Source organism: Calothrix sp. FACHB-168 (genome assembly GCF_963889195.1).
In the GTDB taxonomy this organism is placed as follows: domain Bacteria; phylum Cyanobacteriota; class Cyanobacteriia; order Cyanobacteriales; family Nostocaceae; genus Aulosira; species Aulosira anomala_A.
The window spans coordinates 230686-288356 of record NZ_CAWPNJ010000041.1; the positions used below are offsets into that span (position 1 = coordinate 230686).

Genomic DNA, 57671 nt, shown 5'->3' on the forward strand with positions numbered 1-57671 from the left:
CCCTCCTCGCCGATGTGGTGCGGATGAGCGTAAATTACGATTCCTTATCTCGGGCCTATCCTCCCCCAGGCCCGGTATTAGAAACAATGACCATGCTGGGACGACAAGCAACGCCCCAAGGAGCATTTCAACTATTGGTTGACTTGGGTTGGTGGAGTCCCAATGAAAACTTGTTTTTGCGTCGTTCAGCAATTCCGGTTCAATTTCCTAGCAAGGTATTAGAAGTGGCGCAACAGCGTTTGGATTCCCCACCCGCAGATCTAGATACAAACCGTATAGATCTGACTCATCTCAAGGTATATACAGTTGATGACGAAAGCACCACAGAAATTGACGATGGTCTCAGTTGGGAACTACTCCCCGATGGTAGAGAACGTCTGTGGGTACATATTGCCGATCCTACGCGGTTGTTAGCGCCAGAGGATGATTTAGACCTAGAAGCCAGAAAACGGGGTAGTACCGTTTATTTGCCTACAGGAATGGTACCCATGTTCCCGGAAGTTTTAGCAACCGGGCCGATGAGTTTGGTACAGGGGCGAGTTTGCTGTGCCCTTAGTTTTGGTGTGATTTTAGATTCCACCGGCAAAGTCGAAGATTACAGTATTCATCCCAGCACAATTAAGCCCACATACCGCCTCACCTACGAAGATGTAGATGAGATGCTAGAATTAGGCGTTCAAGCAGAACCAGAAATTGCAGCTATTTCCACCTGGGCACAGCGCCGGAGAACTTGGCGTTATAACCAAGGCGCAATCAGCATCAACATGCCGGAAGCCACGATCAAAGTCAAAGGCGACGAAATCAGCATTGATATATTAGATGATTCCTCATCCCGGCAATTAGTCGCAGAAATGATGATTTTAGCCGGTGAAGTAGCCGCCCGCTACGGTCAAGAGCATAAAATACCTTTACCATTTCGCGGTCAGCCACAGCCAGAATTACCCCCCGAAGAAGAATTACTCCAGCTACCCGCAGGGTTTGTTCGCGCCTGTGCGATGCGTCGCTGTATGCCTAAAAGCGAAATGAGTATTACCCCCGTGCGTCACGCCGGTTTGGGTTTAGATACATATACTCAGGCTACTTCTCCGATTCGCCGTTACAGCGATTTACTCACCCATTTTCAACTCAAAGCCCATTTGCGGGGCGAAGTTTTACCATTCTCCGCCGAACAACTCAAAGAAGTGATGATGACTGTAACTAGCATCACTCAAGAAGTGACAATGGTAGAACGGCAAACTAATAGATATTATGCTTTAGAATATTTACGCCGTTACCCAGAGCAAGTGTGGCAGGTAACAGTATTAATGTGGCTGCGGGAAGACAGCAATTTAGCGCTAATTCTATTAGAAGATTTAGGCTTGCAATTGCCCATGTCTTTTAGACGTTCGGTAAATTTAGGTGAACATTTATTAGTTAAAGTCAGCCTTGCCGACCCGCAAAAAGATATGATTCATTTTCAAGAAATAATTTATCAAGAAGCATTGAATTAGTCATTGGTCATTAGTCATTAGTCATTAGTCATTAGTCATTTGTAATTTTTAGAGTTAGAAACCTCAAATTGTGTTGGTTGGGTTGACGCAAGGAAACCCAACATTTTAAGCTTGTCACGTTAATACATTTGTAGCGAGCATTTTTCAAATTGGTATAACCAAATGTTACCAGAGAAAGCCAACAGGGAGATAATATAATATTGAGAACATTTATTTTTCCTGTCTCTGGTTTCAAAAATCTTTGAAGTAAAGGTAATACCTAATAGGGAAGTTATTTTTACATTTATTCATAATTTATATGCGCCCCAAATCTGGACTTCCTAAAAGAAAAGCGTTAAAAAGAAAAGCTATTTTTGAATATGCATTTAAAGACAACCCAAATATAAAAAACGATATTAATCCTACTTTAATTGAAGGATACAATAGTGAAAACTATATAAAAGCCATTTCATTATTTTCTGGATGTGGTGGGCTTGATATGGGTTTTTTAGGAGGATTTACTTTTTTAAACAAAAAATATGAAGCTCTCCCATATAAAATTGTACATGCTTACGATATTGATGAGAAAGCTACTCAAACTTATGCTTTAAATTTATCAAATGATGTAACTACAGTAGATCTTACCTGTATAGATATAAGCTCATTGCCTCCTGCAAATATTCTTCTAGGTGGGTTTCCCTGTCAAGATTTTTCTTCATGTGGACTCAAACAAGGGTTTAAAGGGGCTAGAGGTGAATTATATACTGTGATGAAAGATTATATGAATGTACATAAACCAGAAATTGTAGTAGGAGAGAATGTACCTTTTTTAGAAAAACTGGAAAACGGATATTTTTTAAGATATATCATCAAAGAATTTGAATCAGTAGGCTACATTTTTAAGGTGTGGAAGATTTATTGTCCAGATTTTGGATTACCTCAAAGTAGAACAAGATTATTTTTAATTGGTGTCCGCTCTGATATTAAATCATTCCCTAAACCTCCAACTCCAGAATTATTTTTTCAGTATGTTTCAATTGATCAAGCCATAGATGATCTTGTAGCAATCACTGATGAAAGTGTACCTAATCAAAGTCAGTATTTTGTAGCTACAAAAGCTACAAAAGGAGCAGGTCAAGGAGATCAAAAATCTAAAAAAGGAGAAATTGCTTATACAGTAAGAGCAAATACCAAAGCAAGAGTTCACTTTCATTATTCTCTAGACCGCAGATTAACAGTTAGAGAATGTGCAAGACTGCAATCATTTCCTGATGAATTCGTCTTTCCACATTCAGCAAGTCAAAATATTATTCAAATAGGAAATGCTGTCCCACCAATCATTGGAAATGTAATAGCCAAACAGATTTATGATTTTATTAAAAATGATCTTTATGCTATGAAAGCTCATGCAAGTTAATGAGAGCGATAGGAAATACTTAGATATACTATTAGAGCCTATTAAACTATGCTCAGGTTATACACCTAAGTTTGGTACAGCCAAGAAAGATGGAAGTAGCTTACTAGAATTTAAAAACTTATATGCTTCAGATCCCTTATATCACTGGATCGGATTTGATTCTGATTTAATGTACGCTGCGCATAAAGCTGCGGGAGGAATCACTTCTATTTATAGACAATTAGGTATCGGTTGTGAAAGACTCGTTCGTCAAATAATTTCAGATCAGTTAGATTTAAATCACCAACAGGTCATTTGGGGATACGAAATCAAAAAAAATGATGGTTCTACTGCTAAATTAACACTTGATGCCAAAATATCTATAGATGATATAAAAAATATTATTGATAGAAATAAGGTACAAGAATGGCTTAAATTAGCATCAATTAGACTGGGGCTTGATGAAAACCGTTCTAAAAATTTAGTTGGTACTGTATTTGAAATCAGACAAGGTTATAAAAGTGCAGATTCCAAAAGGCAAAATGCAGACCTGATGAATGCAATTCGAGCTTATAATGAAAATCTTCTTCCAGTTATGATGGTATTATCATGTCAGATTAATACTATAGTCCTAAAAAGATATCAGTCTGCTCAATTATTAGTTTTAGTAGGTATTTTAAATGACGATCCTACAATCAGTACTTATGCTTTTTGTGAAAAAATTTTAAATTACTCTCTTGAGGAATTTTTCAGAAATAACTCAAGTTTGATAAGAGAAGAAATGGATAAAATTCTCACATCACTGTTAAACCCTTAATTCTTAATCTAAGTAGGGTTTAGCAATAGAGGAGATACTGAGCATTAAAGTCTAAATGCGATCGCACTCACAACAAACGCCTAAAAATCCCTAGTCCCTAGCCCCTAACTGTGAGTAAGCTTCATATACACCTTTAACATTGTACCAATTGAGAAATATTCGGGCGATTTCTAGGGCTAATTGGGGTTTACCTAAATTAATTAACCATTGTAAAAATGGTGCCATTGTCCGCTCATTTAGTGAACCATTGAGCGAGAGAATACCCCAAAGTAAGCGGTGTAACCAAGTCATTTGAATCATCATTCGCACTTCCCAAGTAGGGTGCTTTTGATAAAACAAAACGCCCATACGTCCGCGTTGAATTTCTTTATCAATTAAGTTAGGAATTTGTTCTAAATTAAATGCTGGATGCCAATGGTAACCTACGGCTGCTGGACATTTAATGAGTTGTAAACCGAGATTTTTTAGCCTCACGCCTAGTTCTAAATCTTCCCAGCCATAAAGTTGAAAGCTAGTGTCAAACAGTCCAGCTTTCTCTAACCAATGTTTAGGAATCGCTACATTTCCTGTAGCAAAGAAAGCTGCGGAAAAATCTGTAACTTTATAAGGTTCAGCAGTGGGATTATCAAAATTACAAGTATTAATGACTGCACCGTAGGTAAAAAAGCGATCGCTTCCTAATTTCTTCTGCCCTTGCACCAGTGCATCAGCATGAGACTGTAAGAAATTTTCTAGTACGACTAGATCGCTATCAATAAAGATAATCGTGTCACCTAATGCTTGTTCTACACCCAAATTCCGCGCCGCAGCCGGGCCTTTGTGGTCTTGTTCAAAACATCGCACGTGAGGAAATTCTTCTTTATGGGCTGCTAACCATTCCAAAGTGCTATCCGTAGAACCATCATCTACCAAGACAATTTCGTAACCTGCGATCGCATTTGACAAAGAAAATTTCTGTACTTCCAAAGCGCGGAGACACTTTTCTAAAATTGGTTGGCGATTATAAGTTGGTATTACAACACTAAAAAACACAGTCTCACCCACAAGATTATTACCCATCTCCAGAATAGGACAACTGTAGCATTGGCGCTGTTCCTGGTTTTTTAATAGTCAATAGTCAATGGTCAATAGTCAATAGTCATTTGTCCTCCTTGTCTCCCTTTCCTCCCTTCCACCTGTTTCTTTGCTAATTGCTTTAGAAGCGATCGCTTGTCCCTAAGTCCGCGCTAAAATTCTCAAGCACAATAGCGGATTCCACATCAATGGAAATTAACTGGGAAACAGCCAAAACTTACGAAGATGTTTTGTATCAAAAAACCGATGGTATTGCCAAAATTACTATCAATCGTCCCCACAAACGTAATGCTTTCCGCCCCAAAACTATATTTGAACTGTATGATGCTTTTTGTGATGCCCGCGAGGATACTTCTATTGGCGTAATTTTATTTACTGGTGCAGGTCCCCATACTGATGGTAAATATGCTTTCTGTGCAGGTGGCGATCAGAGTGTTAGGGGGCATGGCGGTTATTTAGATGAAGATGGAACTCCCCGCTTAAATGTACTCGACTTACAACGGTTAATTCGTTCCTTACCAAAAGTTGTGATTGCTCTAGTAGCAGGATATGCGATCGGTGGTGGTCATGTCTTGCACCTGATTTGTGACCTGACTATTGCGGCTGATAATGCTATTTTTGGGCAGACTGGGCCGAAAGTCGGTAGTTTTGATGGTGGATTTGGTGCTAGCTACCTCGCCCGCATTGTCGGACAAAAAAAAGCTAGAGAAATTTGGTTTCTCTGTCGTCAATATAACGCCCAACAAGCTCTAGATATGGGTTTAGTTAATACCATTGTCCCAGTCGAACAACTAGAAGCCGAGGGTATTCAATGGGCGCAAGAAATTTTAGATAAAAGTCCGATTGCTATTCGCTGTCTCAAAGCGGCTTTGAATGCTGATTGTGACGGACAAGCTGGTTTGCAAGAACTCGCGGGTAATGCCACTTTACTTTATTACATGACTCAAGAAGGCGCTGAGGGAAAACAAGCATTTTTAGAAAAGCGATCGCCCAATTTTCGCGATTTCCCTTGGTTACCCTAAAATAGGGCAAAAATAGCCCCTATTAATAGGGGCTATTTTCTCAAAAGATTGACAGCACCAAAAATTTTAAAGGCAAATATTAATTGCAAACAGAATACAAACTCATACCAGTTTGGATGCAATAGTTATTGTTTCTCTGCGGGAGAAATCTTCACTAGCAGTATTTTTAACCTCAAACCTATCTAACAAAGATAGCCATAAATTAAGACAGCAGTCTAAGATAGCGGCTAAACTTTTTGGCAAATCCAAAATTGGTAGTAGTCAGGGAATAAAAGATGGCTAAATCAGTACTTTCTCTGTTTTTGTCGGTTCGGCTGTCAAAACAGGAGTTTCTGTGACGGAAACAAAAGTATTATTTTCTAATTCTGAACCTACGCTTGGAGATGCAACTATAACTGGTGTTGCATCTGGTAAACTCCAAGCACCTTCTAAAGTTTCCCAGGAAGGCGCAAAAGGTGGTAGTGCTAACGAGCAAGCTTTCCAAGTTCCTTGAACTGGGGCCCCTAACTGTTGGCACATTCCGCCACGGCGACCTTCTGGTTGATAATGGCGACAATATCTACAGGCAGATGTCAAAAATTTATTAGGTTTCATTTGAGGCTCATCTTTTAGTCCCATTTAGGGCTAATTTATGTCTCTATATTTTCCTTCTAGATATAAATACGTAGTAGAGCCAAAATGCATTAATTGGTCTACGTTGTAGCGATCCCCAGTCAAATTTTAGCTTTAGGATGTTTTTATATTTCTGTTATATATTTCAATATTAATTTTTTGGTGGACATGCTAAATTTTGACTAAAACCAATTGGGGATCAAGGCTAAAATAACAAATTTAGATTTGCCCAATTTATTAATTTATATCCTAAGGAATAGGATATTAGGTATACTCAAGCAGCTTGTTCTCATACTTTTGAGGTAATTTACTGGAAATTATCTAGAATTCAAAGACTATTCCCAATGGAAGGGAATTGGTAATTTCTGTGCGGTAATTTTGCCTTAATCGCCCCTGGCTTTTGGAGATTGCTGATAATTGATTTCAGCGCCTGCTTGACTAAAATTTTTGAGGATAGCCGTCAAAAATCAGTTCAGTATCATTGATACTGAATGCAAATTAGCAAGTTTGTTGCCAATAATGTTTTTGTCTGAGGGTCTTGAGAGTGTGATCTCAAAAATCTTCCAGACTGCCTAACTAGAGAATTTTGCAGATGGCATAAGTATATCTACAAAACGCACAATAGTAATTTAGCAATCATCGGAAAAATAATTTATAAATTGAAAATAAAAATCCAATGGGTGGTTCATGGGGATTGGGGATTGGTGATGTTATCGCGCGTTGAGACTGTTGCTAGCAATCGTTTTTGTTAGCAAAAACGTCGAGCAACAGTGTTTGTCAGTAAAGTTGTTGAGTAAAAATCTGTTCTAAAAACATGAATCATTATTATTTATCCCAATTTCGGATACAAATAAACACAGATATATAAAGAAAAATTAAGTAATCTCAAGATAAAAGATAATTTTCCCATTAGGCAAGGGATTGACGCGGTTAAGAAAAGGACAAAAAAATAACTGATGATCATTCACAACTGTTTAGCGGCACAAAAAGCACAAATCTGCCAACGCTGAAGTTCACCAGGGGGTGTGGGAGATTGACACTGGGGACAAAGCGGTAAACTTTGCGATCGCGTTTGGATTAACTTCGCCCAACGCCCAAAAGCTGTATTGGCATTATTTATATCAGTATTATTGGCATGAGGGGATGCGATCGCACTTTTAGAGGTAGTCGCATCAGCTACATAACTAGGATGTTCCGATGGCAAAACTTTTGTTGGTAAGTTGACTTTTTCTGGCGAAGATTTCCACCCAGCAGTCGAAAAGCGAATATCCACCAGACAGATGCTGAGTTTTCCATTTAACGTTAACAATAGAGTTTGACGTTTAAAAGTCAGATTTTGTGCCCAAGCTGCGCTAGAAGTCGCTACCCACAGAACATCTCGCTGGATTGATAATGGCCGAGTATGTTTATTAGCAACAACTCCCACAACTTCTGCCCAAATTTTCAGCACCAGTTGCAAAGGTTGTTCTTGCCATTGAGCCTGCTTTTGGAGAATATCTAGAATATCATTAACTGATTCAAAGGACATCTTGCAAGAAAAGAGTAAAAATTGAGCTGAGGTCTGGGATCTATACTAAAAAAATTCATTCAAGATGCTAAAAAAATTAGCCAGCGCCTTGCGGAGAGGGCTGTTGACTGATGACTGTTGACAACCCTGATTAGTAGTTATGCCATTTAGATGCGCATTAGCTTAGATGCTTGTAGGGTAGCCAATGTCCAGGGGCATTTTCCCGATATTGGCGGCTTATGTGTGACTGTAACAACTTGTTGATATTTGTTCTAATTATGATTAAGAGATTCACCGTGACTTTAACACGGCTGGTTCGACTATTTTTAGCTGTGGATGGGATACTATTAACCATCTTTGCAGCAGCAGAAAGTAAAAATTCATCTCTAGATATGTCCGGCTTTGTATCAGTTTTAGGGAGCAGGCAATGAGTCAAAATCCGCGAGTAAATTCTGACACTCAATTGTCTAAAACACCGACTTTAAAGCCAGTACTAGCAGCAGCACTGGCGAGTTTAGAAGTCCAGCTAGATCGGGAGTTAGCTAGATACCGACGTACACGCAACACTTCTAGGTTACCAAATTCTGCACGTGTAATTAGTTATGTCGGTAGTTCACCGCAAGCGATCGCGGCGGCTATTATGGAGCAGTCTCAAGCAGCACAAACCAAACCCAGTATTCCACCATCTGTAGCACCATCGGTGACAGCTGATACGCCAGCAATGGAAGCAGTTACAGAGCCAGCCGAGTTAGATGAAATGGATCATTTGCTGTTATCTTCTACTCCAGAAGTGACCCAAACACCGCCACCACCGCCGCCACCCCCAGTGAATCCTACTACCAGCATCATACCAACAGGACAGTCACAGCAAAATAGTAATGGCTTAAAAGCAGATGACACCCCGATTGAGCCGGAGGATTATTTAGAATCTAGCGAAGCACTGCTGCGAAGCGTCACAGATGAAGCACCGCAAAAGAAAAAGCCCAGCACGGCTAATGATGGTTTACTCTCACCGTTGGGTATAGGTTCGATGCTACTGCTTTTGGTAGCAAGTCTGACTCTGGGATATGTAATTTTCAATCCTAAAGGTTTGACTCATTTGAACCTGAGTAAATTATTTAGTTCTCAATCTTCTACCCCTACTACCCCTACGGAAAAAACTACAGTTCCTGTAGGCAATACCCCAGCCCAACCAGAACCAGTACTCACGCCCATACCCAAATATCCCAATCTGGCGACTAAAGAGTTTCCCGAAGTCAACGATCCTAATGATGTTGTCGGCTTACAACCGAAAGGACAAGAAACTCCCCGCCCAGTGCCCAATCCTGTGCCAATACAACCAGTTAATCCCCCCATTCAACCGCCTACACAAGTAGCTCCCCCACAAGCTGTAAATCCCCTCACAGTAGCGCCATCACCACAGGCGCAACCAGTAACGCCCAGCACGCCAACCAACAGCCAAACACTACCCAATCCCCAACTCAAACCCTCAGCAGATGGTTTTTATCATGTAGTGATTGATAATGAGAGCGATCGCACTTTTGCCTCAGTACGGCGAGTAGTTCCCGATGCTTATTTATCAACCGATAACAAATTTATTTTCCTGGGTGCTTTTAAAACTCAAAAAGAAGTTCAAAAACATCTACAACTACTAGAGAAAAACGGAATTCAAGCTAGAGTGCAGCAGCCATAAGATGTTGGGCATGGGGCATGGGGCATTGGGCAATTCAATTTTGGATTTTGGATTTGCGATTTTGGATTGGGTTTGAATCTAAAATCTAAAATTTAAAATCTAAAATTCCTTGTCCCCCTGCCCCCTGCCCCCTACGTGACTGGCAAAAGTGAATGGAGAGCCGACATGGAAGTGATGAAGCGTATCCTGCGGGTGGTACAAGCGAATCTGAATAGTTTCCTCAACAGTACAGAAGATCCAGAAAAGGTTTTGGAACAGACTGTGATGGAGATGCAGGAAAATTTGATGCAACTGCGGCGGGGAGTTGCAAGTGCGATCGCTATTCAAAAACGAACGGAACGACAGGCGGCTGCTGCTGAGTCTACAGCCGAAGAATGGTATCGTCGCGCTCAATTGGCGCTGCAACAAGGAAACGAAGCTCTAGCCAAAGAAGCTCTAACTAAACGGCGAGTTTATCAGGAAACTGCCAAAGCGCTCTTGAGTCAAAGAATAGAGCAAGCTGAAGTGGTGGATAAACTGAAAAAGGATATGCGGACGCTAGAGTTAAAAATAGCGGAAGCAAAAACGAAAAAAGATTTGTACATTGCCCGCGCTCGTTCGGCAGAAGCCTCCTTTAAGCTCCAAGAGATGCTGAGTAGTGTTTCTGCCACTAGCAGCTTAAATGCCTTTGAGCGCATGGAAGAAAAGGTTTTGCAGCTAGAAGCACAATCAGAAGTTATAGCTCAATTGGGTGGTGATGACTTACAAAAAAAATTTGCAGCCTTGGAAGCTACGGATGATATTGACACCGAGTTAGCAGCAATGAAACTACAGGTTGTAAATGATGCTGCGGAAGTACGTCCAAAACAACAGCTACCCGAAAGTCAACAGCCAACATGATGGTCAATTGGGTAAGCGGGAGTATATCTTAACAAATAAGGGGTGTTGGGAGGTACTGTTCCTGGCTGGAAAGATTACATTGGAATAAGTAGCTATTAAACAGTAAAAGCTTAACTGCCAACAAATTGCGTAAACAACACAAGGAAAAAACAAACTTATGGGATTATTTGATCGTATTAAGCGAGTAGTCAGTGCTAACCTCAACGACCTGGTAAATAAAGCTGAAGATCCTGAGAAAATGCTAGAGCAATCTATCCTGGAGATGCAGGAAGATTTAGTTCAGCTACGTCAGGGTGTGGCTCAAGCGATCGCTGCCCAAAAACGCACTGATAAGCAGTACAATGATGCCCAAAGTGAAATCACCAAATGGCAGCGCAACGCCCAACTAGCCCTGCAAAAAGGTGATGAGAACCTAGCAAGACAAGCCCTAGAACGGAAAAAGACTTACACTGAAACTGGCACCGCCCTCAAGGCTAGCTTAGATCAGCAAAACGTTCAAGTCGAAACCCTCAAGCGCAACCTGATTCAGCTAGAAAGCAAGATTTCTGAAGCTAAAACCAAGAAAGAAATGCTCAAAGCGCGGATTACCACTGCTAAAGCCCAAGAGCAACTGCAAAATATGGTAAGTGGGATGAATACCAGCAGTGCATTAGCAGCCTTTGAGCGTATGGAAGAGAAGGTTTTACTCCAAGAAGCACGCGCGCAGTCAGCCGCCGAGTTAGCTGGTGCTGACTTAGAAACCCAGTTTGCGCGTTTGGAAGCTGGTAGCGATGTTGATGATGAATTAGCCGCTTTAAAAGCCCAAATGACTTTAGGCCCTGCTAGTTCAGCCAATCAACCCCAACTACCACCACAACAAGAAACTACTAAACCTAAAGCTAATAATGACGTAGTAGATTCTGAGTTGGAATCCTTACGCAAACAATTGGATCAAATGTAATTTTGTTTTATAACTTCTTCCAACTAGTCCCACACCTTTAGGTTGTGGGATTTTGCTTTTTTAGTCAAAAGTCAATAGTCCATAGTCAAAAGTCAATAGTCCATAGTCCAAATGTTGACTGTTGACTGTTGACGGTTGACTGTTGACCAATGACCACTCAGATTGAGATACAGTATTTTGTGTGCCCACTTTGATCGATGCCACCCGATGGAGACTGTAATGAGTACAGGTGTAATCACCATAACTGATGCTAATTTTGAAACCGAAGTTTTAAAAGCTGATTTACCAGTATTGCTTTACTTTTGGGCTTCCTGGTGCGGGCCTTGTCAACTAATGTCACCAGTAATTAACCAGACTGCTAACAAGTATGGCGATCGCCTAAAAGTAGTTAAAATGGAAATTGACCCCAACCCGGTTACTGTTAAACAATTCCAAGTGGAAGGCGTACCTGCTATCAGGTTAGTTAAAGGTGAAAAACTATTGGCATCCACTGAGGGAGTCATGAATAAAGATAAATTAATCAGCCTCTTAGATGAATATTTCAATAAAAATTAGTCACAAGTTTAAAGCCCAGCTTGCTGACTTAATCTGAGGTTGTCAATTTTGGATGAAAAAATCAAAATCCAAAATTTAATTAGGCTTTCTTAGCTTTTCTACTCCCGAATAAAGTCGGGAGTAGATGTAAAATCGAAAATATTTTATCTCCTTTGCCGAGAAGACCCCATACGCAGCGAAGCGGAGTGTGGGGATGAAAGGCAGTAGTTGTTGAGACACCCCTTCTCTGTTCTTGCTCCGCAAGAACAGAGAAGGGGTAGTTGAGTATTTAACAATTTTAGGGATTGTATTGCTCCCTAAAATATTATAAAATACCTTCAGGTTGATAAGGCAGAAACAATGATTGTTTTTGAGTTCAAAGCTAAAGGCACTTTACGGCAATACCAACAGATAGATGAGGCGTTACGGATTACTAAATTCATCCGTAATAAGTGCTTGCGTTTTTGGATGGACAATTCAAAGGTTAAGCCTTACGACTTGAATAAATATACTGCTGTTATAGCCAATGAGTTTGACTTTGCTGATAAATTAAATTCTTCAGCAAGACAAGCAGCAGCAGAAAGAACAGCTTTCGCAATTAAAAGATTTTTTGATAACTGCAAAGCTCAAGTTCCAGGTAAAAAAGGATATCCAAGATTCCAGAAAAACAATCGCTCAGTTGAATATAAATTGAGTGGATGGAAACTTTCAGATGACCGCAAGCACATTAAATTCACAGATAAATGTAATATTGGTCAGCTAAAGTTAATTGGGACTTGGGATTTACATTTTTACCAGATTAAACAAATTAAGCGAGTCAGAATAGTTAAACGTTCAGATGGCTACTATGTTCAATTTTGTGTGGATGCTGAACGGAATATAAATACTCAGCCAACAGGTAAAACTATAGGTTTAGACGTTGGACTGAACCATTTCTATACTGACTCGCAGGGGAATACAGTAGAGAACCCTAGATATTTACGCTCATACGAGAAGTCATTAAAGCGTCTTCAAAAACAGGTTAGCCGTAAAAAGAAAGGTTCTAATAATCGCAAGAAAGCTATTAACCGTCTTGGTAGAAAACACTTGAAAGTTTCGCGTCAGCGTAAAGATAACGCAGTTAAGCAAGCGTTATGCGTGGTAAGGTCTAACGACCTTGTGGCATACGAAAAACTGCAAGTGAAAAACATGGTTAAGAATAGCAAACTTGCAAAATCAATTAGTGATGTTTCATGGTCGTTGTTCACCCAATGGCTAGAATACTTTGGGAAAATATACGGTCGAGTCGTTGTACCTGTTGACCCAAAATTCACAAGTCAAAACTGTTCATCATGTGGTGAAGTTGTGAAAAAATCCCTATCTGTTCGCACTCATATCTGCAAGTGTGGATGTGTTCTAGACCGGGACTTGAACGCCAGTATTAACATCTTGAACAAGGCGCTGAAACAAACTAATTACGATTTAAGTACGGTGGGGCGCACCGAAACTTTAAACGCTTGTGGAGAGACTACCCTCTACCCAGATTTGGTAACAAGTCTAGGCAAGGTTGCTCAGTGAAACAAGAATCCCCGTATGTAGCGAAGCGAAATGCGGGGAGCGTCAACCCAGCCCATACCTAAAGGTACGGGCTTAATCTATCATTGAAAATCCCGAAGCTAAAATTTTTTGGCTATTGGTTATAACTATTGAGTATTAACAACTATGGAATTTGCCAAGCGTTTACAACCCCTGCAATCTAATGTCTTTGCAGATATGGATAAAGCTAAGGCTGCGGCTTTGGCTGCTGGACGAGAGATAATTGATTTATCCTTAGGTTCTTCAGATTTACCAGCAGAAGCTCATGTGATTGAAGCGATCGCGCAATCGCTGTACGATCCGAGTACCCACGGCTATTTGCTGTTTCACGGGACTCGCAGTTTTCGGCAAGCGGCTGCTAATTGGTATGAAAATAAATTTGGTATTAAAGTTGACCCCGAAACTGAAGTATTGCCGTTAATTGGTTCCCAAGAAGGTACGGCACATTTACCTTTGGCAGTCTTAAATCCGGGAGATTTCGCCTTATTACTCGACCCTGGCTATCCTTCGCATATGGGCGGAGTTTACTTAGCTAGCGGTCAAATTTATGCCATGCCATTACTGGAAGAAAATAATTTTTTACCAGTATTTAACGATATTCCGGCTCCGGTTGTGGCACAGTCGCGGATGATGGTGTTGAGTTATCCTCATAATCCTACAGCTGCGATCGCGACTTTAGAATTTTTCCAAGAAGCTGTGGCTTTTTGTCAGCAGCATAATATCGTGTTAGTTCACGATTTCCCCTATGTAGATTTGGTATTTCCAGAGAATGAGGATAAAAATCAGGCTGATACCCAAACTTTAGTACCCTCAATTTTACAAGCTGACCCAGACAAAAGTATCTCAATTGAATTTTTCACCCTGTCCAAGTCTTATAATATGGGCGGTTTCCGGATTGGTTATGCTATTGGTAATGCGGAATTAATCAGAGCTTTACGTCAAGTCAAAGCAGCTGTGGACTTTAATCAGTATCGGGGAATTTTGAACGGTGCGATCGCGGCTTTAACAGGTTCCCAAATCGGCGTGGAAAAAGGAGTTGCTATTTTCCGTCAGCGTCGCGATACATTCATTAATGCATTACACCGTATTGGCTGGTATGTTCCCACTCCCAAAGCCACAATGTATATTTGGGCAAAGTTACCTGCAAATTGTAGTTTAAATTCTCAAGAGTTTTGTATTCAACTAGTTAAGCAAACTGGTGTAGCAGCTTCCCCTGGTTCTGGTTTTGGTAAATCGGGTGAAGGTTATGTTCGTTTTGCGTTAGTACATGAACCAGCTATTTTAGAAACTGCTGTTGAGAGAATAGCTGAGTTTCTCAATTCTCTGAGTTAGATAAATGCGTAGTAAGGACTTCATTCCTTAATTTTTAAGCACTCAAGTGCTTACTACAAACTCTCAAAATAAATGCGGTAAATCATGCGGCGGATAATTAGAAAAGCGCTGACTTTGCTCTCAGTTTACTACGCTTATATGCTTGAGTACCGAGCAGAAATGATTTTATGGGTATTATCTGGTTCTTTACCGATTATATTCATGGGTATTTGGATACAAGCAGCTCAGAGTGGACGCTTAAATTTAACACCTGTAGATTTTGCTCGGTACTTTTTAACAGTTTTTATTATTCGACAATTTACTGCTGTTTGGGTAATTTGGGACTTTCAACGAGAAGTAGTGGAAGGTAGACTTTCACCTAGATTAATCCAACCTTTAGATCCTGTATGGCATCACTTGGCTGGACATGTTGCCGATAGATTTGCTAGGCTTCAGTTTACATTAATATTGATTGTATTATTTTTTATTTTATATCCTCAAGCTTTTTGGATACCAAATTTGGGTAGGTTATTGTTATTTATATTAGCAGTAATCATGGCATTTATTTTAAGATTTCTGATTCAATATACTTTTGCGATGTTCGCTTTTTGGACAGAAAGAGCTATTGCTTTAGATAATCTTTGGTTATTATTTTATTTATTTCTCTCTGGAGTTATTGCACCCCTAGAAGTATTTCCCGAAAGTGTCAAAGCCGTACTGATTTGGACACCTTTTCCTTATTTAGTTGATTTACCAGCCAATATTTTAATTGGGCTACCTATAGATATAGGGCGGGGATTTTTAGCTTTGATTGGTTGGATATTAATATTTTTAGGTGTAAATCGCTGGCTTTGGCGTCTGGGTTTAAAGCATTATTCTGGTATGGGAGCTTAGAGAATTCAAAATTCAAAATTCAAGTTTCAGTTTTGAGAAATATTGGTGTTGACTGTTGACTGTTGACTGTTGACTGTTGACTGTTGACTGTTGACTGTTGACAACCTAATCCTTTCAACCTGTGGTAAGGGTGGGGAAACCCCACCCCTACGATTTTTGATATGCATTCGCTATAAATTATTGGGTATGGTTTTAAATTTTTCGGCTGAACCTAAAGAATAATCATCTAATTTAAAATCAGCGAAAGGTTTCTTCTCTAAGCGATTTCTCAAAGCTTCATCGACAATTACACCTGATGATTTATTTTTGACGCCAATAATAATAATACTTCTTTGATAGGCAGTTAAATCTTGACTGGCTTGACAATCACTGCGTTGAAATTGTCCTAAATTTAATAAACGATAACCCTTAACGCTGGGTGTATTACTAAATAATTTTTTGGCTAAAAGTTGGATTTGCTGAGAACGTTCTAAAGCGCGGCGTTGTTCAATTACTGTATCACCTTCGCAAGAAGCTGTACCTACAGAGATAATTTCGCTGGGATTTTCCATTATCTTCTGAATACCTTCTTGTTCTAAGTTTAACTTTAAGGCTTCCAGACTGATAACTTTATCGTTATATTTAATTTGGAAGTTACTGCCTAAAAGCCATTTATATTCTATAGATAAAACAGCAATATTAAACTCAGCGCTTCTACCTTGACTATCTTGCCCTTCTACATAAGGAAAATAATCTACTTTACCTTTTCTTTCTGGCGCTTGTCCATAATTAGGTAAGGAATTAAATTTGAGATTTCCTAAGAATAAAGCTATTAAACCTAGTAAACCTAATGATGCAAGTAAAGCGGCAATTAATGCAATTAAGGGGAGTTTTTCTGGGAGTTTTTCGGGAGATTTAACAGTTTTAATCGCTGGTGCAGGTAACTGTGCAGTTTGGTGAGTATCTGGTGCAGTTCCTGTTGTAGTTGTAGTTATACTGGCATTTAATATTTTTTCAATTTCGGCTAATTTATCTAAAATCTCTTGAACATTGGCGGGACGGTTTTCGATTTCCGGAGCCATCAGCCAATCAATTAAATTTAACAATAAACTGGAAATATTATTTGTCCGATTTCGCCAATGCAAAACATTATGCTGAATATCGTACATTTCTAAAGGATGGTAACCTGTGAGTAAAAATACAAAGGTGCGTCCTAAAGCAAAAAAATCTGATTGGGGTACGGCTGCGCCATGCATTTGTTCTGGGGCGCTATAGCCAGATGATAAAATTGCAGTTTCCCCATTTATAGATTGGGCGAATTCTTTAGCTGTGCCAAAATCAATTAACACCAAATCTCCCCCATCTTTTTTACCTTGGGTATCTGGTGAACTGCGCAGCATAACATTACTAGGTTTAATATCCCGATGCAGGTATTGCTGACTATGTAAGACTGCTAAAATCTCTAGTAATTGTCTCAGCCAATATATAGCTTGTGTTTGGGAAATGGGGAGATTTTCTTGTTGTTTCAGCCATTGTTCTAAATTAAGTCCGTCGATTTTCTCCATTGCTAGACAATGCAATAATAAACCGTTGCGGGTTTGATATTGAAAGTAGCCATCGACTTGGGGTATACCGGGATGATTTAACTGTTTGAGTACGGTGACTTCTTGCTGAAATAGTTCGACTAACTCAGGTTCATTCGATAAATTTTCTCTGAGAACTTTGATGATTTTTGGTGTATCTTGTTCGTATGCTTCGTATATTCTACTAAAACCAGTTTTTTCACTTAATAAGTGTGTGACACGGTAGCGTCCTAAAAGTTGTAATTGGGAACCACAACTTTGACAAAAACGATGTTCCTCCTGGCTAGATTGATTGGGTTGAGGACAAACTGGATTAATACAAAGGCTCATGATTAGTTAATAGGTAATATTTAAGAATTAAGGATATAGAAGCAAGAATGGCTAGAAATTTTTTGCTGCAAAATTAATTACAGACAAACTTGGATATCAAAACTTCTCTACATCCTAGCTTTGTGCAAGCTGTCTATATCCTGCATCCTTCAAACTTTACATTTGTGTTGATTTAAGAATGCTGCTACAGTTTGGTTAAAGGCTTCTGGTTGTGTCAAGAAAGGCCAATGATTTCCGGGAACTTGGCAGATGCTTAAGTTTTTTAGATGAGTTTTGTAGGGTTTTAGTTGCCAATCTTGACGATTTACGCCTTTTTGGGGTTGGATGAAGAGAGTTGGTAAATAAACTGGCTCTGTTAACCCAGGTACGCGCATGACATCTTCAAAAATGCGATCGCGGGCGGCTATAGTAAATTTACTACCCCAACTACCATCAGGCTTTTGTTCAATTCCCGCATCAAAGACTTGCTGATGTAAATCAGTCCAACCTTGATATTGGCTTAACTGTTGCGCTTGCTGTTTGGCTGACTCGTAACTAACAAAAGGCCCCATACTTTTAAGAAACGGTAAAACCCGGTATAACAGGGGAAATGTCAGTTTAAAGTAGCTGGGCATTTTCCAGATGAAGATGGGATCTATCAAAATCATACTCCGCAAGCGTTGGGGATTTTGTCTCGCCCAGATAGCGGCTAATTTACCCGTCCATGAATGACTAACAACATGGGCACTAGACCATCCTAAACTATCCATCAGGGCTTCTAAATCCGCGATCGCACTTTCAAAGCTATAATCATCTTCCGGCTTGCTGCTTTCGCCATGACCACGCATATCTGGGGCAACTATATGGTAATCTGCGGCTAGATAATCCCCTAAGCTAGACCATACTAAGGCATTGTCGGCTAAACCATGTAATAGCAATAAGGGTTCTTGACCTTGGTGCCACTCTAAGTAAGACAGCTGAATGTCAGACTTGGAGAAGGTTTGACGTATAGGCATCATTACATATCCACCCACAGATAGAACTTCGCGCTTATATGTTATCGCGAAAAGAAAAATGCTTGCACTGTGGCGAGGATGTTGTTGGTGAATACAGATTGCAACAGTTCTCGCGCTAACCCCATATACCGCCCGCAGGCTAGAAGCCTGGGGCTATTGGTACGAAGCCTGCCTTCGCAGGCTTAATTTCTTAGCCTGCGAAGGCAGGCTTTGTTCGATTAGCCGCACCCTTCTAGGGTGACGGCGGTATGTCGGGTTAGCGCGAAAACTATTGATATCAGTATTTGGGCTTAGGCTACGCCAACGCACCCTCACGTTACCTGAAACCGCTACAGGGCAATGCCTACGGCGGGCAAAGCCTACGCAAATTCAGTATATTGTCTATTCACGAGGAAAATATCCTCATTAACGGAGTTCAAAGTCTCATTCACGAGGAAAATATCCTCATTAACCGAGTTCCAAGCCTCATTCACGAGGAAAATATCCTCATTAATGGAGTTCAAAGCCTCATTCACGAGGAAAATATCCTCATTAATGGAGTTCAAAGCCTCATTCACGAGGAAAATATCCTCATTAATGGAGTTCAAAGCCTCATTCACGAAGAAAATATCCTCATTAACCGAGTTCAAAGCCTCATTCACGAGGTTCTTTTTTAAGTTCGCATCCTTTTTTACCTAAAATTGCGCCTGGGTGATGCTAGCGGCGGGTTACGCCAACGGATTCATCAACAGTTGAGAGAGAATCTTGAAAAGTTTAGTAGCTAGTTTTTTTGTTGAATCTACCTCAAAAACCCATCACCTATGATGAAATTTTACACTTTTCAGGAATTTAGGACGCTAGTGTTGAGTTTATCTCATCATAAAATTACTTCTCACGCTCTTACCCATGAACGAACAGCGTCAGCAAGCCTATCTCAACCTCATTCGCAGCCTGTTGAATTGTCGTAGTAACAATGAAGTCCCAGAAATTTTAGCAGCAAACCAAGATTTACTGGATGTTGGCTTATTGCAGAAGATAGAAGAAGAAGCACAGATGTGTTCCCAACACGGGGATGAGAAGACAGCAAATTGGTTGCGAAATTTGGCAATGCAACTAGGGGAAGCGTTGAATCTAGATAATGAAGTAGATTTGCAATCTCTCAGTGAGGAGGAGATACAAGCATATTACCAATTCTTGATGGAGGTACTACAAGCAACCGTAAAAAGTAGGGGTGATTCCCAGGTAGTTTACCCCTTGCTGGCAAGGAATACAGACAAGCTTGACGGAATGTTAGCAGAAATATTGCGCCAGTGGTGGACAAATATACTAACGGAAGTTGCACCAGATGTAGCGCAACCTTACGCTTCAGCTATTGGTGATTTTAGTAATCTGATTAGTCAGTATCCCTTAAGCAGTAAAGCCAACAACATGGAAATTGCTATTACTGGCTATCAAATAGCTTTAACTATTTTCACCCGCATTACTTTTCCCCAAGAGTGGGCAATAACGAAAAATAATCTGGGTAACGCCTACTGTAACCGAATCAAGGGAGATCAAGCAGATAATATTGAAAAAGCAATTCAAGCCTACACAGATGCTTTGGAAGTCAGAAATCGCGAAACTTTACCTCTAGATTGGGCAATAACGAAAAATAATTTGGGCAACGCCTACGATAAAAGAATCAAAGGAGATAAAGCAGATAATATCGAACAAGCAATCAAAGCCTACACAGATGCTTTGCAAGTCAGAAACCGCCAAGTATTTCCCCAACAATGGTCAGCAACACAAGATAATTTAGGCACTGCTTACTATAACAGAATTAAGGGTAACAGAGCAGAAAATATTGAACAAGCAATCAAATCCTACAAAGATGCGTTGGAAGTCAGAAATCATGAAACATTGCCCCAAGAATGGGCAATGACACAAGACAATTTAGGAAATGCTTACTGTGAGAGAATATTCGGCGATAGAGTAGAAAATATTGAACAAGCAATCAAATCCTACAAAGATGCTTTAAAGGTAAGAACCTACGAAAGATTACCCTTAAATTGGGCTGCCACTCAAAATAATTTAGGCACTGCTTACTATAACAGAATCAAGGGAAATAGAGTAAAAAATCTTGAACTTGCAATTAAAGCCTATATAAATGCTTTAGAAGTGAGAACACGCAAAAATTTGCCTCTAGACTGGGCTGAGACTCAAAGTAATCTAGCCCTTGTTTACATTGACAGAATTAAGGAAGAAAAAGCAGATAATATCGAAAAAGCAATTTCTGCTTATATCGCTAATTTAGAAGTATATACTTGTGAGAGCCTCCCTCAACAATGGGCAATCACACAAAATAATTTGGGCATTGCTTATGTTGAAAGAATTAAGGGAGATAGAGCAGAAAATTTTGAACTTGCTATTAAAGCTTATATAAATGCTTTAGAAGTTAGAACCCGCGAAAGCTTACCTTTAGATTGGGCCGCAACGCAAAATAATCTAGGAAATGCTTACCGCAACAGAATATTAGGAGACAGACACGATAATCTACAAATGGCGATCGCTGCTTTTACTGATGCTTTAACTGTCTACACTAGAGAAGCTTTGCCTGAAAACCGTGCAGAATCTTTGTTTGGACTCGGAATTGCTTACCAAAACAGTAACCAGTTTACCTCAGCTTACGATCAGTTTAAATCTGCCATTGACACAGTAGAATATTTACGCTCAGAAATCGTTTCTGGTGAAGAAACAAAACGCAAACAAGCGGAATCCTTTAACAAAGTTTATAGCAGCATGGTGGAAGTTTGCCTGGAATTAGCTAATATTACCGAGGCAATTGAATATGTTGAACGTAGTAAAACCCGCAGTTTAGTTGAACAAATCCTCGAACGTGACTCTAAAACTTTCTTCCCCGCAGATGTTGTCACTCAACTAGAAATATACAGGGATGAAATAGCCACAGGACAATATCAAATCGAAAATAGCAAAGCTGAAAATTTCCAAGTTCTAGCACAACATCTGCAACAGTTGCGACAGCAGCGTAATGAATTGCAAAACCAATACTTACCTGTTGGTTATGGTTTTAAGTTTGATTCCTTTCAAGCTACTTTGGATGATCGTACAGCCATTATTGAGTGGTATATTCTCAATGACAAAATTCTGGCGTTTATTGTCACAAAAAGAGGAGATGTAACTGTTTGGCAATCCCAACCAGAAGATAGAAACGCCTTGGTAAATTGGGTAAATGAATATTTGCAGAATTACTATGATCAAAAAGACCAATGGCAGAAAATCTTAGGGGAAGAACTCAAACAATTAGCCTCGATTCTGCACATTGATGAAATATTAACCCAGATACCAAAGCACTGCGATAAACTCATCCTAATTCCCCATTTGTTCTTGCATTTATTCCCTCTTCATGCAATTCCAGTAAATCAAAATTCTGAAAATTCGCTTTGTCTTCTAGATTTATTTGCTGGTGGTGTGAGTTATGTACCCAGTTGTCAACTACTGCAACAGGTGCAACAGCGCAAACGTCCTGATTTTCAATCCCTGTTTGCCATTCAAAACCCCACAGGAGATTTAAACTATACAGATTTAGAAGTACAAGTTATTCAAAGCTACTTTAATCCAGCCAATGTCCTGAAAAAAACAGCAGCGACACTCACAGCAATTAATAATTCTGACTTAAATACTTACCACTGCACCCACTTTAGCTGTCACGGATATTTTAACTTAACAAATCCCGGTAAATCTGCGCTAATTTTAGCCAATGCACTTATCACCAACACCCTAACAAAAACCGACTCCGAACGTTACCTGAATGTGCGAGCAGGGGAAACCGACGATTTAGACAAATGTCTTACCCTAGATAAAATCTTCAGTCTCAAATTAGAAAAATGTCGCCTTGTCACCCTTTCCGCTTGCGAAACTGGATTAATTGATTTTCAAAATGCCAGTGACGAATATATTGGTTTACCTAGCGGTTTTCTATTAGCTGGGAGTAAAGCTGTAGTCAGTAGTTTGTGGACTGTCAGCGATTTATCTACAGCATTTTTGATGATGAAATTTTATGAAAACTTGCAAACAATAAATACTGTCTCCATAGCACTCAATCAAGCACAGCAGTGGCTACGAAATTTAACCACAGAAGAATTTGAAGCACTGTTAGTTAAATATCATCCACAGATTGAGGAAATTTTTGCTCAAATTCCAGAAGACACGCGCCCGGTAGCAAGAGCAATATTAAAAAGAACCTGCAAGCGTAAACCCCACCCTTTTGCAGCACCATTTTACTGGGCAGGATTTACAGCTACAGGGCTTTAGGATTCAGGTTTGGCAGTCTCACAAAACTTCTTCACGCCGATTTTGGCAACATAAATTACAACTGGAGTTGCCAAAGCTACGGGAATATTACCACTTGCTGCTAGAGTTGCGATCGCAGCTGTTAATACTCCTGTTATCATCTCGTCAAATTCTTCCTGACAGATAATTTTGCTGAGTTTTCGAGCTAATATTTCTAAATAATCTGAATTTCCTCGCAAGCTGACTTCTGCTTCGGTTGTCTCAACAGCAATTAACTGTGCTGCTGCTTCTAGATTTCCCTGACACTCTTCTATTGCATCTAAAGCTTCTAAAGCTTCTGGAATATCCGCCAACTGGCTGCGAAATTGACTAATTTCCTCTGGTGTAACGGTAAGCATTTAATAGTTTTAATCAATCAATAAATACACAAAGCATTCAGCGATTATACATCTAATGATTAATTGAGAAATATGGCGATCGCACTTCCATATTGAATTTATTAGCTAGCCAACCCGATATACCGCCCGCAGGCTAGAAGCCTGGGGCTATTGCTACAAAGCCCACCTTTGTGGGCTAGTTTCGTGGGGTAGTTGGTTAAAGTTCCCAGTCTTTCAAAAGAGTATTGAATTTATTAGCTAGCCAACCCGATATACCGCCCGCAGGCTAGAAGCCTGGGGCTATTGCTACATGAGCTTACCTTTGTGGGCTAGTTTCGTGGGGTAGTTGGTTAAAGTTCCCAGTCTTTCAAAAGAGTATTGAATTTATTAGCTAGCCAACCCGATATACCGCCCGCAGGCTAGAAGCCTGGGGCTATTGCTACATGAGCTTACCTACCCTTCGGGAACGACTTCGTCGTACGTGGGCTAGGTTTTTTAGCCTGCTGTTGCAGGCTTTGTAGGATTAGCCGCACCCTTGTAGGGTGACGGCGGGATTTCGGGAGCAGCGATAAATAATTTCCTATTTAAACTAGATATTTAAAGTTCCCAATCCTGAAAAAGAGTTTTTTGATGGTGGTGTGTGGCTTGATTTTTGATGTAATTAGCTACTTGCTGAAGATTTTGGCTGCTGACGGTGAATGCACCATAACCACCTTGCCATTTGAACAGGGAATTAGTTTTAATTTCATGCGTGATGAGATGAGAAGAACTCCCTTTAACTTTGCCTATGAGTTCAGACACAGTTAAGCTAGGTGGAAAATTTGTCAGAAGATGTATATGATCTGCAACACCACCAATGGCGATAACGCTACATTTTAAGTTGGTGCATTGTTGCGCGATCGCACTATAAATAATATCTTGAATATCTTTGGTCACTAGGGGTAATCTATCCCAAGTTCCCCACACACAATGCAAATATAATTGCGTAAAATTCCTCGACATTGCCCTTAATTTGCCATATTGATCAACAAATATATATTTCCCTCCCTCTATGCCCAAATAACGCCCACAGGCTATAAGCCTGTGGCTAAATAAACGAAGCCCACCTTCGTGGGCTGAAGAAAATTAGCCCACGAAGGTGGGCTTTGTAGCGTTAGCCCCACCCTTCTAGGGTGCGGGCGGTATATCAGGTTTGTGCGAGAACTATTGATATCAATATTATCCAGCGATCGCACTCCTTTCCACGCTATAAAAATAATAATGAAGACTAAAACGACACGAAAGGCTCTGCGACAATCACTAGCTGTCTTCCGTTACAGTGGACGGGCTATTGCGCTAGTGTGGACTACTAGTCGTAGTTTGACAATTATTCTGGCTAGTTTAACTTTAATCGCTGGTTTGTTACCGGCGGCGATCGCTTATCTCGGCAAGTTAATAGTCGATGCGGTGGTGTTCTCGGCTCAAGCTGGTATCAATGGCGATATTTCCCGCCCATTATTATATGTAGCATTGGAAGCGATCGCTGTCATGTTATTGGCAGGGAGTCAGCGCGGTTTGATTGTCTGTCAATCACTGTTACGGGCGCTACTCGGTCAGCGCGTGAATGTACTTATCTTGGAAAAGGCGCAGACATTAGATTTAAGGTATTTTGAAGACTCGGAATTTTATGATAAACTCCTCAATGCTCGCCGGGAAGCCTCTGTACGTCCCCTTTCTTTGGTAAATCGTACCTTTGGACTGGTGCAAAGTGCCCTGTCGTTGGTGACTTACGGAATTTTATTAGTCAAGTTTTCTGTGTGGGCGGTGATTGTGCTGATTGTAGCCGCCATGCCTGCCTTTATTGCGGAAACTAAATTTGCTACCCAAGCTTTTCGCCTGTTTAGTTGGCGCGCGCCTGAAACCCGTCAGCAGCATTATTTAGAAAATCTCTTGGCGCGAGAGGATTATGTCACGGAAATTAAACTCTTTCAACTAGGGGGAATGCTGCTGCGGCGGTATCGCAACATTTTTCATCAACTTTATGGTGAAGATAGGGACTTAACTCTGCGCCGGGGATTTTGGGGTTACCTTTTAAGTTTGGTAAGTACCGCCGCTTTTTACCTCGCATACGCCTGGATTGTCATCGAAACGGTGTTAGGGAAAATTTCTTTAGGGGATATGACAATGTATCTCACCGTCTTTCGCCAAGGACAGTCAACTTTTGCGGCTGCTTTAACTTCTATTGGCGGGATGTACGAAGATAACCTGTATCTTTCTAATCTTTATGACTTTCTTGAGGAAGAATCGCCCCAACCTTGGGGTACAGTCACCATTGGTGTCAATCCTGAAGATGGGATTCGCTTTGAAAATGTCTCCTTTACCTATCCCGGAAACAGCAAGCCGGCATTAAACAATATTTCTCTACATTTAAAACCAGGGGAAAAACTCGCTATTGTTGGGGAAAATGGTTCCGGGAAGACGACTTTAATTAAATTACTCACCCGACTGTACGCACCAGACGCAGGGAAGATTTTTCTTGACGGTGTAGATTTGCAAGAATGGGATATAGAAGTATTGCGGCGACGGATTGGCGTGATTTTTCAAAACTTTGTCCGCTATCAGTTCACAGTCGGAGAAAATATCGGCGTTGGCGATGTCGAATATTTAGACGATAGCCATCGCTGGCAAAATGCAGCGCAAAAAGGTATGGCGGAACCGTTTATTCACCAATTACCCGATGATTTTAGCACCCAACTAGGGCGTTGGTTCAAAGGTGGACATGAACTTTCTGGGGGACAATGGCAAAAAATCGCCCTTTCCCGTGCCTTTATGCGGACTAGAGCCGATATTTTAGTATTAGACGAACCGACATCAGCAATGGATGCCCAAGCGGAGTTTGATATTTTCAATCATTTTCGCACCGTCACCCAAAATCAGATGGTATTCTTGATTTCTCACCGCTTTTCGACAGTGCGCATGGCGGATAAAATCATGGTGATTGAAGCCGGAAAAGTTGTAGAACAGGGAACTCATGCAGAATTATTGGCAGCTGACGGACAATATGCCAAGCTTTTCTGGTTACAGGCGGCGGGGTATCAGTAAAGAATGGGGCATTGGGCATTGGGCATGGGGCATGGAGCATTGGGCTAGGAATTAGGGGCTTTGGAGTTGGAAGTTAGACTTTTAATCGCGGAGGTTGCGGTTTTGAACAAGTCAATTGCGGCTTTTATCTCGGAAGTTGGGGCTTTCATGTCGGAATTTGTGCCTTTAAACCTGAACGTTGCGGCTTTTATCTCGGAAGGTGCGCTTTTGATGTCGGAATTTGCAGCTTTAAACCTAAACATTGCGGCTTTTATCTCGGAAGTTGCGCCTTTGATGTCGGAATTTGCAGCTTTAAACCTCAACCTTGCGGTTTTTATCTCGGAAGTTGCACCTTTAAGCCTCACTATTCACCAATGCCCCATGCCCCATGCCCCATGCCCAATGCCCAATGCCCAATGCCCAATGCCCAAATTATGGAGTAATTACTAATGAAATTAATATCTGAACCTACAGTTCCTGTGAAAATTCACAAGATGCAGGAAAGAGTACGCTGGTTGCACCCCAATATTGTAGAACGGGGAATCGACCAAACAAGTCTGGTAATTGACGATCGCCAAAATGATAATTCAGAATTCTCTTTTTTGGTGATTGGCGATAGCGGTACTAAGTCTCATTATGGTTATCACCCGCAGCGTCTAGTAGCAAAGCTGATGCTAGAACATAAAGCCGAAAGCAGTTTTGTATTGCACACCGGCGATGTAATTTATGTGGTAGGTTCCCATGAATATTACCCAGCAAATTTTATTGAACCTTACCGGGAATTCCTGGTAGGTGGGGAAAATCCCAAAAATATTGCTTACGATCGCATGGTATTTAATTTACCTTTTCTGCCGGTCTTGGGCAATCACGATTATTATGATGTGCCTTTGATGTATCGTCTATTTACAGGCAGTACGCTAAGATTGCGGCGGATGTTACGCTACAAGGATTTTGAAATTGGTTGGCATGGTTCCAATCAAGGCAATGCTTATGCTAAGGCGTTTCTCGATTATCTCGCCAGTATCGCCTCCCCAGAGCAATTAAAAGAGCATTTAGACAATCATTACACCGCCAAAGTAGATACCGGCAGATGTTTGCGCTACGAACCGGGAATTTTTACCCGTTTACCTAACCGTTATTACACTTTTAGGTATGGCGGTATAGATTTTTTCGCTCTCGATTCCAATACTTTCAAAGATCCTTCACCTTTACCGTCTACTCAAGCAGGGGATATTTCCCGCCGAGAACTGCAAAAGCAGCGCCAGGAGATAGATAGAGAAGAAGAACAGATTTTAGAATTAAGCGATCGCCTTAATCCCGATAACCCGGAAGATGCGGAACAACTCGATGACCTAAGTGCCAAATTAGACCAAATTAATGAGGTGAAACTCGACATTGAAAAACAACTAGCAGCCCATACACCAGCCACCATTGATATAGAACAACTAGATTGGTTACGTCAACGGTTAATTGAATCTTGGCATAACTCCGAAGTTCGCGGACGGGTGATTTATCTCCATCATCCCCCCTACGTCACAGAAGCCACGAAATGGCATCAAGCCCAAACTTTAGCCGTGCGTCACCGTTTGCGCTGGGTATTTCAACAAGTAGCCGAAACTCTAGGGAAGCAAGTCACAGAACGCCCCATAGTAGATTTAATTCTTAGCGGTCATGCCCACTGTCTTGAATATCTCCGCACCGTTGATACTGGTTACGCTGACTCCCACATCAACTATATTATCTCCGGTGGTAGCGGTCGCCGCCCCCGTCGCCAACGTCCAGAAGGTAACGAACTATTAGAGACTTTTACCGAGATTCCCGAAACTCCTAGCCGCAAAGTTGCCGACTCTTTGCTTTATTTAGGGCGCACAGGCTACGGTTTCCAAAAGAAACTAGCATATTCCTGCCTACGCATCGATGTTCATGACGGTACACCACCCAAGTTTACCATCAGACCCCTAGTTACAGAACGCTCTGGGGAAAATTGGACTCATAGTCAAGTTGAGCCGTTTGATATTTGAGTTGACAGTTGACGGTTGACAGTTGACGGTTGACTGTTGACGGTTGACTGTTGACTGTTGACTGTTGACAAATGACTACTAGTAATTTTATGGATGAAACAATGTAAAAATTTATTTCACAATAGATGATACCTAAATAGTTGTCAGCATCTTATATGGATGCCACCCATGAAAATTTTATTGATTGAGGATGATAAATTACTGAGTATGGCGTTGGCAGAGTTGCTGACAGCAAATGATTACAGTCTTGATTTAGCTAATAATGGCGAAACGGGATTAAAGCTGGCAATATCTGGTGAATATGACTTGATTTTGCTAGATTGGCTCATCCCGAAACTAGATGGTATCAGTTTGTGTCGGCAACTGCGATCGCAAGGTTACCAAAAGGCAATTTTGCTACTCAGCGCTAAAAATTGCAATGCAGATATTGTGGCGGGTTTAGATGCTGGTGCTGATGATTATGTGATTAAGCCTTATGAACCAGAAGCATTACTCGCCAGAATTCGTTCTTTGTTGCGCCGCAGTGGGACAATAGCCTCATGTAAGTTAACTTGGGAAAATCTCTGTTTAGACCAAACAGCCGCTAAAGTGACTTATGAGGAAAAGTTAATTGGACTGACGGTCACAGAATATAATCTCTTAGAATTATTTTTACAAAACCCCAATCGGATTTTTAGCCGCCAGGTAATACTAGATCGCCTCTGGGGATTCGATCAAGCGCCGGTGGAACATGCAGTTACGACTCATATTAAAGATTTACGTAAAAAGCTCAAAGCCGCAGGGTTAAAAGAAGATATTCTGGAGACGATTTATGGTATTGGTTACCGTCTCAAGCCTGCACCAAATCGTCCCTTAGCCGCTAATACCGTCAATGTCCATGAAAAAGAAAGTAAACAACCTAATTTAACGGCAGTTAATCGCGTTTTGCAGCGATTTCACGATTCTTTTACCCAACAGGTAGAGTTATTAGCCCAAGCCAACAAGGCGCTGTTAGCGGGAAATTTATCTGAGGAATTACGACAAACAGCCAAGCAAGAAGCTCATAAACTAGCGGGATCTATGGGCACTTTTGGCTATCCTGAAGGTTCGCAGTTAGCTAGGAAAATAGAGCAGTTATTGTTACAAAATCAGCCATTAACAGATAGCGAATTTAATAATTTTTCGCAATTAGTCAAGTTATTGCAACAAGAATTAACAAAATCTCAGATTACTGGCACAGTGCCAACCGTCACTGTGCCAGTGAATTATTGCGTATTAGCGATTGATGATGATACGCTGTTAACCCAAAGATTAGTCAAAGAAGCTGATAATTGGGGAATGAAGCTAGAAATTGCGCCTGATTTGTCTGCTGCCCGCTCCTACCTAGCTACAACAACGCCAGACACGGTGTTATTAGATTTGAGCTTTCCGGATAAAGCCGAAGATGGATTAACTTTGCTGCGAGAATTGGGAATGCGATCGCCTAATTTACCCATAGTCGTGTTTACTGGGCGCGATAGTTTAGCCGATCGCTTGGCGGTATCGCGCTTAGGCGCAAGGCAATTTTTACACAAACCCGCTACTACCGAGCAAATCTTTCAAGCGATCGCCAGGGTACTTCCTCAACGCCAAACTTCCGAAGCCAAAGTGTTAATTGTCGATGACGATCCGCTAATTCTCACTGGCTTATCCGCATTACTCACGCCTTGGGGGTTAGAGGTGACAACCTTAAGCGAACCACAGCATTTCTGGGAAGTGCTAATAACTACATTGCCCGATTTAGTAGTGTTAGATTTAGAAATGCCAGTAGTCAACGGTTTAGAGTTGTGTCAAGTAGTCCGGCAAGATGCCCAATGGGGAGATTTACCAATTTTAGTAGTGACAAGTCATACCGATGCGGCATCTCTCCAGCAAGCCTTTGCTGCGGGAGCCGATGATTTTATTAGCAAGCCAGTACTGGGGCCAGAACTAGTCACCAGAGTCATCAGCCGCATTCAAAGATTGCGCCAGCGCTGGCAACCAGGAAGAGCCAGGGAGGGTCAACTATGAACAAATATTCTCGCCAATGCTTACCTTATGCTGTGGCGATAGGGACAACTGCGATCGCCTTAATGTTGACACTCTGGTTTGAACCACTGCTATTTAGAGTCGTTAATGCTTTTTTCTACATAGCGATTATTATTACCAGCTGGTATGGCGGCTATCGCCCAGGAATGGTAGCAATTGTGCTGTCATTCGTCGCCATTGAATCATTCTTGATTAGGAATGTACATCAATTGCGCTTCGATCAACCAGAAAGTTTACTGCGGTTGACTGTGTTTTTACTAGTTAGCTTAACGATTAATCTAGTCACCGGCAACCTACATGAAAGCAAAAAGAAAATCCAACTACTCAGCCAAAAGTTAGCCCAGGAAAATGCCGAACAACTGCAAATGGCTCTGTCTGCCGCTCACATGGGAATGTGGGATTGGAATATCATCACTAATGAAGTGAAATGGTCAGCAGAATGTCACCAATTATTTGGTGTGGTTGTGGGTGGTTTTAATAATAGATATGAAACATTTTTAACTTACGTACATCCAGAAGATCGCCCCATACTCGAGCAAGTAATTAAACAGGCGCTGCAAACTCGCAATAACTTTCACCATCAGTATCGCGTTATTTGGCCAGATGGTAGCCTGCACTGGCTAGAAGTCAGAGGACAAGCATTTTATAACCCAGCAGGTGAGCCTCTGAGAATGACGGGAACTGTGATGGCAATAGATCAGCGCAAGCAAGCCGAACAAACCTTAGGCAAACAGCTACTAAGAATTCAAACTCTGTTCAAAACCTCATTCGATGGCATCGTTATTTTAGATGCCAAAGGAAATGTCATCGATGCCAATCCGCGATTTGCACAAATGCTGGGCTACAGCAGCGAAGAACTTGCCCAGATGAACGTTTTTGATTGGGATGCGGTGTTTACGCCTCAAGAAATTCAACAAATGTTACATGATACTTTGAGCGTGAAATCAGGAGTGTTTGAAACTCGCCACCGTCGTCAAGATGGCTCAATTTACGATGTCGAGATTAGCGTCAGTGTTGAGGAATGGGAAGGGGAATTACTGCGATTTTGCGTATGTCGCGATATTAGCGATCGCAAACTTGCCCAAACAGCTTTACAGCAAAGCGAACACCGCTACCGCGCCTTAGTTAATGCTTCGGCGCAGATTGTCTGGCGCACTGATAGCGAGGGCATGACAATTAGCGCCCCAGAAATTTGGGAGGAACTTTCAGGACAATCCCCCAGGGAATCTTTAGGTTTAGGTTGGCTAGAGTTTGTCCACCCTGAGGATCGCGATCAGACTTGGCAAAGTTGGCAAGAATCTTTCAGCAACGGCACCTTATACGCCCTAGAATATCGCCTGCTGATGAAAGATGGCAATTACCGCCATTTTGCCGTGCGTGGCGTGCCAATTTGCGATCGTGACGGCAAAGTTAGCGAGTGGATTGGTACCTGTACAGATATTACAGAGCGCAAACAAGCAGAAGCTGCTCTCAAAGAACAGCAAATTCAGCTGCAACGTCAACTAGCAGAAATCGAAACCATCTATCAGTCAGCCCCCATCGGCTTGAGTGTCTTAGATACAGATCTCCGCTTTATCCGCATTAATCAACGTTTAGCAGAAATTAATGGTTTTGCTGTAGCAGCACATTTAGGACACACCTTGCGGGAATTGCTACCGGAACTAGCAGATACAGTTGAACCACTGCTGCGTTCTCTTCTGGAAACCGGTCAACCCGTGTTGAATGTAGAAATCATGGGGACAACTGCGGCTCAACCTGGGGTGCAGCGAATTTGGGTAGAAAGCTTTTTGCCGTTAAAACAAGGAGAACGCATCATTGGGATTAGTACAGTCTGCGAGGAAATTACCGAACGCAAACAAGCTGAAGCTCAACTGCAACAAGCCAAGCAAGAGTTAGAAATCCGCGTCAAAGAGCGCACGGCGGAACTAATTGAAGTCAACCAACGCCTACTAGAAACAGTCATAGAACAGCAAAAAAACCAACTCCAACTATTAGAACAGGCGCAACTACTAGATCTCGCACATGACACGATTATCACCCGCGACTTCAACGGGAATATTTTCTTTTGGAACGAGGGTGCAGAGGCTATGTATGGCTGGAAAAAAGTGGAGGCTCTGGGGCAAAACTTACACCAGTTGTTGCAAAGTCAATTACCCCAACCACAGGCAGAAATTGAAGCTGAACTCTTAGCCACAGGTTATTGGGAAGGCGAAATCACCCATTTTAGCCGGCATGGGCGAGCGATTATTGTTGCTAGTCGTTGGGTTTTACAGAAAGACAATGCTGGTAACCCTGTAAAAATATTAGAAATTAATAATGATATTACCGAACGCAAACAAGCACAATTAGCTTTTATTGAAAGCGAGGAACGCCGCCGTCTAGCTTTAGATTTAACTCTTATAGGCTGTTGGGATTTCCATGTACCTAGTTGCGAACTCATCTGGGACGATAATGTGTTTACTTTACTGGGTATTACCCCGGAAACAATTGAGCCAAATTATCAACTTTGGCGCAGTCGAATTCATCCAGAAGATGTTGATGGGGTAGAGCAGAGGTTTTTTGCATCTATCGAAACCAGAACTGATTACGCCGCCGAGTACCGGGTAATTCATCCAGATGGTTCAGTGCATTGGTTAATGGGACGAGCCAGAGCAATTTATGATGAATCGGGAAAAGCTTTGCGATCGCTCGGCGTATTATTAGATATTAGCGATCGCAAACGAGCAGAAGACATCCTCCATCAATATGAACGGATAGTTTCTCATACTACCGATGCTACCGCACTGGTAAGCCGTAACTATACTTATAGAATTGTCAACCAAGCTTATAAAGATTGGTGGCATCAGTCCGATCGGGATATTATTGGTCAGACAATGGGCGATATCTTGGGTGAGGATTTGTTTACCGAAGTGATCAAGCCACGCTTAGATAGATGCTTTGCCGGAGAAACTATTCACAGCAATCATTGGTGCGATCGCTCTGGTTTTCCTCGGCGATTTATGAGCGTCACCCATACACCTTACCGCGAAGCCGATGGTACTATCTCTGGTGTGCTGATTATCTTGCACAATCTGACTAAACTTAAACAAGCAGAAGAAGCTTTACGAGAAAGCGAAGAAAAGTTCCGTCAGCTTGCAGAACACATCCAAGCCGTATTTTGGATGACAGATTTGCAAACTCAGCAAGTGATCTATATCAGCAAAGCTTTTGAAAATATCTGGCAAAAAACTTGTCAAAGCGTTTATGAAAATTTTGGTGCGTGGATAGATAGCATTCACCCAGAGGATCGCCAGATTGTGCGCAATTCACTTAGCCAACAAGTTAGTACAGGGCGATCTGATGTCAAGTATCGCATTATCCGTGCCGATGGTTCCATACGCTGGATTCGCGATCGCGCTTTCCCAATTAAAAACGAATCGGGGGATATTATCCGAATTGCTGGGATTGCTGAAGACATCACCGAACTGCAAAAAGTTGAGCAAATTAAAAGCGAGTTTATCGGTATTGTCAGTCACGAACTGCGTACCCCTTTAACAGCCATTCGCGCTGCCTTGGGTTTATTAAATAGTGGTATTTACGATCGTAGACCAGAAAAGTTTAAACGGATGATTGAAATTGCCGCCCTCGATAGCGATCGCTTAGTCCGCTTAGTTAACGATATTCTCGATTTAGAGCGCTTAGAATCAGGCAGATCTGTTTTAGACAAAACTACCTGCAATGTGGCTGATTTAATTCACCAATCAGTCGAGGGGGTAAAAGCGATCGCCGAACAACAAAATATTACTTTTAACATTAATGTTATAGATGCTCAAGTTTGGGCAGATGCTGATGCAATTATGCAAACACTTAATAATCTTTTAAGTAATTCCCTGAAATTTTCACCTTCCCATTCCACTATCATTATCAGCGTCCAACAACAAACAGATTTCGTACTGTTTCAAATTAGCGATCGCGGGCGGGGAATTCCCACTGATAAATTAGAAGCCATCTTTGGGCGATTTCACCAAGTAGACGCTTCTGATTCTCGTGATAAAGGCGGCACAGGCTTAGGATTAGCGATTTGTCGGAGTATCATCGATCAGCACAACGGACAAATTTGGGCAGAAAGTACCTTAGGTGAAGGAAGTACATTCTTCTTTACAATACCCTTAGCCAGGAATTAAACAAGTCGGAAGTCGGAAGTGTAACGGGAATTTAGACCCCGCATAACATACTTGCAGCTTGTTAGAAGCCGCAGACTTAAACACCGCGAAGATTGTTACAGCAGTTTTCAGGTAATTTAAACACAGATTCTCGTAGGGGCACGGCATCTACAATCTACTAGTACATACAATAATATTACTGGTGCCGTGCCCCTACTACTGCTTGGTCTATTTACTTGAAAAACGCTGTAAGGTAAGAAACACAGAGAAAAAATCAGTAATTACACTCTTGTAATGTTCCATACTCAATGAATATTGACAAATAACAAATGACTATTGACTATTGACTATTGACTATTGACAAATGACTATTGACAAATGACTATAAAAAGATTGTTGATTGTGGATGATGAAGAACGTATCCGAGAACTGGTACAAGCTTGTCTAGAAGAATTGGGAGGATGGGCGACGCTGACAGCAGAATCAGGTAAGGAAGCGTTAAAAATAGCACAGACAGAACTTGTTGATGCTATTCTCTTGGATGTATCTATGCCTGATATGGATGGTTATAGCGTTTATGAACAATTGCAGGCAGATACAATTACTGAATCAATTCCAGTAATTTTTCTGACTGCGAAAGTGCAACCAAGCGATCGCGCCCGCTTTGCGGAAATGAAAATTGCTGGTGTCATTACCAAACCCTTTGAACCTCTGAAAATTTCTCAGAATGTGGCGGAAATTCTCGGTTGGGGAACCTAGTAATGCTATGGGGAAATCAAAAGTCAATCAATTTTAGATTTTGGATTTTAAATTTTAGATTAACTGCACCCATAAAGGTAGTGGCGGGTTTAATTAGATCGTTGTGAATGAATGAGGATATTTGTGAACCCGCCCCTACTTGGGGATTTTAGATTGAGATTTTAGATTTGTTCGGCTCACGTTCGCGTAGCGTCTCGGAGAGAGGGGCGGGGGTTGTACCAAAGAAATAATCTAAAATTGCCACAGTCAAAATTCCTCATTTTGACGCCATTTAAATGGTCTGTTTTTTTATGCCGCAATCTAATGTTGTGAAAAGTTAGAAAAAAATTTAGTTCTTTATTAGTTCTTTATTATTGTATTTTACCTTTCTTTAGTAGAAACAAATATTTTTCACTTCCAGGAAAGGTATATGCACACGTTGGAGAAAATGACTCTAGCCACCAAAACTATATTGCTTCTTGATGACGAAGTTAACGTTAGAGAGTTAGTTGAACTTTGTCTGAAGGATTTAGGTGGTTGGATGGTGTTAACTGCTGATTCTCCATTTCTAGCTTTGCAAAAAGCAGAATCTAATTCTCCCGATGCGATAGTGTTAGATTTATCTATGCGTGGAAGTTTTATGTTTTTGCAGCAACTCAGAAGAAATATCAAAACTCAAGATATTCCCGTAGTGTTGTTGAGTGCTACAGCGCGGTGGCTAGATCCCCAATTTATGCAAGAATATCAAGTTGTCGGCATCATTCTTAAACCTTTTAATCCAGTTACCCTGCCAGTGGAAATTGCCACTATATTGAATTGGGATTATGTCCCCAATTGTAATTTATAACTCTGGAAACATTATAGATTTGGCATAATTTTTCTATTGCAGCAAACAACTTATATTTATTGCGTATTTAGGCAATTTATTTACCAATAAAGGCTAAGTATTAGCAGATTTTTAGCTATCAACTTTCAATTATATTAGTCGCAATTTAAAACCTCAAAATATGAAAAACTCCACCCACAAGAAGATGGAGTTTTTAGGCATGGATCAACCGTCAACCGTCAACAATTTCCCTCCTTCCCTAGCCTCTAGCCCCTAGCCCCTAACCCTTAGCTGACAAGGGAATCAGACTCACTTGTTTGCTGGTACTATCCCAAACTATCCAGCTGCAAGAATTGTCTACATCATCGGCGTTATTTGTCACCTTAAAATACAACTTGTCGCTATTTTTCGGTTCAATGGCAAAATCAGCATTTTGGGCATAAACAACTTTAAAACCTTTATCTCGTAAGCAATACATCGCCCAAGCTTTTAAAGATTGCTTATGTGGTTCGTGGGGAATTGGTGGTTTTGTGATTGCGTCTTCAATGACTTTAAATGTCTGCATTGATACCATTTGCGTTATTAAGGTGATACTGAAAATTGGGGGCAGCTGTCAAAGAGCGATCGCTCCCAATCAATAATTTAAGTGTAAAACTTGAAGCTACTCATCATCAGCATCAACTGAAGTTCTCTATTACCTCTCCCTATGAGCTATCCTATTGACGCCACCCATAACCCCAGTTTACGCAGTTGGGTTGAATCAGCAAATCAACCAGACACCGATTTTCCCATCCAAAACTTACCTTTTGCTGTGTTTCGCCGCCAAGGTAGCGCCGAAACTCCGCGAATTGGAGTAGCAATTGGCAAGGAAATTTTAGATTTAACTAGATGCTATCAACTTGGTTTACTGTCACAACTCCCCGAACAATTGCAAATCGCCTGTACATCTCCTAATTTAAATTTATTAATGGGGATAGAAATTCCTGCTAGATTAGCTTTGCGTCAGCATCTCAGTCAGTTATTGCAAGCTAACAGACAACCACAGCCGCCAGCAGAAATTCTCTTCACCATGTCTGAGGCTGAATTTATACTACCAGCCGCTATTAGTGATTATACTGATTTTTACGCCTCCATCTTTCACGCCACAAATGTCGGAAAGCTTTTCCGTCCAGACAATCCTTTACTGCCTAACTATAAATATGTACCTATCGCCTATCATGGACGCGCTTCATCAATTGTGCCTAGCGATACTGCTATTAAGCGTCCTAGCGGGCAAATCAAACCACCAGCAGATTCAGTACCCAAATTTGCACCTACGCAAATGCTAGATTACGAATTAGAAATTGGGTTTTTTGTCGGTGTTGGCAATCAACCGGGAGAACCTATATATATAGATAAAGCAGAAGAACATATATTTGGACTGTGCTTAGTTAATGATTGGTCAGCTAGAGATATTCAAGCTTGGGAATATCAACCTTTGGGGCCGTTTTTAGCCAAGAGTTTTGCAACTACAATTTCCCCTTGGGTAGTTACCTTAGAAGCCTTAGCACCATTTCGCTGTCCGGCTTTTAGTCGTGCGTCAGGCGATCCGCAACCCCTACCTTATTTATCTTCGCCAGTCGATGAGAGTTTGGGCGGTATCAATATTACATTAGAAGTTTGGATAACTTCAGCGCAGATGCAACAACAGGGTTTACAACCTTGGCTGTTAAGTCGTGGTTCTTTCCAACAAATGTATTGGACATTAGCGCAAATGCTCACCCATCATGCTAGTAATGGTTGTAACCTGCGTTCAGGAGATTTACTTGCAAGTGGTACAGTTTCCGGTGCGGAAACTGGTTCGCAAGGTTGCTTGTTAGAAATTACACAGCGCGGTTCTCAACCAATTACACTACCTACAGGTGAGGTACGAAAATTCTTAGCTGATGGTGATGAAGTAATTCTGCGGGGATATTGTGAAACCCCAGGGTATCAGCGCATTGGATTTGGCGAATGTCGCGGTAAGATTTTCAACTGCTGAGAATTTCGGATAAATTGAGGCAGAGCCTCATAAATCTAAGCTCCCACGCAGAGCATGGGAGCTAGATGGATACCAATTTCAAAAGAGAATGTGGCAGATTGTAGGGGCATGGCAATGCCATGCCCTCTAGAGCTTAGTAAGACCACTTCCAATTGCGGATTTCTGGCATATCTTCGCCATAACGCTCAATATAGTGCTTATGCTCAATCAGCTTGTCTTGCAACATTTGCTTGACGTAAGCTGCTTTAGCACCTAATTTCGGCACGCGATCGATTACGTCCATTACTAAATGAAAGCGATCGAGATCGTTCAGTACAACCATATCAAAGGGAGTGGTGGTAGTTCCTTCTTCTTTGAAACCGCGCACGTGTAAATTGTGATGGTTGGTATGGCGATAGGTTAGGCGGTGAATCAACCAGGGATAACCATGAAAAGCAAAGATAATCGGCTTGTCGGTGGTAAAAATTGTGTCGAAGTCTTTGCTGCTTAAACCGTGGGGATGTTCGCCTTTGGGTTGGAGTGTCATTAAATCCACTACGTTGACTACCCGCACTTTTAACTCTGGGAAGTTCTGACGCAAAATATCCACAGCCGCTAAGGTTTCTAAGGTGGGAATATCACCAGCGCAAGCCATGACTACATCTGGTTCGCTACCTTTATCATTACTTGCCCATTCCCAAATACCCAAGCCTTTAGTACAGTGCTTAATGGCGGAATCCATGTCTAAGTACTGTAAAGCTGGCTGTTTACCCGCAACAATGACGTTGACGTAATGCTTACTTCTGAGACAGTGGTCTGTTACTGACAATAAAGTATTCGCATCGGGGGGTAAATAAATGCGGACAACTTCTGCTTTTTTATTGGCTACATGGTCAATAAAACCAGGATCTTGGTGAGAAAAACCGTTGTGGTCTTGTCGCCAAACATGGGAAGTTAGCAGATAGTTTAGAGATGCAATTGGTCTGCGCCAAGGAATATCCAGGGTAGTTTTTAACCATTTGGCGTGCTGGTTAAACATCGAGTCAATGATGTGGATAAACGCCTCATAGCAAGAGAAAAACCCATGACGACCTGTGAGCAAGTAGCCTTCTAACCAACCTTGACAGCAAGTTTCACTGAGCATTTCCATCACCCGCCCGTTGGGTGATAGATGTTCGTCTTCCGGGAGGATTTCCGCCACCCAAGTTCGGTCTGTAACTTCAAATACCGGATCTAAACGGTTAGATTGGGTTTCATCGGGGCCGAAAATGCGGAAATTGCGGGTTTCTTCGTTAAATCGCATGATATCCCGGAGAAACTTACCTGTAACTTTGGTGGCTTCGGCTTCTACTTTACCCGGTGCGGTAACATCTACAGCATATTTTTGGAACTCCGGAATTGTCAGTTCCCGCAGTACCATACCGCCATTGGTATGGGGGTTATCGCCCATACGACGATGTCCGTGGGGAGCTAATTCGGCTAATTCGGGAATTAGCTGCCCTTTTTCGTCAAAAAGTTCTTCTGGTTTGTAACTCTTTAACCAATCTTCCAATAATTTCAGGTGTTCTGGCTTTTTCGCAATTTCGCCAAAGGGAACTTGGTGCGATCGCCAAAAATCTTCGGTCTTTTTCCCATCTACTTGTTTGGGGCCTGTCCAACCTTTGGGAGTCCGCAAAATAATCATCGGCCATTGTGGGCGTTGGCTAAACCCATGTACCCTAGCTTCTCTTTGAATACTTTGTATCTCAGTAACAATAGTATCCAAAGTTGCCGCCATTTGCTGATGCACATCTGCGGGGTCTGAACCTTCTACAAAGTAAGGTTTATATCCATAGCCAATAAACAAGCTTTCTAACTCTTCATGGCTCAACCGTGATAATACTGTAGGGTTAGCGATTTTATACCCGTTAAGGTGTAAAATCGGCAATACTGCACCATCATGGACAGGATTAATAAACTTGTTAGAGTGCCAGCTTGTAGCTAAAGCACCTGTTTCTGCTTCTCCATCACCGACAACCGCAGCCACAATTAAATCGGGATTATCAAAAGCTGCACCGTAGGCGTGGACAAGTGCATAACCAAGTTCACCACCTTCATGGATCGAACCTGGAGTTTCCGGCGCTACATGGCTGGGAATCCCACCAGGGAAGGAAAATTGTTTAAAAAGTTGCTTCATCCCCTCAACATTTTGAGCAATGTTGGGGTAGTATTTGCTATACGTACCTTCTAAGTAAGTATTCGCAACGATACCCGGCCCGCCATGACCAGGCCCAGCAATGTAAATTGTATTCAGGTCATATTTTTTGATTACCCGATTCAAATGTACATAGATAAAATTCAGACCGGGTGTAGTTCCCCAGTGACCTAAAAGCCTGGGTTTTACGTGTTCTAGCTTCAGTGGTTCTCGTAAAAGCGGATTATCAAGCAGATATATTTGGCCTACTGAAAGATAGTTAGCCGCACGCCAGTAGGCGTTTATTTTGCGTAATTCTTCATCCTTTAAAGGCTTTGGTTGAGTCGGACTTGCTAACGTCATTATCAAACTCCATTACATGAGGATGTGACGAATTCATTCAATCAGTATGCAAGTTTACTTATCTAGAGGCTGAGTGTCATCTTACTCGTGACAAATTTACCCAGTATTTCTCTGGAATGTGGAAATTAATCGCTGTGTCAGACAGTTATTCGCTCAAATCTAAAATAAATATGAAAAAACACCAATGAAGAATTCTCTGCCAGAGTAACAAATTTATCAGGCGATGTAGCAGATTTTTAAGATTATTTTTACGATTAAATTCCTGATTTATGTAAATCATTACAATCAGATAAATTGGTATTTTGGCAAACATATCTCAGCTTTATGACTGCTTTTTTGCGAATAAATAGCTAAACATTAGCGGGGATCAAAAATATATTTGCGTTTGCTTCCCTGTAAGATAAATTTTGCGGTTCCCAATCATAAAATGTCATATCACAGCAAGTTTCAGCATTTTCAAAATCATACTTTTGGCAGAGGATCAGCAAGCTGTCTTACATTTAAATTCCCGCTTTAATGCGAGCAAGATGACTTGTATCCAAGAGGTTGATTGACTTTAGTTAGGCAACATAGATTTAGGGAAAATTTTTGCTTAAAATTTCCCCCTATAGGGTGAAGACATAATTTTCAAATCAAATCTTCGGGATTAATACCCATTTCTCGTAGTCTATCAGCTAGAAGTTGCGATCGCCTTTTTTCTGCTTCTAATGCCGCTTCTGCTGCTTCTGCGCGTTGTCGTTCTTGTTCGAGAAGTTGACAAATTTCTACATAAGTAAAAAACTTTGTCCCATCAGGGCGAAAAATCTGCAACTCATCGCCAGATAAATCAAAGCGAATTCCTAAACGAGGACTGAGTAAATTTGCAGTTGCGGGGATAACATCTAACCCCCCTTCACCACGCAACCAACCTCTTAACTGATTTTTCTCAGGATTGTAAATATAATACTCCTCAACACCGTAGCGATCGTAAAACAGGAGTTTTCTATCCATCTCATCTTGAGAATTGCTAGGAGACAAAATTTCAAACACTACCTGCGGCGCAATTCCTGATTCATTCCATTGTTGATAAGAACCGCGTTTACCCTTTGGTCTGCCAAACACAACCATAACATCCGGCGCGTTAAAAATATTATTGCGTCCTTCTACCGGATACCAAAATAAATCTCCCGCCACAAATACATTCCCATCGTTGGCGTACAGCCAATCTAAATTTTGCTGGATAACCAAAATCCAGCGAAATTGTTCAGTATTATTTGCCATTGGCTGTCCGTCACTATCTGGGTAGATGACTTCTGTTTGGGTGAATGATTCGGCGTGAGAAACCATAGGCTGAAGTCTCAATGCTGCTTGGATTGTAGCACTGGATAAGGAGGCAGGGGGGCAGGGAGCAGGGGGACAAGGAATTTTAGATTTTAGATTTGCGATAGCGCAGCGTTAGCGAGTCCGCGAGCGTCTTTTGGATTCCAATCTAAAATCTAAAATCCAAAATCCAAAATTGTTTCAGTGCCCAATGCCCTAAATTAAATTTCCAATAACCCTGGTGGGGGTGTAATTTCAATGCGCCCAGATGGTATATCTACAACAGGTGCGATCGCTTCTACAAAGGGTACTAAAACTTTCTTCTGTTTTTTATCCGGCGCAAATCCTGGATCTAACTCTACTTCTAATAAATCGTTACCTGCGGGAATTATATCTACCACCTTACCCACCAATTCCCCCGAAGCTTGCAAAAACACTGATAACCCCAGCAAATCAGGAACATAAAATTCATCTTCTGCCAACTGGGGGCGATCGCTTATTGGTACCATTAACTGACAATCGCGCAATTCCTCTGCTTGGTTGCGATTGTTCACCCCAGCTAATTTAATAACGTATAAATTTTTTCCTTCAATGTAACGCCCTTCCAGCAACTCTACAGGCTGGGGTTCTGTCGCCCCTGGACGCAATAACCAACGTTTTCCTGCTACCTCAAATCTTTCCGGGAAGTCAGTATTGGGATACACCCGCATCTCTCCAGCCAATCCTTGAGGCGCGACAATCTTACCAATATCTAACCAATCATCCAATTTTGGACTTTCGATTGGCGATATTGGATTAATTTCTTTTTTCCTTTCCTTCTTTGCGTTCTTCTCTTCGAGACGCTTCGCGAACGCGTCTTCGTGGTTCATTCCCATTATTTAATTGCCATTTTAGATGGTGCGTTAGCCTACGGCATAACACACCCTACCACTATTTCCGTTCCTTCTGCCTTCTCTTAAGCGCTGACAGTCGCACTCTGATATATTTGTTCTACTGCCTTCGCTAACCGACTCATCCCGGTTACCAACTCTTCATCGCTACCGGTGAGGCTGATGCGGACACATTGTTGTTTATGCGGCCATTCTTCTTTTAAACCGGGGAAGAAGGTACTACCAGGAACCACAATTACACCGAATTTCTTTAATTCTTGGTATAATTCCCAGTCAGTAATTGGTAAATCTTGTAACCACAACCAAGCAAAGATTGCGCCTTCACCACGATGGAGGAACCAAGGTAAGTCCTTGGGCATGGCTGCCTCTAAGGTATTTTCTAATACAGTGAATTTGTTTTGGTAGAAGGGGCGAATGACTTGTTCGGCAATTTCCGCTAATGCGCCAGAATTAATTGCTCGCGCTGCGATCGCTTGTCCATAACGGGAGGAATGCAAGCTAGCATTAGTTTGGAAGGATTCGAGAACTTGAATTGTCTTTTCATTACCGATCGCAATCCCGATTCTTTCCCCTGGTAAGCCAGCTTTCGATAAACTGGTGCAATGCAGGATATTCTCTTCAAATATCAACGACATATCCGTGAAATTCAGCGCGGGGAAAGGCGGCGCGTAAGCGGAGTCAATTAATACTGGCACATCGTAAGGTGCAGCTAAAGCCGCAATTTTTCTCACTTCTTCATCGGTAAGCACGTTACCTGTAGGATTACAGGGACGAGAAAAAATCACACAACCCGTGCTTTCAGAAATAGAAAGTTGGCTGAAGTCAGGACGATATTTAAATCTGTGCGCAGGTGCATCAATATCTAAAGCTGGTTTATAAGCAACTAAAGCTTCCGGCGCTAGACAAAGTCCACCATAACCAGTGTAATCAGGACTTAAAGGTAAAACTATTTGCTTAAGTTCGCCTGTAGTCGTGTAACCACCGAAAGCATTAGCGGCGTAGAAGTATAAAGTTTGACTTCCAGGAGTAATTAAGATATTGCGAGCAGTTAATTGTAAACCGTAGCGCCGATTAAAATCATTCGCGATCGCTTCTATTAATGGTGCATAACCTTGGCTAGAGCCGTAACGGCAAACCACCTCACCATATTCCGAGCTAGCCAGCAAATCTGCTGTACAATCGCGCCATAACTGCTCTACAGCAGGCAAAATCAACGGATTACCCGCACTCAAATTAATCAATTCCTGCCCCGCGCCAGATTGCAGCGTTTCGATAATATCTTTCATAATCGCTCGCACGCCGGTCAGGTTAGACATTTGAGCGCCAATTTTTGTAAGGGCAGGATTCATAGGCTGTGACTAATAATTTATTGAGGAATTGACTAAATTCTTATGAGGGAATTTCTACTAGCAAAAGTTTACATCATTGCTCAGAAAGCTATTTCCATCATTTATTAATCTAACTAAAGAATGACATTTTTACAAAATTAGTCATTTGTCCAATACCTTTGCCAAAATAAGAGGGTAAAAAAATTTTGGCTTAAATGGCAAAATGACCACCCTAGTAAAGTTAGCTAGACTACTAGGGAGGCTGTAAGAGGATCTACGATCGCAAGGAGTATGAGCTTTCCTATTTAAAGTGCGATCGCACAAGGGACAGTTGATGAACTGCTCTGCTACTTAGGAGACGCAAAGTAAGCAACCGCGAGCTTTTTAACTTGGTTGTGGAGAATGCCTTCTCGCCCCGGCAAGTTCGTCGTTGCTGGATCGTAATACTGCATAAAGTTAATGATTGCAGCATCTTTTCCCACAGCACCCGGATGTACCAGACCAGCAGCATGACCGATTTCATGCAGTAACGTCACACGATCCGGCGATTTAGCTTTGGAATTGATCAACACAAACGGTAGCCAATCGGAAGGCTCGTCTGGGCGATCAATGATTACCATGCCGTTTGCTTCCTCGCCGATCGTCGATTGGCGCAGCGGGCAAACAATCACAGGCAATCGTGAGTAGTTATCTCCAGGGAAAGCAGCATGGGCTTTCTGCCGCAACTCCATCGCCTGTGTGCGAAGGGTGACTTCCTCATTAAACTGTAAGGTTGTCGCGGGGTCTTTTGTCGTTGCTGGATATGCCTGCAAATTCAGTCCATGCTGCTTCAGCAGACCCTGAGCTTTACTGAAGTAATCAGGCATCGGATCGTTTTCATCCTTGACATTACTCGTCCAGAAAATGGCGAGTCGTAGCGTTACAGTACCAGGATGAACGTAGTTGTGCAGTTTGTCCCATTCGGCAGGGCTTTGACCCTGATGCCGATTCAGAGGTTTTTGACTTAGCACCCGATCCCGATGTTTAACGGCTCCTGTAGGAGTGGCAGAATGATTTGACATGGGAGAAATCCTCACGAGTTATTTTGCGTTGCTCAGTTCTGGAGAAATCGCTTTACCATTACCTCCAGAAGTTGTTGCAGGACTGGGTTGAACTACAGGTGCAGCAAAGAGTTGCTGGAACAATTTTGCTGCTTCTGTATCTTTGCTGAGGATGATTTGTAACGCCAATTGTTCGCGTTCATTCTTGAGCCGCAATGCTTCATTTGCTAGCGCTTTTTCTCGTACTGCCTCATCCTGTAGTCCATGAGAATATTCATCCAAGCCATCACCTTGCCCCAATAACGCATCTACAATGATGCCTTCCGTGCGCAGTACATTTCGCATCGCAGACAGAATAACTCCGGGGACAGCAATCTCAGTTCCTGTTGCTGCATCTTTGTAGATAGAAACCTTTTTTGGAACTCGCAGGTATTTTGTTCCGCCATTTCCGACCTGCTTTTCCTCCACAAACTCTTGAATCGTATCGGTGTAGTCAACAATGTTTTTGAGTTCGTCGAGAATCAGTTGCTTGACTTGTTGCCGTCTAGTAGGATCATCTTTCATCACAGTTTGCAGAAGGTTATCTAGCTCTGCGAGGGGAACTTCTCGGCGCGATTCAGCATAGCCATTGAAGAATGCTACTTTGACATCAACCAAGTGCAACAGGGTGATAAATTCCTGATTCATTTGGCGGAAGACAAAGTTCAAGGTGCGGCTGACGTTGATGTTTTCGAGTTGCCGTTCAATCGCAGTTTCTTCGCCTGATTCGACTTTCGATTCAAAGCTCGTGTTCACTTGCACGTCTCGTTTTGCAGAAGCTTTAGCTGCGTGTTTCTGAGTCGTAGAACTGACATTTTTAGCAAACTCTTCACGGGCTGTATTGGAGCCGCCTTTGACACCACCACTGACATTCGCACTTGCAAACCCCCAACTTCCTTCAGCTTCGGCTTCAGCATAATATTCAAAGCTTTCGTTCGTATTTTCTTTGTTGGATTGTTCTTTCTGAAGCGAGGTTTCAAAGTCACTAGCACTTTCTTCTGTAAACGAGTCGAGAATGCTAGAGGCTTGTTTGGCTTCGGTTTCGGTTTTGAGATAGGTCTTGATACTAATCTTCGTTGATTCGCCAGGGAGCAGTGTAAAGGTTTTCAGGACTTTTCCAGCACCGTAAGTTCCCAAGAAAGAGGACAATCGATAGGTTTCGATCAACATCAAGCGAGGTTTAGCAGTCTTTGGTTCTGGGAGAAAGTTATAGTCAAATGCGCCGTGAAGGTTGCGGAAAATGTTGAGGCGTTCTCCAGCTAGCATTCGATCGGCGATCGCGTCTGCATCCAGGTCAGCGAGTGCATTCATGACTGGCTTTGCTTCTCCTACTCGTTGGGTTGGAAGCAGAATCTTGATCGCTTGGGTAGGTGCATTGCCTGTCGTTGAAGTTGGGACTGGAAGTTTGGGGCGGATTGCTAGGGCATTGTTGCTAACTCGAACGTTGGGGAATAGCTTTGGATCAAAGAAACCTGTTTGGAGTGCATTACGAATGGCTTCAACGAGACGTTCACGAGTTACTCCAGTCAGTGGTGCGCGGGTTCCAATGGGAGGTTGACCGATGCTCGGTTCATCTCTGAACCAGGTTCTGTCGATCGTCAGATTGATGATATTGCGACCGCTATAGCTTGTAGGTTCAGGGACGTTATAGCTGAGAATGGGGGCACGTCCACCGGGTTCCAGTTTGATCATCGGTTCGGATTGAGATGTAGATTGAGACATGGAAGTTTTCCTTGTAGTAATAGAGTTTGCTTGCTTAGGTAGTAATCCGAGTATGAAGTTGTGCAGCGCTAAAAAATTGAGGTCGCTACGCTTATTACAGTAGAAGTCTTTCTGAGATTTGTCGTTACAGATAAGTTCTGGTCTTTGAGCAAGACAGTTGAGTAAAGAAAAAAACTTTACACCACAAAAAAGTCTGGAAAGTTCAGGTAGGATCTTCTTGTATAGAAATTTCAATTCACTAGGACGCAAACGGCTTGGCTTCTCACTCTAACCTACTGCGCTGATGATGACTTCTGAACCGTTACTGACTATTGCTGACAACGCGATGTTTCGTTGTTTGAATCGACATCTAACCGATGTAGAAGTGGCGATTTTGCTAGGCGCGATCGCAGACCAAACCTATGAGCAAATCGCGGATCAATCTGGCTATTCGATCAGCTACATCAAGCGCGATGTCGGCCCTAAGTTGTGGCGACATTTATCAGCAGCCCTGCATGAAGGAATCAGCAAAACCAACTTTCGAGCCGCGCTCCAGCGTCATCTCAATCAACCTACGCCAGTCCAGATTGACTGGGGCGAAGCCTTGGATGTTTCGATCTTCTACGGGCGGACAGCAGAACTGAAAACGCTGTCGCACTTGATCGCATCCGGCGGTCGATTACTGGCGATTTTAGGCATGGGCGGCATTGGCAAAAGTGCGATCGCAGCCAAATTAGCCCAAAAACTCATACCAGAAGAGCAATTTTCGCGTGTGATTTGGCGATCGCTCTCGAATGCTCCATCCTTGGAAATATTACTAGTAGATCTCGTCCCGTTTTTATCTGGACAGCAAGACGCGATCGCAACACCAGAAAGATTGCTGCATTATCTGAGAAAACAACGCTGTTTGCTGGTTTTAGACAATCTAGAAACGATTCTCGATCCTCAGCAAGCTGGACAATTCCGTTCAGGATATGAAGCTTATAGCGAGTTGCTTCGATTGATTGGGGAAACGAATCATCAAAGTTGTGTCGTGCTGACCAGTCGGGAGAAACCTGCGATCGTCGCTGCATTAGAAGGCGAGAGTTTATCTGTGCGATCGCTACGCCTTGATGGTTCTCCTGAGATTGCGGATGCTTTACTGCAAGCTAGAAAACTAGCAGGAACGGTTGAGCAAAGACAAACCTTAGGCGATCGCTATAGCAATAGTCCGTTAGCTCTGAAAATTGTTGCAACTTCGATTCAAGATTTATTTGATGGTGATATTGCAGCATTCTTGCAAGAAGATACGTTTATCTTCAATGGCATTCGACGATTACTCGATTCTCAGTTCAATCGACTTTCTCCTTTAGAGAAAACGGTTTTGTATTGGTTAGCCATCAATCGTGAATGGACGACGATCGCCACCCTTCACCATGACATTGTGCCACCTGTTCCGAAAGCCAAAATTCTAGAAACACTAGAAGCTTTGTATGGTCGCAGTTTGCTAGAGCGTCAAGCAAATACTTATACTCAGCAACCTGTGGTGATGGAATATGTTCTCGATCGCTGGATCGCCGCTATCACAACAGAATTAGTCACAGCAAAGTTTTCACTGTTAGCTACCCATGCGCTGATGAAAACAACGGTGAAAGACTACATTCGCGAGAGTCAGGGGCGATTGATTGTGAGTGCGATCGCGGCTGAATTGCGCCGGCATTTTCCCTCGAATACTGCACTGGATGAGCAAATGCGGGGTGCGATCGCGCAGATCCGTCAAGATCAGTCGCTGCAGTTTAGCTATGCTGCCGGAAATCTACTGAACCTTTGTCAATTCTTGCAGATTGATCTCGCAGGCTATGATTTTTCCCATCTCACGATTCGCCACGGTGACTTACGCCGCAGTCCTCTGCATCACGTCAACTTCGCCCATGCTCATCTCATTGATACGGTATTTATTCAGCCGTTTGGTAATATTCTATCGCTCGACTTTAGCCCCGATGGAAACTGGCTGGCAACGGGAGATGTGTGTGGTCAGGTGAGAGTGTGGCAAGTTGTCGATCGTCAGTCTTATCGCACTTGGCAGGGACATAGCTTGTGGACGAAAGTCGTGCGCTTTAGTCCCGATGGCACTTGTCTTGCGAGCGGTTCTTACGATTTTTCCATCAAGCTTTGGGATCTCCAAACTGGACAATGTTTGCGAACGATTACAGGGCATGAACACGTCATCATGGCACTGGCTTGGAGTTTAGATGGACAAGTTTTGATCAGCGTGGATTGGTACAGGGTCAAACTCTGGGAAGTCGCGACTGGGAAATGCCTTGCAGAACTGACTCCTGGGGCGCAAGCGATGATTACACACATTGCTCATCATCCGACTCAAAATCGGTTTGCGCTCTGTCTTGATGGTCAAGTTCAGCTTTGGGATCTGCATGATCGACAATGTATCCGAACCCTTATCGGTCACACTGCTTTAGCCTTTTGCGCGGCTTGGCATCCCGATGGTAGACGTTTAGCGACGGCTGCCCACGATCAAACCGTGAAGATTTGGGATACTGAAACGGGGGACTGTCTTGCCACGCTACAAGGTCGCGATCCGATGTGGGCAGTTGCGTGGATGAGGGATCAGCGATCGCTGGTCAGCACTTGCACGAATGGACTCTTACAACTCTGGGATAGTGAAACAGGTAACTGTATACGAGTTCTGCGGGCGCACAACAGCACTGTCTGGGCAATTCTCACCCATCCGACTCGTCCGTTTGTGGCAACGGGCAGCGAGGAGCAGAGTATCAAATTCTGGAGTACTGAAACATGGGATTGCCTCAGCACGCTACAAGGCTATGACAATGGTATTCTGACGCTTGCCCTGAGTCCCGATGGACAAACCTTAGCAGCAGGTGCCCAGGATCAAACGGTGCGCTTCTGGAACTTGAGCACGGGTAGTTGTACGGATGTTTTGCGCGATCGCACGAATTGTACTTGGCGAGTAGACTGGCAACCCCAAGGTCAACTGTTAGCGATCGGCGGGCTGGATGGCTGTTTTAATCTTTGGGACACGGTGACAGGCAACTGCACTCGCATCAAACATGGCGCGCTCGGCATTGTGCATACGCTCGCTTGGCATCCAGACGGCATTCATATTGCCATCACTACAACGTCTGACTATGCCGTGAGAATTTGGAATGTCAAAACTCAGGAATGCACCCAAACCTTGCAGGGAAGTCCCTGTATGATTCATGGACTCAGTTGGAGTCCCAATGGGCATTATGTTGCAACTGGCGGTTCTGATTACAGGGTTTGGGTTTGGGATGCCAAAACGGGAGACTGTTTGTACGAATTGCCAGATCATCACAATGCAGTTCCCTGGATTGCTTGGAGTCCTGATAGCCAACAACTTGAAACGGCTTCTCGCGATCGCACAATCCGCATTTGGGATGTCGCAACAGGCAACTGTGTGCGCGTACTTCAGGAACAAGAATACTGTCACACGGTAGAGTGGAGCCGCGAGGGTCAAAAATTAGTCAGCGCCACTCAGGATGGACAGATTCAGCTTTGGGAAGTTGCGACAGGGAAACGCATCATCGCATTTCCCGGTCATTGCATTGGCATTGTACGAATTCTATGGGCAGAGCAAGATACAAAGCTGATCAGTGGCGGTGCAGATGGTCTGATCAAAATTTGGGATGCTCAAACGGGACAATGTCTACAAACACTGCAAGCCGATCGTCCTTACGAGGGAGTTAATATCACAGGGATAACGGGCATTACGCCAGCACAGCAGAGCGCCCTGATTTCATTAGGCGCGATGTTGACTAGCTGATCGCCCTAGCTTCTATGATGACTTCCAAAATTACTTCGGGATGGGAGAACATTGGAAATCTGAGCCTGAGCAGGGTAAGTGGGCGATCGCGCAATCAATTCAAGCACCATATCCAACCTCCAATTCAGCGAATTTGCCACAACCAGATGATAAAGGCGATTCCCAAGAGCAGATCACCACTGCCAGCCATAAGCGCGATGAGAGATAAATCGCCTGTGAACCAACAATACCTTTGCCAAAATAAGAGGGTAAAAAATTTTGGCTTAAATGGCTACTTGTCCCCCTTGTCCCCCTGCCTCCCTAGCCCTTGAGCGTCAACTTTCTGTAAACTCATAAACAGCCCATTAACGCAACTTGTACACAGGAGGGCTAAAGCGTGGATGTTAAAGCCGCAGTCGCTTACGGCGCTGGTAAGCCATTAACTATAGAAACTGTTCAATTAGAAGGGCCACAAGCTGGTGAAGTTTTGGTAGAAATCAAAGCGAGTGGTGTTTGTCATACCGATGCATTTACTCTTTCTGGTGACGATCCTGAAGGTTTGTTTCCCGCCATTTTAGGGCATGAAGGCGCAGGTGTAGTTGTCGAGGTGGGTGCTGGTGTAACTAGTGTAAAACCAGGCGATCGCGTTATTCCCCTTTACACCCCAGAATGTCGTCAGTGTGAATATTGTCTCAGTCTCAAAACCAATCTCTGCCAAGCTATTCGCCCTACTCAAGGACGGGGTGTCATGCCTGATGGTACTAGTCGCTTTAGTATCGGTGGCGAAATGATTCATCATTATATGGGCACATCTACCTTCGCTAACTATACAGTTTTACCGGAAATTGCCGTTGCCAAAATCCGCGATGATGCCCCGTTTGATAAGGTTTGTTACATTGGCTGCGGTGTTACCACAGGTATAGGTGCAGTTATTTATACAGCTAAGGTAGAACCAGGTGCAAAGGTAATAGTATTTGGCTTAGGTGGGATAGGCTTAAATGTCATCCAAGGGGCAAGGATGGTGGGAGCAGATATGATTGTTGGGGTAGATATTAATCCCAGCAAACGCGCCTTAGCTGAAAAATTTGGCATGACACATTTTGTGAATCCCCAAGAAGTCGAAGGCGATTTGGTTCCTTATTTAGTTGACTTAACCAAAGGTGGTGCTGACTACACTTTTGAATGTATCGGCAATGTCAACGTGATGCGCCAAGCCTTAGAATGCTGTCACAAAGGTTGGGGTGTCAGTGTAATTATTGGTGTTGCCGGTGCGGGAAAAGAAATTAGGACTCGTCCTTTTCAATTAGTAACAGGGCGCGTGTGGAAAGGTTCAGCTTTTGGTGGTGCCAGAGGACGTACAGATGTGCCGAAAATAGTTGATTGGTATATGGATGGAAAAATTAATATTGATGATTTAATTACCCATGTAATGCCAATTGAACAAATTAATGATGCCTTTGAATTAATGCACAAAGGTGAATCAATTAGAAGCGTAGTTACATTTTAAATTGGGCATTGGGCATTGGGCATAGGAGCATCCCAAATGTGCAAAAACGCCCTCACCCTATAAGGGTGGGGCTAGAAATACGAAGCCTGCCAAGGCAGGCTAAAAGTTTGATAGCCTGCCTTGGCAGGCTTTGTTGGTATAGCAATACCCTTCTAGGGTATTGCGTCAAAATTGGGATGCTCCCTTGGGCATTGGGCATTGGGCATTGGGGATAAGAATGACAATTGTACAGACAAGGGTTCATCGCGTCTCTAACAAATGATGAATCGCGTCTCTAACAAATAACTAATTAATTTCCGCTTCTACTGGAATCAATACGCACCCGTTAATCTTCCAGAGGGTATCGCGCTGCTTGGCCATGATATATAATGCCCTTACGGGAATTCCGTCAGGGCCTAGTAGCAATACTAATTGAGTTACCTTTCCGTGAATGGTTTTAATCTTTTCAAAAAAGACTGAACGGGGACGATACACCGCAGGATAACCCAGTTTTACCATTTGCATAAAGTTTTCTGGGTTGCGGAACTGAATTTGAATTTCTGTACTTGCAAGGGCAAAGGCTCCTGCAGTATCATCCTTTTGAAAGGCTGCTAATTGTCGTTCTATTGTCTCACGGATGGCGATGGCGTCGCTGGGGCTGATTTCCATATATCTCAAAAAGAGCGATCGCTTAATTATTGCGCTCTGTAGATTTTAATTCTAATTTCTCTATTTCTGCTCGCCAAAGGTCATAACCATCTAATGATAAATGTAATCCATCGGTGGTTAAATCTTCGCTTAATTTACCTTCAAAGTCTGTAAACCACTTATACATATTTACATAGGTAACTTTTTCTTGTTTAGCAATTACTTCTATTTGGGTATTTAAATTGCGAATTCTTTGATTAGAAATATTCGGTAAGCGCGTCGGTAATATTGATTGCACAATTATTTTTGCATTGGGGTGACTCAGACGTAAGGTACGCATAATTCGGCGATGATTGCGCAAAATTACTTCGTCTTTAGTACCTTTTCTTAAGTCGTTAATCCCAGCCATGATATATATGACATCTGGTCTGGTTTCCGAAAATGCTGATAATCTTTTTAAAATTCCGGTAGATGTATCGCCTGATATACCCTGATTTAACCACAATTTACCAGCAGGTAGTTTTTCTTGAGGAAACCACATGCTTAAGGAATCCCCAACTAAAATACCGAGAGAATCTGTGCCTTTGCTACGAGCGATCGCTTTGGCTTCTAATACTAATAAACGTTTCCAATCTTCATAAGTTAATTGACGTTTGTTTGCCGATTCTAAGGATTGCAAACTATCTGCAAATAGACGTTTATTTTGTTGAACTGTTTTTAAAGCTTCTAATCTTTGATCGTAAAGTTGGCTCCCTGATGCCAACACCCGATTAGCTTCTGGGAAAGTAGAATTTACTGATGATTCTACTAGTTTGGTAAATTTCTCATCGGTGAATCTTGGTACCGCCAAGCTTGACTGGGGGTTAATCTTTTCACCTAATATTGGCTGGGAAATGGCTGATGTTTGCAAACCTTTGTGAGGCAATTCTGGTAAGAATAAATTGACGCTGGGAATGCTTTGTTGATTGATTTTTGACTGGGAACCCTGTTGTAAATTCCACTGAAATCTTGAATGCTCTGGCAGAATAATCGACATCTGGGGAAGAGCCGATGCTGGTATTGCCAATACTGTTAACAAACCTGCTGTCAACAGATAAGGGTCCCTCATCGTATTTTCTCTCCTATACTCATTGCTTTTACTTATAACAGTAGTAATTGACTAAATTCAGGAAACTTATTTCGGTGTAACTGCTTATTTTGTTATTTTCATTTACTCTGTCTATATCTGTAAAGCGGATTCAGAGGATTTGCTTGGACAATTTACAATCTCTTTAAACCGAATTTTTACTGAACTACCGCAGATAAAATTTACTAGAGTACTTTAGTTACAAACAGAGATTTTGCTAACTCTATCACTTCCTCCACTGTAATCTCAGTACTTTCACGTTTTTTGGGCTATTATCAACAATACCAACTTTTATTATATTTGTGATTTATGTAACTAAAGTCATCAGTATTTACCCTACTGTTTGCCGATGAATGACAGTTTAACTTTCTCATCAAGGAGGCGCTGACATTGAATGTTGTTGTCATGGTAAATGTCTAATTTAGGAAATTTCAGCAAAAATTTCCAATTTCCTAGACCTAGAAACGATTTTAATTTTCTTATATAAAATTGGGCGTGCTTAGACAGCATAAATCAAAACAGAGGTTCAAGAGAAGAATACAAACAAACAGAATTATATTACGAAAAGTAAATTTAGTTAAAACCCTCTTCCCCTCTACCATCTTTTCATGATAAATATTCATGCCGTCTAACTGAATAAAATGGAAAATTTTACAACTATCACTAGCAGATGCGATCGCAACTCCTACATAGTGGGTAATACCCATCCTACCTATGTGGAAAAACTGAAGTATGAATCTTTGAATACAATACACAGGATACAAGGAAACAAGCAGGCGATCGCTAGAGCGTGATTTACATTGCTTTAGGCAGTTAAATTCGCTATTCTAGGGTAATCATCGGAAATTTTACACTTAAGTAATCAAGTACCTCACACGTTTCCTGGAATAATTGCAAATTTAGTCAAAAATCAAAAGGAATAGACGATTTTTGCTTATATTCTAACTAGAGGAATAGGAAAATTAGCTCATTTTCTGCTAACTATATTTTGTCAACCACCAGATGAATGCAAAAATGCGAAAACTACATTTGACTAATTCTCATAGATTATATATTTATGTAGAATAAGCGGAAAGGAAATGCTAAGATTTAGGCGAAGTCGTTAATATTTATCTGTTATTTCGTGGCAAGAGCTAGTACAGCAATCGGTGTCAGTCCGATTATTAAGGAGATTGTGCAAAAACAGGCACATTCAACTCGTTTGACTCTCAAAGAGGTTATACTGATGGGGATGTTAGCAATTGATAAACTCGACGATCAAAGTCGTCAAGAGCTAGCAGATGAAGTGCATAAAATGCAGGTTAACGGTGAGATATAAATCTGCTTTTTGGGGTCAATAATTAAAATTCCCAAATGAATATTGAAAATATTCATAAATTTTCAATTTACAATTTAGCCCCAAACAAGGGATAGAAAAAATAAATCACTGTTCAATTTTGGCTGATTTTTCCATCAATAATGGTCAGATTTAAAGGATAAAAGATGAAGTAAAAACTATATCAATACTCATCTTGTTTAACTTTCGCACTCCATCCTCAAATGGGTGGGGTAAACTCATCCTTTAAGCTTCGTCTTCTACTTGATGGAAACGGTAAATACTTCCCCTGACATAATCCTCATTAATTTCAAAAGCAAACCATCGGCGTTGCAAAACTTCAGCAACAAATCCTGTAGTATTAGAACCAGCGAAAGGATCTAATACTATATCATCTCGCTCAGTCAAAAATTTAATAAAAAACTCTGCAAAAGCTTGAGGAAATCTGGCTGGATGGGGTTTGATTCCTGCGGATTTACAACGGCGTAAATATGCACTATTTGATTCCGTATTGGCAATTTCCAGCAAATTTGGCGGAATTGCACCTTGGTTATCTTTTTGAAATTTATCAGAAATATTGTGTCCGCTAGGACGAATTTTTGCTTGATAGCCATTTTTAAGTAGTTGTTTCATACTTTGGCTATATGGTTTTAAAACTTGTCTGTTGTCTGCTTTAGGATTTGGTGTTTTTGATAACCACCAAACAACATTAACTGAATCTTTGACACGAATTCGCCTAATTGTTACCCACTCTGCCGGGGTAGGTAATCTGGCTGGATTATAATGATAAAATTCTTGCGCTAAAAAAAAGCCAACTTCTTTGCACAATCTAACTAAAAGTTCATATTGGTAGATACTGCGAACAGGATTACCGGGAAGATAAGCACCGCCTAAATCTAAAACAAATGAGCCGTTATCAGTCAGCTTTTTTTTAAATTCGTAGGCGAAAGGTAAAAACCATTCTATATATTTATCCGCACTTTCGTTACCATATTCTTTTTTACGTGCCAAAGCAAAGGGAGGAGAAGTGAGAATTAAATTAATACTGTTATCTTCAATATATTTAATTAATTCCAGACTATCACCTAAATAAATTGCCCCATAATTTTGACTGTAATAAGGACTAAAACTACTAGATTTATGTGTCTTGGGGATATTGGCTGTCAAGATTAGCTAAATTTTGATACTTGTACCAATTTAATATGAACATGCACCTAATTACTGTAGAAAATATGAAACTTTAAAAAACTCCGCGTACCTTTGCGTTTAAGAAATATATAGTTTTGTGCAGCTTCACAAATAAATATTATTTATTGGATAGTGGCTGCTACAAGCAAAAGGATAATGCTATCCTTGCTCAGATTCACAACTTACCATTTTTTGTAAGGGAGAAACTTTCCAGACATAATAATTTTTACGCGATCGCCTTTTGGATCTTCTTCTTTTTCAATATCCAAGGTAAAATCGATTGCGCTCATAATCCCATCACCGAATTTTTCCTGAATGATGTCTTTTATGGGCATACCGTATACCTGCATAATTTCGTAAAAACGGTAAATTAAAGGATCTGTAGGCACAATTGGCCCTAATCCTTTAACAGGATATGCGGTTAAATCTTGAATATATATCGGCCCTAATTCCAATGTCTCTAAGATTAACTTCGCCTCTTCTTCAGAAGCACTAGCTTGACGGTAAAATACAGCTGCAATCCAGACTTCATCTCGTCCAAGAATTTTTTCTAAATCAGCGAAACTGAGTCCTTTCTGCTTCTTCGCGGCTAAGAGCTTTTGCGTAATTTCTGGTAGAGACATTGGCTAAATTTTAGGTGAGTACTTTTGTCAGAATTAAATTTTACCATGTTAGGAATTGATTAATATGATACATACAAAAAAAAGTGGGGTTTATGAATTGCGATCGCATGGTAAATTACCCCATGCTCGCCAACCTTAGGAATGTATAAAAAAACTATAGTTGAGCGGTTAAGCATGAATTAAAAGTCAAAAATCATACTTATAAACCGTGTAGCAAATAGCTTGATATTTGAATAATTATACAGATTAACGCTTAGGCAATTGGAGCTTTAAGACAATTGCGCGATCGCCTGATATAAAAGCTAAAACCTTGATATCTCTAATGTCTTTAATCGCGATTCCTGGACTGAGATCATGGGTTAATAGCTAGGAAAAAGCAATAATAGTCACTCTAAAAACAATCAAATTACGTAAATAACTGACAAAAAAACCCCCATTGGGGGGTGGGGTAGTTATTCGCGTGGAGTGAACAACTACTAACTATTACTTAGAGTAGATACAACAATCCGAACAGAATAATCCAAATTACGTCCACAAAGTGCCAGTAGATTTCTGCGGCTTCAATACCGAAGTGTTTTTCACTACT

Annotated in this window: 46 protein-coding genes (2 of these 46 only partly in view); 25 read left to right on the forward strand and 21 right to left on the reverse strand. The window is 41.7% G+C overall.

The window, feature by feature from the left end; all coding sequences use genetic code 11:
* From AACW45_RS24190 to AACW45_RS24200, 3 genes are all read left to right on the forward strand, one after another.
* Positions 1 to 1490: the 3' portion of a ribonuclease catalytic domain-containing protein gene (locus AACW45_RS24190; RefSeq protein ID WP_190629092.1), read on the forward strand. The gene continues 562 nt to the left of window position 1, outside the view; 1490 of the gene's 2052 nt are visible here — the last part of the coding sequence; its start codon lies beyond the left edge, outside the window; the stop codon is at positions 1488 to 1490.
* A gap of 298 nt (positions 1491 to 1788) precedes the next feature.
* Positions 1789 to 2886, forward strand: a complete 1098-nt coding sequence (locus AACW45_RS24195) for a DNA cytosine methyltransferase (protein WP_190629095.1) — start codon at positions 1789 to 1791, stop codon at positions 2884 to 2886.
* On the forward strand, positions 2876 to 3682 hold the full coding sequence (locus AACW45_RS24200) for a hypothetical protein (protein WP_190629097.1): 807 nt from the start codon (positions 2876 to 2878) through the stop codon (positions 3680 to 3682). Before AACW45_RS24195 ends, AACW45_RS24200 begins: the two co-directional genes overlap by 11 nt.
* A 90-nt stretch (positions 3683 to 3772) precedes the next feature.
* Here AACW45_RS24200 and AACW45_RS24205 read toward each other — a convergent pair whose 3' ends face one another.
* The gene (locus AACW45_RS24205) at positions 3773 to 4741 is read right to left on the reverse strand and encodes a glycosyltransferase family 2 protein (protein ID WP_190629098.1); all 969 of its coding nucleotides are present in this window, start codon (positions 4739 to 4741) and stop codon (positions 3773 to 3775) included.
* A 203-nt stretch (positions 4742 to 4944) separates the two neighbouring features.
* On the opposite strand from AACW45_RS24205, the gene menB reads away from it, so the two are divergent.
* On the forward strand, positions 4945 to 5778 hold the full coding sequence (gene menB, locus AACW45_RS24210) for a 1,4-dihydroxy-2-naphthoyl-CoA synthase (protein WP_096642301.1): 834 nt from the start codon (positions 4945 to 4947) through the stop codon (positions 5776 to 5778).
* Positions 5779 to 6057: 279 nt separating this feature from the next.
* Here menB and AACW45_RS24215 read toward each other — a convergent pair whose 3' ends face one another.
* Together AACW45_RS24215 and AACW45_RS24220 are read right to left on the reverse strand one after the other, a co-directional pair.
* Positions 6058 to 6372 (reverse strand): hypothetical protein, encoded by a 315-nt coding sequence (locus tag AACW45_RS24215; protein WP_190629100.1) that lies wholly within the window; start codon positions 6370 to 6372, stop codon positions 6058 to 6060.
* 982 nt (positions 6373 to 7354) lie between these two features.
* Positions 7355 to 7918, reverse strand: a complete 564-nt coding sequence (locus AACW45_RS24220; RefSeq protein ID WP_190629102.1) for a DUF721 domain-containing protein — start codon at positions 7916 to 7918, stop codon at positions 7355 to 7357.
* 406 nt (positions 7919 to 8324) lie between these two features.
* Between AACW45_RS24220 and AACW45_RS24225 the strand changes: the two genes are divergently transcribed.
* The 7 genes from AACW45_RS24225 to AACW45_RS24255 all read left to right on the forward strand — a co-directional run bounded on the left by AACW45_RS24225 (position 8325) and on the right by AACW45_RS24255 (position 15723).
* Positions 8325 to 9590: a hypothetical protein gene (locus AACW45_RS24225; protein ID WP_190629103.1), complete on the forward strand. Its 1266-nt coding sequence runs from the start codon at positions 8325 to 8327 to the stop codon at positions 9588 to 9590.
* Positions 9591 to 9755: 165 nt separating this feature from the next.
* Entirely contained in the window at positions 9756 to 10469 is a 714-nt protein-coding gene (locus tag AACW45_RS24230; protein WP_190629105.1) for a PspA/IM30 family protein, read from the forward strand.
* Between the two features lie 157 nt (positions 10470 to 10626).
* Positions 10627 to 11409 carry a PspA/IM30 family protein gene (locus AACW45_RS24235; protein ID WP_096642305.1) on the forward strand — a complete coding sequence of 261 codons (783 nt, stop codon included), beginning with the start codon at positions 10627 to 10629 and terminating at the stop codon, positions 11407 to 11409.
* Positions 11410 to 11628: 219 nt separating this feature from the next.
* The gene (locus tag AACW45_RS24240) at positions 11629 to 11964 is read left to right on the forward strand and encodes a thioredoxin family protein (protein ID WP_190629106.1); all 336 of its coding nucleotides are present in this window, start codon (positions 11629 to 11631) and stop codon (positions 11962 to 11964) included.
* A gap of 339 nt (positions 11965 to 12303) precedes the next feature.
* Positions 12304 to 13500 (forward strand): RNA-guided endonuclease InsQ/TnpB family protein, encoded by a 1197-nt coding sequence (locus AACW45_RS24245; RefSeq protein WP_190629108.1) that lies wholly within the window; start codon positions 12304 to 12306, stop codon positions 13498 to 13500.
* A gap of 144 nt (positions 13501 to 13644) precedes the next feature.
* The gene (locus tag AACW45_RS24250; RefSeq protein WP_190629111.1) at positions 13645 to 14850 is read left to right on the forward strand and encodes an LL-diaminopimelate aminotransferase; all 1206 of its coding nucleotides are present in this window, start codon (positions 13645 to 13647) and stop codon (positions 14848 to 14850) included.
* An 84-nt stretch (positions 14851 to 14934) separates the two neighbouring features.
* On the forward strand, positions 14935 to 15723 hold the full coding sequence (locus tag AACW45_RS24255; RefSeq protein ID WP_190629113.1) for an ABC transporter permease: 789 nt from the start codon (positions 14935 to 14937) through the stop codon (positions 15721 to 15723).
* Between the two features lie 26 nt (positions 15724 to 15749).
* Here AACW45_RS24255 and AACW45_RS24260 read toward each other — a convergent pair whose 3' ends face one another.
* The 4 genes from AACW45_RS24260 to AACW45_RS24275 all read right to left on the reverse strand — a co-directional run bounded on the left by AACW45_RS24260 (position 15750) and on the right by AACW45_RS24275 (position 19251).
* Positions 15750 to 15890, reverse strand: a complete 141-nt coding sequence (locus AACW45_RS24260; protein ID WP_190629140.1) for a hypothetical protein — start codon at positions 15888 to 15890, stop codon at positions 15750 to 15752.
* A 3-nt stretch (positions 15891 to 15893) separates the two neighbouring features.
* Complete coding sequence (locus tag AACW45_RS24265) at positions 15894 to 17615, reverse strand: serine/threonine protein kinase (protein WP_190629142.1); 1722 nt, start codon at positions 17613 to 17615, stop codon at positions 15894 to 15896.
* A gap of 149 nt (positions 17616 to 17764) precedes the next feature.
* Positions 17765 to 18610: an alpha/beta fold hydrolase gene (locus tag AACW45_RS24270; RefSeq protein WP_190629278.1), complete on the reverse strand. Its 846-nt coding sequence runs from the start codon at positions 18608 to 18610 to the stop codon at positions 17765 to 17767.
* A 359-nt stretch (positions 18611 to 18969) separates the two neighbouring features.
* Positions 18970 to 19251, reverse strand: coding sequence for a hypothetical protein (locus tag AACW45_RS24275; protein ID WP_190692787.1), 282 nt, complete (start codon positions 19249 to 19251; stop codon positions 18970 to 18972).
* A 244-nt stretch (positions 19252 to 19495) separates the two neighbouring features.
* On the opposite strand from AACW45_RS24275, the gene AACW45_RS24280 reads away from it, so the two are divergent.
* Positions 19496 to 22900, forward strand: coding sequence for a CHAT domain-containing protein (locus AACW45_RS24280; RefSeq protein ID WP_190629143.1), 3405 nt, complete (start codon positions 19496 to 19498; stop codon positions 22898 to 22900).
* Here the strand turns inward: AACW45_RS24280 and AACW45_RS24285 are convergent.
* Positions 22897 to 23277 (reverse strand): hypothetical protein, encoded by a 381-nt coding sequence (locus tag AACW45_RS24285; protein ID WP_190629145.1) that lies wholly within the window; start codon positions 23275 to 23277, stop codon positions 22897 to 22899. The two genes, AACW45_RS24280 and AACW45_RS24285, sit on opposite strands and share 4 nt — an antisense overlap.
* 576 nt (positions 23278 to 23853) lie before the next feature.
* On the reverse strand, positions 23854 to 24258 hold the full coding sequence (gene tnpA, locus AACW45_RS24290) for an IS200/IS605 family transposase (protein ID WP_190629146.1): 405 nt from the start codon (positions 24256 to 24258) through the stop codon (positions 23854 to 23856).
* 258 nt (positions 24259 to 24516) lie between these two features.
* On the opposite strand from tnpA, the gene AACW45_RS24295 reads away from it, so the two are divergent.
* The 7 genes from AACW45_RS24295 to AACW45_RS24325 all read left to right on the forward strand — a co-directional run bounded on the left by AACW45_RS24295 (position 24517) and on the right by AACW45_RS24325 (position 36110).
* Positions 24517 to 26337 (forward strand): ABC transporter ATP-binding protein, encoded by a 1821-nt coding sequence (locus tag AACW45_RS24295; RefSeq protein ID WP_190629148.1) that lies wholly within the window; start codon positions 24517 to 24519, stop codon positions 26335 to 26337.
* 102 nt (positions 26338 to 26439) lie between these two features.
* The gene (locus AACW45_RS24300; RefSeq protein ID WP_190629150.1) at positions 26440 to 26766 is read left to right on the forward strand and encodes a hypothetical protein; all 327 of its coding nucleotides are present in this window, start codon (positions 26440 to 26442) and stop codon (positions 26764 to 26766) included.
* Positions 26766 to 28337, forward strand: a complete 1572-nt coding sequence (locus AACW45_RS24305; protein ID WP_190629152.1) for a metallophosphoesterase — start codon at positions 26766 to 26768, stop codon at positions 28335 to 28337. The genes AACW45_RS24300 and AACW45_RS24305 overlap by 1 nt, the downstream gene beginning before the upstream one ends.
* Positions 28338 to 28505: 168 nt before the next feature.
* Entirely contained in the window at positions 28506 to 30365 is a 1860-nt protein-coding gene (locus AACW45_RS24310) for a response regulator (RefSeq protein WP_190629153.1), read from the forward strand.
* On the forward strand, positions 30362 to 34546 hold the full coding sequence (locus AACW45_RS24315; protein ID WP_190629155.1) for a PAS domain S-box protein: 4185 nt from the start codon (positions 30362 to 30364) through the stop codon (positions 34544 to 34546). The genes AACW45_RS24310 and AACW45_RS24315 overlap by 4 nt, the downstream gene beginning before the upstream one ends.
* Positions 34547 to 34903: 357 nt before the next feature.
* Positions 34904 to 35284 carry a response regulator gene (locus AACW45_RS24320; protein WP_190629157.1) on the forward strand — a complete coding sequence of 127 codons (381 nt, stop codon included), beginning with the start codon at positions 34904 to 34906 and terminating at the stop codon, positions 35282 to 35284.
* A gap of 427 nt (positions 35285 to 35711) precedes the next feature.
* On the forward strand, positions 35712 to 36110 hold the full coding sequence (locus tag AACW45_RS24325) for a response regulator (protein WP_199330960.1): 399 nt from the start codon (positions 35712 to 35714) through the stop codon (positions 36108 to 36110).
* Between the two features lie 259 nt (positions 36111 to 36369).
* Here the strand turns inward: AACW45_RS24325 and AACW45_RS24330 are convergent, their stop codons facing one another.
* Complete coding sequence (locus AACW45_RS24330; RefSeq protein ID WP_190629161.1) at positions 36370 to 36654, reverse strand: hypothetical protein; 285 nt, start codon at positions 36652 to 36654, stop codon at positions 36370 to 36372.
* A gap of 141 nt (positions 36655 to 36795) precedes the next feature.
* Between AACW45_RS24330 and fahA the strand changes: the two genes are divergently transcribed.
* Positions 36796 to 38109, forward strand: a complete 1314-nt coding sequence (gene fahA / locus AACW45_RS24335) for a fumarylacetoacetase (protein ID WP_190629163.1) — start codon at positions 36796 to 36798, stop codon at positions 38107 to 38109.
* A gap of 133 nt (positions 38110 to 38242) precedes the next feature.
* On the opposite strand, the gene AACW45_RS24340 is transcribed toward fahA, so the two are convergent.
* The 6 genes from AACW45_RS24340 to AACW45_RS24365 all read right to left on the reverse strand — a co-directional run bounded on the left by AACW45_RS24340 (position 38243) and on the right by AACW45_RS24365 (position 46942).
* Entirely contained in the window at positions 38243 to 40624 is a 2382-nt protein-coding gene (locus AACW45_RS24340; protein ID WP_190629165.1) for a phosphoketolase family protein, read from the reverse strand.
* 627 nt (positions 40625 to 41251) lie between these two features.
* Positions 41252 to 41950, reverse strand: coding sequence for a Uma2 family endonuclease (locus tag AACW45_RS24345; protein WP_190629167.1), 699 nt, complete (start codon positions 41948 to 41950; stop codon positions 41252 to 41254).
* Between the two features lie 194 nt (positions 41951 to 42144).
* On the reverse strand, positions 42145 to 42792 hold the full coding sequence (gene rimM, locus AACW45_RS24350; protein WP_190629169.1) for a ribosome maturation factor RimM: 648 nt from the start codon (positions 42790 to 42792) through the stop codon (positions 42145 to 42147).
* 86 nt (positions 42793 to 42878) lie between these two features.
* Positions 42879 to 44162 carry a valine--pyruvate transaminase gene (locus AACW45_RS24355; RefSeq protein ID WP_190629181.1) on the reverse strand — a complete coding sequence of 428 codons (1284 nt, stop codon included), beginning with the start codon at positions 44160 to 44162 and terminating at the stop codon, positions 42879 to 42881.
* A 326-nt stretch (positions 44163 to 44488) separates the two neighbouring features.
* A complete protein-coding gene (locus AACW45_RS24360; protein ID WP_190629183.1) occupies positions 44489 to 45202 on the reverse strand; it encodes a hypothetical protein in 714 nt (237 codons plus the stop codon).
* 18 nt (positions 45203 to 45220) lie between these two features.
* Positions 45221 to 46942 (reverse strand): hypothetical protein, encoded by a 1722-nt coding sequence (locus AACW45_RS24365; RefSeq protein ID WP_190629185.1) that lies wholly within the window; start codon positions 46940 to 46942, stop codon positions 45221 to 45223.
* A gap of 283 nt (positions 46943 to 47225) precedes the next feature.
* On the opposite strand from AACW45_RS24365, the gene AACW45_RS24370 reads away from it, so the two are divergent.
* The 3 genes from AACW45_RS24370 to AACW45_RS24380 all read left to right on the forward strand — a co-directional run bounded on the left by AACW45_RS24370 (position 47226) and on the right by AACW45_RS24380 (position 52206).
* Positions 47226 to 50720 (forward strand): eIF2A-related protein, encoded by a 3495-nt coding sequence (locus AACW45_RS24370; protein WP_190629187.1) that lies wholly within the window; start codon positions 47226 to 47228, stop codon positions 50718 to 50720.
* A 40-nt stretch (positions 50721 to 50760) separates the two neighbouring features.
* A complete protein-coding gene (locus AACW45_RS24375) occupies positions 50761 to 50928 on the forward strand; it encodes a hypothetical protein (RefSeq protein ID WP_190629189.1) in 168 nt (55 codons plus the stop codon).
* Between the two features lie 168 nt (positions 50929 to 51096).
* Complete coding sequence (locus tag AACW45_RS24380) at positions 51097 to 52206, forward strand: S-(hydroxymethyl)glutathione dehydrogenase/class III alcohol dehydrogenase (protein ID WP_190629191.1); 1110 nt, start codon at positions 51097 to 51099, stop codon at positions 52204 to 52206.
* A 285-nt stretch (positions 52207 to 52491) separates the two neighbouring features.
* Here AACW45_RS24380 and AACW45_RS24385 read toward each other — a convergent pair whose 3' ends face one another.
* Together AACW45_RS24385 and AACW45_RS24390 are read right to left on the reverse strand one after the other, a co-directional pair.
* On the reverse strand, positions 52492 to 52854 hold the full coding sequence (locus AACW45_RS24385; RefSeq protein WP_096642331.1) for a DUF4864 domain-containing protein: 363 nt from the start codon (positions 52852 to 52854) through the stop codon (positions 52492 to 52494).
* A 22-nt stretch (positions 52855 to 52876) separates the two neighbouring features.
* A complete protein-coding gene (locus tag AACW45_RS24390; protein WP_190629193.1) occupies positions 52877 to 53941 on the reverse strand; it encodes an SGNH/GDSL hydrolase family protein in 1065 nt (354 codons plus the stop codon).
* Between the two features lie 659 nt (positions 53942 to 54600).
* Here AACW45_RS24390 and AACW45_RS24395 point away from each other — a divergent pair.
* Both AACW45_RS24395 and AACW45_RS24400 read left to right on the forward strand, forming a co-directional pair.
* A complete protein-coding gene (locus tag AACW45_RS24395; protein ID WP_190629195.1) occupies positions 54601 to 54753 on the forward strand; it encodes a hypothetical protein in 153 nt (50 codons plus the stop codon).
* A 311-nt stretch (positions 54754 to 55064) separates the two neighbouring features.
* Positions 55065 to 55277, forward strand: coding sequence for a hypothetical protein (locus tag AACW45_RS24400; protein WP_096642333.1), 213 nt, complete (start codon positions 55065 to 55067; stop codon positions 55275 to 55277).
* Between the two features lie 243 nt (positions 55278 to 55520).
* Here AACW45_RS24400 and AACW45_RS24405 read toward each other — a convergent pair whose 3' ends face one another.
* The 3 genes from AACW45_RS24405 to AACW45_RS24415 form a co-directional block, all read right to left on the reverse strand.
* Positions 55521 to 56441 carry a DNA-methyltransferase gene (locus tag AACW45_RS24405; RefSeq protein WP_199330963.1) on the reverse strand — a complete coding sequence of 307 codons (921 nt, stop codon included), beginning with the start codon at positions 56439 to 56441 and terminating at the stop codon, positions 55521 to 55523.
* A 203-nt stretch (positions 56442 to 56644) separates the two neighbouring features.
* The gene (gene cynS, locus AACW45_RS24410; RefSeq protein ID WP_190548160.1) at positions 56645 to 57085 is read right to left on the reverse strand and encodes a cyanase; all 441 of its coding nucleotides are present in this window, start codon (positions 57083 to 57085) and stop codon (positions 56645 to 56647) included.
* Positions 57086 to 57572: 487 nt separating this feature from the next.
* Positions 57573 to 57671, reverse strand: partial view of a cytochrome c oxidase subunit 3 gene (locus AACW45_RS24415; protein ID WP_096642338.1) — the final stretch only. Its footprint extends 528 nt past the window's final position; 99 of the gene's 627 nt are visible here — the last part of the coding sequence; its start codon lies off the right edge, out of view; it ends in the stop codon at positions 57573 to 57575.

Excerpts from the sequence above, each read along its gene's own strand:
- AACW45_RS24195 (WP_190629095.1), top strand. The coding sequence starts at position 1,789 with ATGCGCCCCAAATCTGGACTTCCTAAAAGAAAAGCGTTAAAAAGAAAA.
- AACW45_RS24200 (WP_190629097.1), top strand. The coding sequence starts at position 2,876 with ATGCAAGTTAATGAGAGCGATAGGAAATACTTAGATATACTATTAGAG.
- AACW45_RS24205 (WP_190629098.1), bottom strand. The coding sequence starts at position 4,741 with ATGGGTAATAATCTTGTGGGTGAGACTGTGTTTTTTAGTGTTGTAATA.
- menB (WP_096642301.1), top strand. The coding sequence starts at position 4,945 with ATGGAAATTAACTGGGAAACAGCCAAAACTTACGAAGATGTTTTGTAT.
- AACW45_RS24215 (WP_190629100.1), bottom strand. The coding sequence starts at position 6,372 with ATGAAACCTAATAAATTTTTGACATCTGCCTGTAGATATTGTCGCCAT.
- AACW45_RS24220 (WP_190629102.1), bottom strand. The coding sequence starts at position 7,918 with ATGTCCTTTGAATCAGTTAATGATATTCTAGATATTCTCCAAAAGCAG.
- AACW45_RS24225 (WP_190629103.1), top strand. The coding sequence starts at position 8,325 with ATGAGTCAAAATCCGCGAGTAAATTCTGACACTCAATTGTCTAAAACA.
- AACW45_RS24230 (WP_190629105.1), top strand. The coding sequence starts at position 9,756 with ATGGAAGTGATGAAGCGTATCCTGCGGGTGGTACAAGCGAATCTGAAT.
- AACW45_RS24235 (WP_096642305.1), top strand. The coding sequence starts at position 10,627 with ATGGGATTATTTGATCGTATTAAGCGAGTAGTCAGTGCTAACCTCAAC.
- AACW45_RS24240 (WP_190629106.1), top strand. The coding sequence starts at position 11,629 with ATGAGTACAGGTGTAATCACCATAACTGATGCTAATTTTGAAACCGAA.
- AACW45_RS24245 (WP_190629108.1), top strand. The coding sequence starts at position 12,304 with ATGATTGTTTTTGAGTTCAAAGCTAAAGGCACTTTACGGCAATACCAA.
- AACW45_RS24250 (WP_190629111.1), top strand. The coding sequence starts at position 13,645 with ATGGAATTTGCCAAGCGTTTACAACCCCTGCAATCTAATGTCTTTGCA.
- AACW45_RS24255 (WP_190629113.1), top strand. The coding sequence starts at position 14,935 with ATGCGGCGGATAATTAGAAAAGCGCTGACTTTGCTCTCAGTTTACTAC.
- AACW45_RS24260 (WP_190629140.1), bottom strand. The coding sequence starts at position 15,890 with ATGCATATCAAAAATCGTAGGGGTGGGGTTTCCCCACCCTTACCACAG.
- AACW45_RS24265 (WP_190629142.1), bottom strand. The coding sequence starts at position 17,615 with ATGAGCCTTTGTATTAATCCAGTTTGTCCTCAACCCAATCAATCTAGC.
- AACW45_RS24270 (WP_190629278.1), bottom strand. The coding sequence starts at position 18,610 with ATGCCTATACGTCAAACCTTCTCCAAGTCTGACATTCAGCTGTCTTAC.
- AACW45_RS24280 (WP_190629143.1), top strand. The coding sequence starts at position 19,496 with ATGAACGAACAGCGTCAGCAAGCCTATCTCAACCTCATTCGCAGCCTG.
- AACW45_RS24285 (WP_190629145.1), bottom strand. The coding sequence starts at position 23,277 with ATGCTTACCGTTACACCAGAGGAAATTAGTCAATTTCGCAGCCAGTTG.
- tnpA (WP_190629146.1), bottom strand. The coding sequence starts at position 24,258 with ATGTCGAGGAATTTTACGCAATTATATTTGCATTGTGTGTGGGGAACT.
- AACW45_RS24295 (WP_190629148.1), top strand. The coding sequence starts at position 24,517 with ATGAAGACTAAAACGACACGAAAGGCTCTGCGACAATCACTAGCTGTC.
- AACW45_RS24305 (WP_190629152.1), top strand. The coding sequence starts at position 26,766 with ATGAAATTAATATCTGAACCTACAGTTCCTGTGAAAATTCACAAGATG.
- AACW45_RS24310 (WP_190629153.1), top strand. The coding sequence starts at position 28,506 with ATGAAAATTTTATTGATTGAGGATGATAAATTACTGAGTATGGCGTTG.
- AACW45_RS24315 (WP_190629155.1), top strand. The coding sequence starts at position 30,362 with ATGAACAAATATTCTCGCCAATGCTTACCTTATGCTGTGGCGATAGGG.
- AACW45_RS24320 (WP_190629157.1), top strand. The coding sequence starts at position 34,904 with ATGACTATAAAAAGATTGTTGATTGTGGATGATGAAGAACGTATCCGA.
- AACW45_RS24325 (WP_199330960.1), top strand. The coding sequence starts at position 35,712 with ATGACTCTAGCCACCAAAACTATATTGCTTCTTGATGACGAAGTTAAC.
- AACW45_RS24330 (WP_190629161.1), bottom strand. The coding sequence starts at position 36,654 with ATGCAGACATTTAAAGTCATTGAAGACGCAATCACAAAACCACCAATT.
- fahA (WP_190629163.1), top strand. The coding sequence starts at position 36,796 with ATGAGCTATCCTATTGACGCCACCCATAACCCCAGTTTACGCAGTTGG.
- AACW45_RS24340 (WP_190629165.1), bottom strand. The coding sequence starts at position 40,624 with ATGACGTTAGCAAGTCCGACTCAACCAAAGCCTTTAAAGGATGAAGAA.
- AACW45_RS24345 (WP_190629167.1), bottom strand. The coding sequence starts at position 41,950 with ATGGTTTCTCACGCCGAATCATTCACCCAAACAGAAGTCATCTACCCA.
- rimM (WP_190629169.1), bottom strand. The coding sequence starts at position 42,792 with ATGAACCACGAAGACGCGTTCGCGAAGCGTCTCGAAGAGAAGAACGCA.
- AACW45_RS24355 (WP_190629181.1), bottom strand. The coding sequence starts at position 44,162 with ATGAATCCTGCCCTTACAAAAATTGGCGCTCAAATGTCTAACCTGACC.
- AACW45_RS24360 (WP_190629183.1), bottom strand. The coding sequence starts at position 45,202 with ATGTCAAATCATTCTGCCACTCCTACAGGAGCCGTTAAACATCGGGAT.
- AACW45_RS24365 (WP_190629185.1), bottom strand. The coding sequence starts at position 46,942 with ATGTCTCAATCTACATCTCAATCCGAACCGATGATCAAACTGGAACCC.
- AACW45_RS24370 (WP_190629187.1), top strand. The coding sequence starts at position 47,226 with ATGATGACTTCTGAACCGTTACTGACTATTGCTGACAACGCGATGTTT.
- AACW45_RS24375 (WP_190629189.1), top strand. The coding sequence starts at position 50,761 with ATGGGAGAACATTGGAAATCTGAGCCTGAGCAGGGTAAGTGGGCGATC.
- AACW45_RS24385 (WP_096642331.1), bottom strand. The coding sequence starts at position 52,854 with ATGGAAATCAGCCCCAGCGACGCCATCGCCATCCGTGAGACAATAGAA.
- AACW45_RS24390 (WP_190629193.1), bottom strand. The coding sequence starts at position 53,941 with ATGAGGGACCCTTATCTGTTGACAGCAGGTTTGTTAACAGTATTGGCA.
- AACW45_RS24395 (WP_190629195.1), top strand. The coding sequence starts at position 54,601 with ATGGAAAATTTTACAACTATCACTAGCAGATGCGATCGCAACTCCTAC.
- cynS (WP_190548160.1), bottom strand. The coding sequence starts at position 57,085 with ATGTCTCTACCAGAAATTACGCAAAAGCTCTTAGCCGCGAAGAAGCAG.